Raw genomic sequence first — 54,310 nt, 5'->3', positions numbered from 1 at the left:
CCCATGTGCGGGGCCGCGTCTTCCTCAACGGCGACAAGACGGTCGTCTTCCCGCCCTCCCCCGGCTCCTACGCGTCCGAACGGATGGGCTGAGGAACGGGGCGCCGGGGGGGGTTCCGGCCCGCCGTTCCCCTGCCGGCCTACGGCCTCTCCCCCCGGGCGCCCCGGCGCCCGGGGCGGCGCGCCCCGCTGTTGCCGTCCCGCCAACCCGGGGCGCGGCCCGGGGGGGAATGCCGGCATCGCCATTGCGGCCCTGCCGGCGGAGTGCTGGGGTCCGGACGGTGTGGAGTGTGGCAGCGCGATCCGGATCGCCCTGCAGGGGGCGAGGATGTTCTACCGGCTTGCCTATGTCAGTTCGTCCGTGCAGCCGATGTCCGTCGAGGCGATCGGCGCGCTGCTCGAGGTGTCGCGGCGGAACAACCTGCGCGACGACATCACCGGCTTCCTGTGCTGCCGCGAGCGCATGTTCTTCCAGCTGCTGGAGGGGAGACAGACGGAGGTCGAGGCGTGCTACGCGCGGATCCGCGACGATCCCCGCCACGACGAGCCCGCGCCGATCCTGATGGAGGAGACCGAGACCCGCTCGGTGCCGGATTTCTCCATGGCCTACATCACCCGCCGGGACCTGCGCGCCGAGAGGGCCGAGGTGCTGCACGCGCTGCAGGGATTCCGGAGCCGCGAACTCCCCCGGACGAACGATCCGGCGGTGACCGAGCTGATCGCCACCTTCACCGGCGCCCTCGCCCGCCAGAAATGGAGCGGCGAGGGTAGCGGGATGGCCTGACGGCCGCCATCGCGCGACGGGCCGCGGGCCGGTACGGGCCGCGACCGGTACGGGCCGCCGCCCGTCCGGACGCGGCGCCCCCACCCCCGGTGACGATCGCGGCCCGGCCGGCCCGTGGCGGCAGTCCATCCCGTCGTTCCCCGCCCGGCCGCAAGCGCCAGCGCCCGCCTTGGGCCGGCAGCGCGATGTCCCGGGCCGGCGACGCCCGGGGGATCGACGCCGCCGGGCGCGCCGGTGCTCGGGCCGGAGAGGTGTCTCCCGGGGGATTGACCGGGATCGCGGGGTGGTCGACACCCGATCGGATGACTTCCGCACCCACCGCCCCGGCCGCTCAGGCGCAGGGCATCCTCCTGATGTGCCTCGGCGTGGCGATGCTGAGCGTCAACGACGCGATCGCGAAGCTGCTGACGTCGGATTACAACCCGCTGCAGATCCTCTTCCTGCGGAACGTGATCGCCCTGCCCTTCGCCATGGGGATCGCCGCGGCGATCGGCGGTCGCGCCGCCCTGGGATCGCGCCGCCCCCTCGCGCATGTGGCGCGCGGCGCGCTCTGGGTGGGCGCGACGATGCTCTTCTTCACCAGCCTTTCCCGGCTGGGCCTCGCCGAGGCGACCGCGCTGATCTTCGCCGCGCCGTTCTTCATCACGCTCATCTCCGCCCTGGTCCTGGGCGAGATCGTGGGCTGGCGTCGCTGGCTCGCCGTGCTCGCCGGCTTCTCCGGGGTGCTGGTCATCGTCCGGCCGGGGGGCGAGGCCTTCCAGCCGGTCCTGCTGCTGCCGGTCGCGGCCGCCTTCACCTACGCGCTCCTGATGCTCAGCGCGCGCTGGCTGGATCCGCGGGACAGCGTCTGGACGCTTCTGGTCTGGCTGACCGGCACGGGGGCGCTGCTCGGCGCGATCCTCGTGCCGCTCGTCTGGGTGCCGGTCCGGGCCGCGGACCTGCCGGCCTTCGCCGGGATCGCCTTCTTCGGCGTCGCGGGCATGACGATGATCACCCAGGCCTTCCGGCTGGCCCCCGCCGTCGTGGTCGCCCCGCTGGACTACACGGGTCTGCTCTGGGCGACGCTGTTCGGCTGGGCGATCTGGCGCGAATCCCCTGACGAGCTGACTTGGCTCGGCGCCGCCATCATCATCGCGAGCGGGGTCGCGACCATCCTGCGGGAGCAGCGATCTGCCGCCTGAGGGCCCTCCCCCCGGACCCGCCGGACGACAGCGGCGGGATCCGGAGGCCGTGCCCCGGGCCTGCCCGAAACGTCAGGTTAAACGGACGGTCCTGCAAGCTTATTTAAAATTGTGGGCGGGGGCGAACCTTCGGGAGTTCGTCGATCATGAAACGCGGGACCTACTACCTCTTCGATTCGTCCGGCCGGAACGTGGCCGAAATGCGATCCGCTACGCTCTTCGCTCCGGACGGGACCGAGATCGGCATGTATCTGAACGCCTTCGGGGTCATCGTCGGCTTCGACGGCCGGTATCTGGGCGAGGTCGTGCAGGATGACCGTCTGTACTGCCGGACTAACCGGATCGGCGAGGTCCTGAGCCGGGATCTGCAGCGGCGTCCGCGCCCGGTCGGCCATCGTCCCGGCACATTGCACCGGACCGCCTACCCCCGACCGCTTCCCCCCGGCTATTCCGACATCCCGGCGGAGCATTTCCGGACCCTCGGCGGAAAGCGCGCCGCCTGAGCTGCGGACGACCGTCCGGACCGCGCGGCCGAAGCACGGATCCGCCGTCGGCGGGGCGCAAGGCACGACCGACTTCCTATGCTGCGAGCGGCGTGGCCACCACCGACCCCTCGGGCGGGACGACGATCCGCAGATCCAGCCCGCCCCCGCGCGTCTGCGACATGAAGAAGCTTGCCCCGATCGCCCGGCTGAGCGTGTCGATCAGAGAAAGCCGCAGCGTCACCGGCGTGGCGGATTGCGCCGTGGCGGCGGCGCTGCCCGTGGCGCTCTCCAACCTGTCGAACTGGTGGCTCAGCTGAGCCGGGACATCCTCGAGCGACAGACTGCCCCGGTCGCTTCTGGCGGCGATCGTGACGAGCCCGGCCTCCTCCGAGATCGAGAGATCGACATGCGCCCCCGTCGGACTGGCGCTGATCGCGGCATGAAGCGTGGTCGCGAGCAGCGTCTCGGCCGCCGAGCGGACCATGTGCGCCTCGAGAAGGGCCGGCGCGTCCAGGCTCACCGACACCCCCGTCTTCTCGGCGTGGAGATGCTCGAGATTCACCGCGTCCTTCGCCAGGGACACGATGTCCAGGGTCTCGCTGTCCTCCGCCACCTGCGCCGCAACGGCGTGATCGGAAAGGTCGATCAGCGAATTCAGGGTCTGCAGCAGCTGCGCGCCGGATTCGCCGATCTTTCCCACGAAGCCCTGGTAGCTCTTGTGTCCGAGCGGTCCGATCGCCTCGCTCTTCATCAGCGAGGCGAAGCCGAGGATATGCGTGAGAGGTGTCCTGAAATCGTGCTTCAGACCCGACAGCATCCGGAACTTCTCGGCATGGTCCTGTTCGAGCTGCCGGTACTGGAACTCGGTCGCGGCCAGCGAACTGTCGAGCCGCGTGATGCATTCCTGCACGCTCGCCATCAGCACGCCGGCCTCGTCGGCATATGTCGTGGGCAGGCGGGGCATCCGGCGGGTCTGGAGGTAGGCGTCCGCCGCCCGGGAGGCGGCACGCACCGGAGCGAGGAGCGTGTGCATCACGCCCATCGTGGCGGCGGTCCCGAGAAGCGTCGCGACGAGCATCGCCGCGAGCACGTCGAGTTGCTGCGCAAGAGGCGTGGGATCCGCGAGGAGGACGTAACCGACGGCCCCGAACATCGGCACGTGGACCCCGAGGAAGCTCACGAGGAGAATCTTCCCGTTGTAGGTCCGGGGCCAGCTCGTGCTGGCCATGGCTTTGTAGATCTGCACGTCCGATTCTTTCGTTCGGCTGGGGCTGGGACGCCCCTTCTCGTTAACCAATGAGCCGAAAGAACGGCCGGATACGGGACTCCGCCAAGACCATGCCGTGTCGAGGCCGCGTTCGCCGCAGGCCGGCGCCTGCCCGATCCGGCGCGGGGCATCGTGCAGGTGTGTGGGGGCCTGGAAGATGCGGACCGCCCCGGCGAGGCAGTTTGGTCGATTGACCGGACCGCCCCGAGAATGCCCCGGGGCTGGCGGGCCCACGAGGACTCGAACCCCGAACCTGCCGATTAGAAGTCGGCTGCTCTATCCAGTTGAGCTATGAGCCCGCGCCGGTCCCTTCTGCGACGGGCGCGGCGTCCTTGGCAAGTCTCGGCGCTTAACGGGCGGGAAAGAAACGGGCGGTAGGAAGGCGGCGATCGGGTCGGTCCGCGATGGACCGGCCCCGCCCACCGAACCGAGGATCCTTCCATGCCCGCCTTCCGTATCGCCCTGGCCCTCGCCGCCGGGCTCCCCCTCTCCGCCGCAGCGCAGGACGTCGACGCCGCCATCAAGGGCTATTTCGGCGACCACATCGCGCCCTGGATCGACGATGCGGCCGTGGTCGGGGCGGTGACGGCGCAGAACGAGACGACCCATGGCTACGATCAGGCCATGATCGACGATCTCGAGGCGACCTGGCGGTCCGAGGTCGGCGCCGCGAACCAGCCGACGATCGACCCGGTCGTGACCTCCCCCCTCGCCGACCAACTGCGCGCGCATATCGCCGAATCGGGCGGCGTCATCACCGAGATCTTCATCACCGACGGGGTCGGTCTGAATGTCGCCGCCTCCGGCATCACCTCGGACATGTGGCAGGGCGACGAGGCCAAGTGGCAGGAGACCTACGGCGCCGGTCCCGGGGCCATGCATGTCAGCGAGATCGAGATGGACGAGAGCACGGGCAGCTACCAGGCCCAGATCTCCGCCACCATCGTCGATCCCGACAGCGGCGCAGCCATCGGTGCGATCACCGTCGGGCTGAACGCCGAAAGCTTCATGTGACTCCGCACGGAACCTGATGCCATGACCGCCTCGCCCCGTCGTCCGGCCCTGTCGATCTTCGTGCAGTGCCTCCTCCTCGCCACCGGCAGCCTCTTCGCCGTGGCCGCGCTGCTCGCCTGGTTGAACGCCCAGTATGCCCGGTCGCTCGTCGTCGACGGCCTGACCGCGAGGGCGCTCGACCTGACGCATTCGGTGGCGACGAAGGCGGGGGCCGCGCTGCGCTTCGGACGGACCGAGGATATCGTGGGCCTGCTGGAAGAGGTGGAGCAGACCGCCCCCGACTTCCTGGCCTCCGCCATCCTGCTCGACACCACGGGCGAAGTGGTGCTGGAATGGGGCGAGCCGGGCGGCGACCTCGCCGCCTTCGGCCGGGGGGCAGCGCTGCAGGCCGCGCAGGACCGGGACACCCTGCGCTTCGCCGTTCCCATCCCCTTCGGCGAGGACCAGGAGACGGCGGGCCTGCTCGTCACCGGCTGGTCGAGCGAGACCTACATGGCCGACATCGCCCGCCAGAACCTCGTCACCTACGCGATCTGCGCCGCCGTGGCGGCCGTGATCCTGGTCGCTTTCGCCCTGGCCGTCCGACACATGATCAGCCGGCCGCTCGCGCGGCTGGCCGGGATGGTGGACCGGGTCGCCGGCGGCGACATGGACACGCCGATCCCCGGCCTCGGGCGCGGCGACGAGATCGGGCAGATCGCCGGCAATCTCGAGGCGTTCCGCGACCGGCGGCGGCAGACGCTCGCGCTCGAGCGTTCGGCCCAGGAGGCGGCCGAGGCGCAGCGCTCGGTCGTGGCGACCCTCCGCGGCGCGCTGGAGGCGCTGTCGGCGGGCGATGTCTCGCGCACGATCGACCGCCCCTTCCCGGGCGAATACGAATCGCTCCGGGAGGCCTACAATTCCACGATCGGCACCCTGCGCGACCTGCTGGACGAGATCGGCCAGTCGACCCGCACGATCCGCGAGCGGGTCTCCGGCATGACCGCCTCGTCCGACGATCTGTCACGCCGGACGGAGGGTCAGGCCGCGACCCTGGAGGAGGCTGCCGCCGCGCTCGAGGAGGTGACCCAGTCGACCCGGCTCTCGGCCGAGAGCGCGCGGGACGCCTCGGGCAATGTCCGCACGGCCCGCGACGACACGGCGGAAGGGCTCAAGGTGATGGACGATGCCGTCGCCGCGATGCACCAGATCGAGGAATCCTCGACGCAGATCGCCCGGATCATCAACGTCATCGACGACATCGCCTTCCAGACCAACCTGCTCGCCCTCAATGCGGGGGTAGAGGCGGCGCGGGCCGGCGAGGCGGGACGCGGATTCGCCGTCGTCGCCTCCGAGGTGCGGGCCCTCGCCCAGCGCTCGGCCGATGCCGCGAAGGAGATCGGCGGCTATATCGAGCAGGGCTCCACCCATGTCGGGCACGGCGTCGGCCTGGTGCGGACCACCGGCGAGCGTCTGAGCCAGATCTCCGCCAAGGTGGAGGCGTTGTCGGACCTCGTCGACTCGATCGCCACCGCGGCGACCGAGCAGGCCTCCGGCCTGCAGGAGATCAATATCGGGGTCGGAGAGCTCGACAAGGCGACGCAGCAGAACGCCGCCCTGGTGGTCGAGAGCTCGGACGCCGCCCGTCACCTGCTGCAGGAGGCGGACCGGCTGTCCGACCTCGTCTCGCGCTTCAGCACCGATCGTATCCGGGCCGCCGCCTGAAGGGTCTTGCTTGCGGGCCGTCCCCGCGATCCGGCAACCGGGCCTCCGCTATCGGGGATCGCCGCGAGGCCGGCCCGTCACGAGCGTGGATGCCCCTTCGCAAGCGAAGCCGCACATCCGAAGCAGAACGGGCGGAAGGGCCGGCTAGGGCTGCCCGGTATCCCCCCCGGGCCGGGGCGCCTTCGACCCGCGGCTGCGGGCCGGGGCGCCCTCGAACCGCGGCTGCGCAACGATCCCGTTGCGGGACAACACGTCGTCCGGGAAACGCTGGGCGGAGGCGCCTCCCCCAGCCAGGGGCGCGGATCGAGGGCCGCCGCGAGCGGGCCGGAGGCGGCGGAGAGATACGTGGCTTAGTGCGTTCAGGCGGCGGAGCGATCCGTGGCCTAGTGCGTCCAGGCGCCGCGGCGGCCGGTCGCGAAATTCTCGCCGTAGCCCTGCGTGCGGATGTTCGCGGCGCGGTTCTTGGGCTCGATCACCACGGCCTCGATGCCGTTGTCCTTGGCGTAGGCGAGCGCCTCGTCCTTCGTCCGGAAGGTCAGGCGAACCTGCGCCTGCGTGTCGTCCGAGGAGGTCCAGCCCATCAGCGGATCGATCTCGCGGGCGGCGGCGGCCGGGAAATCGAGGACCCAGACCCGGCTTCTGGCTGAGCCGCTCTGCGTGGCGGCGCGGGCGGGGCGGTAGATCCGGGCACGCATGGTCGATCCTCGTCGAAGGCGTCTGTTCCGCCTGCGCTTATGGCCTGTCCGACCCTTCCGCGCAAGGCCGCGGCGCGGCGCGCCGGGGCGCGTCGACGACGCAAGCCGGCGCGTCGCGGCGGGCGAAGGTCCCCGGTCGCGGACCCGGCGCCGTCCTCAATGTCCGCCGCCCAGCGCGCCCGTCCGAACGCCGTAATCGACCGCGAGCCCGTAATCGGGATCGTCGTCGTCCTGCACGACGAGGTGCCCCGCCCGCCGGAGGAGCCGGTGGCAGTCCCGGCTGAGATGCCGCAGCTGCAGGACCTTGCCCGCCGCCTCGTAGCGGCTGGCGACGGAATCGATCGCGGCGAGCGCCGACTGGTCGACGACGCGGCTGCCCTCGAAATCGACGATGACCACGGACGGGTCCTCCTCGACCGTGAAGAGCTCGCCGAAGCCCTCGGCCGATCCGAAGAAGAGCGGCCCGATGATCTTGTAGACCTTCGCCCCCTCGGGGGTGCGGTCGGTGCTGGCCGCGATGCGGGTTGCGTTGTTCCAGGCATAGGCGAGGGCGGAGACGATGACCCCGACGACGACGGCGGTGGCCAGATCCGTCGCCACGGTCACCACCGTCACCAGGACGATCACCGCCGCATCGGTGCGCGGCACCTTCCACAGCAGCGTCAGCGAGTTCCAGGCGAAGGTGCCGATCACCACCATGAACATCACGCCGACCAGCGCCGCCAGCGGGATGCGCTCGATCAGGGGCGAGGCGAAGAGGATGAAGAGCAGCAGGAACAGCGCCGCCGCCGTACCCGCCAGCCGCGTCCGCCCCCCCGATTTCACGTTGATCATCGACTGGCCGATCATCGCGCAGCCGCCCATGCCGCCGAAGAAGCCGGTGACCACGTTCGCCGCGCCCTGGGCGAGGCATTCCTGGCTCGCCCCGCCCCGGTTGCCGGTCAGCTCGGAGACGAGGTTCAGCGTCAGCAGGCTCTCGATCAGGCCGATCGCGGCGAGGATCACCGCGTAGGGCAGGATGATCTCCATCGTCTCCCAGGTGAGGGGCACCATCGGGATGTGAAAGGCGGGCAGGCCGCCCTCGATCGAGGCCAGATCGCCCACGACCGGCGTGTCGAGGCCGAGCGCGATGACGATGCCCGCCGTGACGAGGATGCCGAGCAGCGGCGCCGGGATCGCCTTCACCAGGCGCGGCCCCAGCCAGATCACCGCCATGGTGAGCGCGGTCAGGCCCAGCATCACGGCCAGCGGCACCCCGGACAGCCATTCGCCCCCTCCGACGCCGTGGCCCGACACCTCGGTCGTGCCCGGCACCTTGAACTGCCCCAGCTGGGCGAGGAAGATCACGATGGCGAGGCCGTTGACGAAGCCGAGCATGACCGGATGCGGGACCAGCCGGATGAACTTGCCCCAGCGCAGCACTCCGACCACGATTTGGATCGCCCCCATCAGCACGACGGTGGCGAAGAGATACTCGATCCCGTGCTGCGCGACGAGGCTGACCATGACGACGGCGAGCGCCCCCGTCGCGCCCGAGATCATGCCCGGCCGCCCGCCGAACAGGGCGGTGATGAGGCCGACGATGAAGGCGGCGTAGAGCCCGACCAGCGGCGGCACCCCGGCGACGAAGGCGAAGGCCACCGCCTCGGGCACCAGTGCCAGCGCGACGGTGAGGCCGGAGAGCAGGTCGGTCCGCATCTGCGCGGGAGAGGCCATGCGGCGGGGCAGGTTCACCTGGTCGGCGAACTGGGCGAGGGTCGACTTGACCACGAAGGACCTCGTTCGGGCTGTACTTTGCGGGGCGGGCAAGCGCGTACCCGCTCGGACCCGGAATGGCCAGAGCGCGGGCGGCCCTCCGCGGGTCCGCATGGCCCCCGGATCACGTTTTCGGAACGTGCTGCCCCGGCGCCCCGTTGTCTCGGCACGCACCCCCCGATTTCCGAAAGGCATTCCCATGTTCCGGACCAAGACACTTCCGGCCGCGATTCTCGCCGGCGCCCTCGTCCCGCTGGTCGGGACGGCCACCGCCCAGACCGACGGGATGGAGGCGATGACCGCCGACATCGCAGCCGCCGACGGCACGTCCCACGGCACCGTCACGGTGACCCCCACCGCGTCGGGCTACGCGATCGTCGATCTCGCCCTGACCGGGCTGCCGGGTGAGACGCACGGCGTCCATATCCACGAGACCGGCGATTGCTCGGCCGAGGACTTCTCCTCCGCCGGCGGCCACCTCGCCGGGGACCGCCAGCACGGCGTGATGGTCGAGGGCGGCCCGCATCCGGGCGACCTGCCGAACGTGACGCCGGATGCCGACGGCGCGGTGACCGAGTCGCATTTCAACGACCTGCTGACGCCCGATCTGCTCGCCGATGCCGACGGCTCCGCCTTCATCGTCCATTCCGGCGCCGACGATTACGAAAGCCAGCCGTCCGGCGATGCCGGCGACCGCATCGCCTGCGGGGTGCTCGTCGCGCCGCAATAGGCGTCCACGGCGCAGCCGGACCGCCTGCTGACACCCCCTGTCGGCAGGCGGCCCCGGCCCGGTCTTGATCCGCGGGGCGGAGCGGCCACATTCGACCTGTCCCCGCCCCGCCGACCGAGATCCGTCCATGCACAACAATTCCCCCGAAGCCATGCCCGTCCTGCAGGCCGCGCCCGCGCGGGATGTGCGGACACGCGACAAGCTCGAAGGGGGGAAACGCTTCGTCATGCAGACGGAGTTCAAGGCGGCGGGCGACCAGCCCACCGCGATCGAGGAGCTGGCCGGCGGCATCAAGGGGGGCGAGCGGGACCAGGTCCTGCTGGGCGCGACCGGCACCGGCAAGACCTTCACCATGGCAAAGGTGATCGAGGAGACGCAGCGCCCCGCCATCATCCTCGCCCCGAACAAGACGCTGGCGGCGCAGCTCTACGGCGAGTTCAAGGGCTTCTTTCCCGACAACGCGGTCGAGTATTTCGTCAGCTACTACGACTACTACCAGCCCGAGGCCTACGTGCCGCGGTCGGACACGTATATCGAGAAGGAATCCCAGATCAACGAGCAGATCGACCGGATGCGCCACTCGGCCACCCGGGCCCTGCTCGAGCGCGACGACGTGATCATCGTCGCCTCCGTCTCCTGCATCTACGGCATCGGCTCGGTCGAGACCTACGGCGCGATGACGCAGGACCTGTTCGTCGGGAAGAGCTACGACCAGCGCGCGGTGATGGCCGATCTCGTCGCGCAGCAGTACCGCCGCAACGACCAGGCCTTCGCCCGCGGGTCGTTCCGTGTGCGGGGCGACAGCCTGGAGGTCTGGCCCGCCCACCTCGAGGACCGGGCCTGGCGGATGTCCTTCTTCGGCGAGGAGCTGGAGAGCATCGTCGAGTTCGACCCGCTGACGGGGACCAAGACCGACAGCTTCGAGCGGATCCGGATCTACGCCAACAGCCACTACGTGACGCCCCGCCCGACGATGCAGCAGGCGATGAAGGGCATCAAGGCCGAGCTCGACATGCGGCTCAAGCAGCTGGAAGGCGAGGGCAAGCTGCTGGAGGCACAGCGGCTGGAGCAGCGCACCAAGTTCGACCTCGAGATGCTGGAGGCCACCGGCGTCTGCAACGGGATCGAGAACTACTCGCGCTACCTGACCGGCCGCGCCCCGGGCGAGCCGCCGCCGACCCTGTTCGAGTTCATCCCCGACAACGCCATCGTCTTCGCCGACGAGAGCCACGTGTCGGTCCCGCAGATCGGCGCGATGTACAAGGGCGACTACCGACGCAAGTTCACGCTGGCCGAGCACGGCTTCCGCCTGCCCTCCTGCATGGACAACCGCCCGCTCAAGTTCGAGGAGTGGGACGCGATGCGGCCGCAGTCGATCTTCGTCTCGGCCACTCCCGCGGCGTGGGAGCTGGACCAGGCCGGCGGCGTCTTCGCCGAGCAGGTGATCCGGCCCACCGGCCTTCTCGACCCGCAGGTCGAGGTGCGTCCCGTCGAGATGCAGGTCGACGACCTGCTGGACGAGATCCGCCGCGTCTCGGCCGCCGGCTACCGCACGCTCGCCACCGTTCTGACCAAGCGCATGGCCGAGGACCTGACCGAGTACCTTCACGAGCAGGGGATCAAGGTCCGCTACATGCACAGCGACATCGACACGATCGAGCGGATCGAGATCCTGCGTGACCTGCGTCTCGGCGCCTTCGACGTGCTGGTCGGAATCAACCTGCTGCGCGAGGGGCTCGACATTCCCGAATGCGGGCTGGTCGCGATCCTCGACGCCGACAAGGAGGGGTTCCTGCGTTCCGAGACCTCGCTTATCCAGACGATCGGTCGGGCGGCCCGGAACGCGGACGGCAAGGTCATCATGTATGGCGACCGGATCACCGGCAGTATGGAGCGCGCGATGCGCGAGACCGAGCGCCGGCGCGAGAAGCAGATCGCCTACAACCAGGAACACGGGATCACCCCCGCCACGGTCCGCAAGAACGTCGAGGACATCCTCGCCGGCCTCTACAAGGGCGACGTGGACATGAACCGCGTCACGGCCAAGGTCGACAAGCCGATGGCCGGCGCGAACCTGCAGGCGGTGCTGGACGGGCTGCGCGCCGACATGCGCAAGGCGGCCGAGAACCTGGAATTCGAGGAAGCGGCGCGCCTACGCGACGAGGTCAAGCGGCTGGAGGCGGTCGATCTTGCCGTGGCCGACGACCCGATGGCCCGCCAGCAGGCGGTCGAGGCGGCGAGCGCCGCGGCGACGAACCCCTCCGGCCGGTCCACCGCCGGCCGGCCCGGGCAGCGCGGCGGCGTGAAGCGGCGCAAGCGGGGCGGGTGAGGGAACCCCCCTCCCCCCGTCGGTCGTAGACCCGCCGAACGATGGCGGAGGACAGGCCGATGACCGACGACAGATGGTCGCAGGACGTGACCGAGAACAGCGACTCGCTCGATCTCGAGGAGGGGGTCTTCACCAAGGACGATCCCCGCGAGGTCGCGCTGTCGCTCAAGCGCTCTGCCGATCGCAGCGAGCGGCGCAAGGGAACGCCGCTGCGATCGGCCATGTCGATGCTGACCTTCTACATCAATCGTGCCGGCGACCAGCTGGACGCCGACCAGCGGCAGGTGCTGGAGGATGCGAAGGACGAGCTGCGCGACCTCTACGGCAAGGACTGAGCCTTACCGGAGGACGTGGATCGAGCAGTTCACGTCCCGGACGACCCGGCCCGCCGTCGTGCCCAGCACCCAGTCCTTCAGCGCCGGGCTGTGCGACCGCAGGACGACGACGTCGCAACCTTCCGTCTCCTGCACGTGGCGGATCGTCGCCGCGGGATTGCCGACCTCGACGCGGCGCAGGATGTCGGGGCTGTCCGACAGGGCCTCCTCCAGCCGCCGCTCGACATCCTCGCGCGGCATCTCGTAGATCGAGCTGGGCACCTGGAACTCGATGTAGGACGGCACGATCTCGATCACCGACAGGGCGAGGATCGAGGCGCCCTCGTCCGCGAGGGCGCGGGCGGCGGCCTTGAGCTCGGCCGCCGCGTCCATCTGGTCGGGGGCGAGGGCGATGAGGATCTTCTTGTACATGGCAGGGTACCTCCTGCCGCGCAGTCTGGATCCGGCGGGCGCCCCGCGCCTTGACCTGCGTCAATCGCGGCGGCGGGCGAACAGCATGCGACCGAGCACCAGGACGATGGCCGCCCCGATCGCGGCGACGAAGAGAATGAGGATCAGCCCGCCGGCGGCCAGCGCGGTGACGCCCAGCGCGGCGAGGATGAAGGGCGTCGCGATGGCCCCCACCACGCCGAGCACGAGATAGAGCGCCCGGTTGCGTCCCGCGATGGCCCCGGCGATCGCCCCGGCGACGAGGCCCACCAGCACCAGCAGGACGAGGGCAACCCAGCCCAGAACGCTGAAGAAGTCTTCCATGATCAGTCCTTCTCGGTCGGCAGGCCGGCCTCGGACCAGTCCTTGTATCCGCCCATGTTGCGCACGTCGCGCCACCCCATGCCCTGCAGGGCCTCGGCCGCTTTCTGGGCGCGGCCCCCGGCGGCGCAGTAGACGATCACCGTGGCGTCCTTCGGCAGTCTCTCCCCGGCGAGGAGAGGCACGAGCGAAAGCGGAATCGTCGTGGCCCCGGCGACCTTGCCGGCCGCGACCTCGTCTTCCTCGCGCACGTCGAGGAACACGGTCCCGGGCCCGCCATGCAGCGGGGCCGCCTCTTCGGGCCGGATCGTGGGGACCGCCATCAGACCAGCGGCACGAAGGGCACGTCGCAGCCCGCGAGGGTCAGCGCGGAGGCGGCGAGCAGGGCGAGGCGGAAGATCATCTGGCACTCCGTGATCGGGGGGCGTCGAGGCTACCAGATAGGCGGACGCGGCGCGGGGCAAGGCCGGGCGCGCCGCATCGCGCCCGGATCGGGCGGGCGGTTCGCGATTAAGGGGGCCTTAACCACTCCTGCGGCAGCCTCGCGCGATGATCCTGCGACTCCTCGCCCTGCTCGTCGCCGCCCTGCTGCCCGCCCGGGCCGGGGCCGGCGCCTGGGCGCGCGAGGCGGGCGAGGTCTACCTGTCCTTCGGCGGCAACGTGGCGCTGTTCTCGGCCGAGCGACCGGTCCATTACGACCCGACGATCTACCTCGAATTCGGCGCCCTGCCCCGGCTCACCTTCGGTCTCAACGCCTATCTGGCCGATGCGGGAACCGCCGGCAGCGGCTTCGTCTGGGCGCGTCTCGCGCTGGATGACGGGACCGGGCCGGACCGCTGGGCGGTGGGCGGCGGGATCGGCGCGACGATCCTGCCGGACGGCACCTACGAGCCATCGGCCCGGGCCGACCTGCATTGGGGGCGCGGTCTGGACCGGGGCTGGCTGGCCGTCGATGTCGAGGGGGTCTGGGCCATCGGATCCGACCGCCGCCAGATCAAGGCGGAGGGGGTCTGGGGCCAGCGCTTCGCCGAGGGCTGGACCTCCCTCCTCTCGGCCCAGGCCGGGACGGGGCTGACCGGGGATTTCTACGCCAAGGTCGCCGGGGCGCTCAGCTACGCGCCGGCGGAGAGATGGGACCTGTCGGTGGGGATCGACCACGCCCTGACCGGCGACCGGGGAAGCGGCCTGCTGATGCGGACGAGCTTTCGGTTCTGATGCCCCCGGGGCCCGCTTGACACCGCCCCGGACAGGGTGCATTAGCGCCCGCGTTGGGGTCGTAGCTCAGTTGGGAGAGCGCGTCGTTCGCAATGACGAGGTCAGGGGTTCGATCCCCCTCGACTCCACCAATCCAATTATTTTACTGATGTGAAATCAGTACGTTGGCTAACCGCTTTGTCTCTTGACCCATCATTTGACCCGCCGCCGCGTTTGCGGGCCCGGAGAGACTGCCTCTTGTCTGTTGCAAACAGGACTCAAGGTTACTTGATGTAGGGTCAGCGCATCTAGGGGGGCGACAAAGCGGGGCCAAACGCTAAACCTTGCGTTGGGAGAGTCGCACACCAAAGGCGACGCCAACGACGAAGCCCGTGGGAGACGACCAATGTCGAAGGATGAACAAGACGCCCTGAGCTACCTGGTCGAACGCGCAAAGCAAGTGACCATGACTCCGGCTCAAGAGGTGGCGCAGCGTCGGAGTTTTGCGTACGGCAACTCTGCGTTCGAGAACCCCCGCATCACGCGCGAGATGGTTGACCAGCAGGCTGAGAAGCTCGGGTACTGATCGCTATGAGCGAGGAAGGTCGCGTCCGTCACAGTTCCGCCCTCGGCGCGGAGGTTGTGGCGGACGAAGCCGAGCGAGCGGAACGCGAGGCAGCAAACGCGCTGCGGCAAGCTGCTCGACTTCGAGAAATGATAATCGGAGCACTTGATAGACCCCCGTTCAGGCTTCGTCCCTCCGCGATCCAAGAGCTCAATCGCTGCGCCATCGAGGGCCTTGATGCGTTCGCTGGAAATTGGCGCCCCGCAGGCATCGGCATAGGAGAAAGCGACCACGAGCCGCCGGGAGCCCATTTGGTCGCTGAACTAATTGAGGAACTTTGCGACTATGTGAATGACGGTTGGGATAGGCTCTCTGCCGTTCATCTTTCCTCGATGGTAATGTGGCGGATGAATTGGATACATCCTTTTACCGATGGTAACGGAAGGACATCGCGAGCAGCATCGTATTTGGTGCTGAGCGTCCACGCTGGGGCACTGCTACCCGGTCGAGAGACAATTCCGGAGCAAATCACCTCAAATCGGAAACCTTACTACGATGCCCTTGAAGCGGCGGACAAGCTCTACAAGGAGCAAAAGCAGCTCGGACCAACTTTGGTTTCAGACATGGAAAAGTTGATAGGAGCTATGTTTGCTCAGCAGTTGAGGGGAGCATTGGATGACGCGACAATCGGGCCCGCGGCATCGTAACCCCAGCTGAACAAAGCCCACTTAGCCTCTTTCAGATTGATGGCTCGCGCAGACTCTGGCGAGCCATCCTTGATAAGCCAGTGAAGCAGCAAGTTCAGCGACGGAAAACCACGCCGAGCGCGAGATAATCTTCTCCGGCATTCAGCTTTACGCCTGCGCCGTTCCCGAATTCGTATGTCGCTGTACCGTAGGGATTCTGCGCGTCTTCAGAGAAGCGGTAGCCAGCCCCTACTTCAAACTGGCCGAACGAGTAGGACGCCTCAATACGACCGTACCCGGCAACTTCGGTCGCGTCGCAAAATTCGTCGCGAGCGAACTGTCCGTTCGACAAATCACGGCATCGGTCGATGGAGGCTTCATAGCGATAGCCGTCATCCCCCTTGCCTTGGTAGACGAAAGCACCGATAGCGGCATCGAGATTGAAGCCGCCAGATGAAATCCGGTAGCCGAGCCCCAATTCAGCGCCTGTCGTCTCCTGCACTTCTGCGCCCATGAGTTCGAACGTCACACCGCTCTCTTGAGCGGTAGCGGGTGCAGCGAGAAAAGCCGCAGCCGCGATGATAAGATACTTCTGCATCGTTTTGCCTCTTAACAAACAACGGGGGCACGTTGCGCATGGTTCAAGCGCGCCGACTATCTGTCTCTATTTTGCTGCTACCGATTGCGTGACCGCCAAAGCACGCATCCGGAACGGGGGCCTACAGCACCGAAGCCATAATCAACGGGGGCTCAGGAGGAAACTACTGCGTGTCGAACCGACCGGATCACGTCCCATCCGGTTCCGCTAGTCGCCCAAGCGGGCGCAGTAGCCGTTGGTCGCCTGACAACGGATGCAACATCTAATTTGCGAACGTGCCGGCCGGGTGAAGCCAAAAAGGCCTTCTGATGGCCCGCCTCACATAAGATGAAGCGGGCCACAAGTCCACGAAGCTACCAGATTAGGTCATCCGCGATGGTTTCCAGCATATCGCCGCCGTCTTTTAGGATGACACGATCACCGTCGCCGAAATTGAGGACGAGGTCGCCCTTCCGGTTCACCTTTCCGTAGGTGTCGACAAAATCGTCGGCGCTCTCGGCACCTGATTGGATCCGGAGGAAGGGACTGATCCAGATTTGATCAACACCCGATTTGAAATCAAGAATTTTGTCACGGCCGCAGTCATCGTTGAACCAGAAAACATCAGCGCCTTTACCGCCAAGAAGCTTGTCATTGCCCTCTTGCCCATCCAGGTAGTCTGCTCCAGCGCCACCAGACAGTACGTCAGCGCCATCGCCACCAAAAAGGCTATCGCGGCCGCCATTGCCGAACAGTTTATCCCTGCCGTCATCACCAATTAAGTCGTCACCCCCGGATCCACCAAATGCCTGATCGTTGCCTTCACCCAACTCAATTATGTCCTGCCCGCGATTTCCGTAGGCAACATCGTTTCCCTCAAAGGTCCGAATAGCATCGTTGCCATCAGAGCCCCGAAACCGATCAGAATTCCCCAAAATAAGTTCGTAGAGGTCTTCAAAATCACCATAGTTCACTGCCTCGGCAAGTTCAAAAGCGTCTATTTCCATGTCCTCGAGCGAATACTCCAGTGCACCCCTATATATCGAGTTGTAGCCAGTAACCTGACCATAGACGTTACCGTAGGCGTCATAGGTGAATGCGCCGTAGTACTGGGCAACTCGAAACCCCGCTGTGATCTCCAGCAATGAGGATGTCGCTTCGGTAACGACCCCTTGGAACGTCTTCGCTTCGTACATATTGACCGGCAGTCCAAATGTGACTTGAGCCACGCTTCACCTCTTTAATCATGATGGACACCGTGTCCGAATCATTGGTCTAATCTTGAGGTTCAGATTTCGCGCTTTACAAGTCATCGTCGGCGCTTTGCTCTCCCCTCGTGGCCCCGCCAACAGCTACGACCAAAGGCGGGAATGTAGGAAAAGACCGCATATCAAACCACTTGAACCACGTCCCGTCCGGGTTCTGCTGGTCGCCCGAACGTATGCGGTAGCCGTTGGCGGCTTGCCGGATCAGCCCTGCCCGAAAAGCGCGAAGGTCGATCAGGCTCCACCCGTCGAGACCGCGACCGCTGGCGCTGGCATGGCCGTAAAACAACCAGTCACCCGAACCGTTCACCACCTTGGCCAACTCTGTCTCCGCGCCGGAGGGCAGTCGCGACCGCAGGGTGAACTGGTGCGGGTAGCGGTCCCGATAGCCCGGCCGGCGCACTCTGGCCGCGATCCGCAGGTCCTTCGCCTCCAGCATCATCAGGTCCGTTGCTTCGTGCCAGTCGAAGGGATCGGCGGCGACGCTCAGTAGATGCCCCCCGATGGCCCGGCGGATCTCGGGAAGGAATTGATCCGACCAGGATCGGTTGTCGCGGTATGTGTCGGGCATTGGGGCGCTACTGGCTGAATGTTGGGGAGGGAGAGCCTAGCGGCCCTCCGCCACGATCCGGGCCCCGTGCCGCAGGCGGCGCAGGAGGGCATACTCGGGATTGTTCGTGATCGCGTCTTCCCAATCCGGCGTCCCGGCGATCAGCCCCGGCCCGAAGTCGTTCCAGATGATGTCGGCGAGCGCGGCCACGCCCTCGGGGCTGGTGGGCGGCTGCTTCTTGAGCCGGTCGTAGAGACGGAGCTGCTGCTGGTCGAGGTCGAGATTTTCGGGCGAGTCCCCGTTGCCGTTGAAGGGGTCGTCGGAGAGCCTCAGCGAGACCGCCTGCAGGTCCCGGAGCCGGGTGGCATCCATCACCACGGGATCGCGGCTGGTATCCGTGAGGCGCTTGGCGTCTGCCCGGACGGAAGCGGCAGCCTCGTCCGACATTTCGGGGCCAACGAGCGCGGCGGCTTTTCTGAGCGCCTCCCCCTGCGTCTTGGCCTCGGCGCCGATCAGGTCGGCCAGCGCCCGGTCCCGCCGCGACTTCGCTTCTTCCCGTGCCTCGGTGAGTTCAGCTGACTTGTGACCCTCGATGCCCCGTTCCTTGGCCAAATGGGCCGTGAGCGCCTCCAGCGGCCCGATCCCGGCCAGCCTGCGGTTTGCGTCTTCCAGACAGGCGATGATGTCGGCGATTCTGGACATTGTGACTTCCTCCAGTTTGGTGGCCGCCCGTTGGTCGAACGGCTCTGTGTTTCAGGCGTAGGTCCGGACCGTTCCGCGAGAGGCGATGCGCGAGATGGTCCCGAGATTGATCGAGCGGGGCCCGCCCTTCTCCACGTCCCACGCGTTGAACAGGTGCGGATGGCGAGCCTTCCGGGTGGCGGCTGCTTGCTGCGCAGAGGGGCTGGCGGCCTCGCCCTTCACGCGGCTCCGAAGCGCCGACGGCTGGATCTTCATGACCCGCTCCAAGCCGTCTGCCTTGGTGAAGGTGACCGTGACGATGCGCCCGCCCTCGGCCTCAATTAGTTCGCGCTTGGCGTCGTTCTGCGCGGCCTTCTCCTCGGCGTAGGGCAGCGCCGCCAGCAGTTCGGAGATGCGTGCACGACCCTCCGGGCCGAGCGTGTCGCGGTTCTCAAGCGCTTCGAGTTCCGCGCGGATGGCGGCCGGCGTCCGGGTCTCGGCGGCGACGGCCGCGCGACGACGGGCGACCAAGCTTTTCACCTGCGTCCATGCTCTGCGGAGAGCGTTGGCGAAGAGGGCCCGCTTCTCGACAAGGCTGGCCCGGCGCTGGCGACCGTAGGTGGGGCCCGGGGTCCAGTCCTGGACGAAGGAGAATGCCCGTTCGGCGCGGGCGAGGCTCCAGGCCAGCTGCATCACTTCGCGGGGGGTCACGGTCAGGGTCATCATGGCGGCGTCCTCTGGTTGCTGATAACTACCTATCACTAGACATAGGTGATAGCAAGTGCTCAGTGAGAGGAACTAATCAGGCGGGGCACCCGATGAAGAGGCCGATCAAGGCAGCAAGGATTTTGGCGGATCTGACGCAGGAGCAGCTGTCGGCTCAGGCCGATGTGCCCCTCATCTCGTTGCGCAGGCTGGAAGGTCGCCCGTCGCATAAGGGGCTTGTGTCGGACGAAGTTGAGGCGCGGGTTGTCTCCGCGCTCGAAGCAGCTGGCGTCGAGTTCCTAGAAGCCGGATCCACAGCGAACGGATCAGGGGTCGCACTCAGGTCGAGCCGAGATTAGGTCTCGTCGTGTCAGCTGTCGGAGTGACCGGTCGTAGCCGATGATGCGCTATTCCAGCCCATTGAGACGAATAGTGCTTCACACGGAGGAATAGCCAAGGGCCGTTACTCCCCGGCCATTACCTCCTAGTGGAAGCAACCGTTAGATGCTACCGACATGCCCCAGTGACTGGGCCGGAAAGCGCTGCTGCTGTATCTGACCCAAAAACACCGTCAGGATTCAACCCGGCACTTCGCTGGAACCGCATAAGGGCATTTATCGTAGCGGGACCTTCAAAGCCATCTGCAAAATCCGCAGGCAAACCAGCGCAGTGCCTCAAAAGCTGTTGTTGATAGCCGACCACAACCGAAGACGGCTGGGCACGAAATGGCGCTGCTGTTCCAGAGCTTGGTGCCCCGTTCCCGCATTCAACTGATCGGCTACCCAGGTCGCAACGCAACCGATTACCAACCATTTCGCTCGGGGCCCTGTGGCAATGATAGGGCCGGCTCCCTGCATGACAGCCGCTCGAATTAAGTCCGCCCGGGTGGGCGGTCACTGGAGCGGCAAATAGTACTAAAGTTGCCGCTAGTATCTGACCAATCAAAAAACGCACGCTGATTCCTCCCAAGCACACTCGCGCGAGTGAGCTTGACGCGACGTGATTCTGTCAAGCGAAAGCGCATCCGTGCGCGAGCCACCCGTCGGGCCGGTGAACTCCTAAAGCAGGTGGAACCCGCAACAGGGGCCACTAAAGAGTAACGCAACCGATACTCTTTCACGAGCGGGTGGCGCAGAGGGAGCCGGCCTTTCTAAGAGGCAGGCGGACACCGCCAAACGTCTCGCCACCACCCCCGAGGATGACTTCGAGGAAATGGTCGAGAGCGGCGCGACCATCACCGAACTGGCGAAGGCTGGAACGGCGTCTAGGCCTGCTGCCGACGCAGATATGTCTAGGCGCCGGGCAAGACAGCTTAAGGCATACCAGACATCTAGACCTGCTGCGGCTCGGCGAGCTAGCTTAGCCAAGGACGCTAGGGAGAGAGACGTGAAGAAGGTAACTTTGTTGGTTGGTACGCTGATCCTGGCTGGGTGCTCGGGCACGATGCAGGGGGTAATCCGTGGTGAGGGAACGCCTGTTCAGTTCAGCTACGAGCAGGGGATGGACTCGGATCAGCTGACAGCAGTGATTGACGGGGAGCAGTTTCGCGGACGCTCGGTCATGGATGGGGCAGCATCGACCTTCGGAACTGGCTTCGGAACTGCCTTCGACATGAGCGGCGGCGCTTACAGCGGCATGACCAATTACGTCGGCTACACGACCACCGGCGATTTCACTGCGACGCTGCTCGGATCGCGCGGCTCAACCCTGCGGTGCGACCTAGACTATGCCGACTCGTCGGGGCTGACCAATGTCGGTGGCGTAGGCGTCTGCCAGCACAGTGATGGTCGCATCATTGATGTGGTGTGGTGAGCAGCCAACTTTATTCTGCCTCTACGAAGCTAGCGAAAGTGACCACCACAGCCAGACGAGACAGGATCAGCTGAGAGATGAATTGAGTGGGCAGCGCATGTATCCAATGAGCGAATAGGAACGCTTAGATACTAGGAAGGGGGAGGGATGAACCAAGCGATTATCTGCGAAGCGATCCGAGAAAAGAAGTTGCTGTCTTTTCTTTATTTGGGGAAACGGCGCGAGGTCGAGCCGCATCTTTTGGGATATGATAGTGACGGGGACCTGACGCTGAGTGCTTGGCAGCTTTCAGGAGGAAGCGGACAAGGCTTTCGCGATTTTCACGTTTCCAAGCTATCCGGGCCAACCAAAGGTCTAAATGGATTTGCAGGGCCGCGACCAGGCTATAACCCGAACGACCAAACCATTGAGCGGATTGTCTGCAGGCTCTGACGCCGCAATCGCACGGCATTGGCCACCTAGCAGGTCCTGAACTTATCGCGCAGTCAGATGCGTGTCTCATGGTATTGAGATACCCCATTTAAAATGGTACCTCAATACCTCATTGATTTTGACCCCTATCGCTAACGCGGTTGGAACACTGATCGCAAATAGCCAAAGAGAGCGGCTAGGGAAGCGCTAGCGCATTGGACGCACGCGGCGTTGGGCTAGTTTCAGCTCGCTCCTGCGCCCCTACGCTTGCCTGCCTAGGATCGCCGGTCTCGGAGGCGACAACGGCCCCCGTCCCCAATAGCCATTCCGTCAGCCGGCGCTCGACATGCCGCGCGGCCTCGGGGCTGTTCACCGGCCGCAGGAGGGCGGCGAACAACTCGCGGTCTTCGATGGCATTCCGCACCAGCAGTTCGGCCCGGTCATTTGTCAGGCTATCGAGGATCCGCCGCATCCGGCGGGTGGCGAAGTTCGCGGTCAGCAGGGACGCGCCCGAAGTCCCCTGCCCCGCCTGTGCGCCCATCCGAGCCGCGGCCGTGTTCGACAGGAGGCTGATGACGCTGTTCGGGGCATCGTTCATCACCGCATCGAGCGAACGTCCCTCCCTGGCATGCTGGAGGCCCTGCAGCTCGCGAGCGAGGCGATCCATGCGCCCAAGTTCCGGCGCCGTAAAGACCCTGCCGAGGGCGGCGCGGGTCCGCGTATCCTGCAGCAGGCCGTTCAGCGTGTCGCCGTTCAGAAGCGGCGAGCCGTCACCGGAATAACCGCCGTTCGACTGGCGCGTCAGGTAATCCAGAAAGCCGCCTTTAAGGCCATCAAGAGCGCGACCAGTCTCGTCTCTGCGCGCGGCATTCGCGAGGATCGCAGCCGCCCGCGTCGGGTTACGGTCCTGGAATACGGCCTGCGCAATCTCGTCCCCCGCTCTGGCATTGATGAAGGCAGCCGTGACGCTCTCCCGAGAATTGTCGAGCGCTCGGGTGATGTCGGCAACCCGGCTCGCTCGATCAAGGGCGGTACGGGTCGCGTCCTGCGCGTTGGAAATGTCGGCCTGAAGATCCGGGAAGCGCTGCAGGGTCTCCCGGTTGCGAGAGACGAACCCATCGGCGCGCTCCGGGGTGAACGGTCGCACTCCCTCCATGAGGCGACCGCGAAGGTAGTCCTCCAGTGAAGCGTCAGCATTGCTTCCGGCTGCGCCCCGGATGTCATCGACAGCGACAGCACCACGGACACCGCCCAACCCGACCGAACGAGCAAGCGTGGTCTCCGGAGCGACGTTCGGCCCGCCTGTCCGCTGGCGGGCCGTAACCATGCCGACAGTTCCCTGGCCGAAGGTCTCGTTGACCTCCCGGCTGAAGCTGCGGGCTTCGTTGATGGTCCGACCGATGGTCGTCTCCGGCCCTACCGCGCCGAGATCCTCGAGAATGGCATCGGCGATCCCGTTGGCGATCCTCGCCACGTTCTCCCGGGGGACAGGCCCGGCCATGGCTTCGCGCGCGCTCTGCCGAAGGCTGCTGTAGAGGCCATAGACATCCTGCACGGTCTCCATCTCCGCGAAGCCCCCTTCCTCCCCGCTGAGGAAAGCACGGGCGGCGTGGGGGATGTCGGATTGCTGCGGGCGCCCGGTCTCTGCCACGAAGCGGTCGTATGCGGCACGAGCGCGGTCAGTTGGCACCTGCGCGACCCTCGGAACGCGATCCCAGAGCTTGCTTTCCTGGCCACGAGCCCGGTCATACGCGCGGTCGATTTCCTCGCGCACGATCACGGCATTCTCGCTTTCCCGTCGTGCGGGGTCGAGACGCTCGACCCGGGCGCGGGCGCGGTTCTCCGCGAGTTGGACCATGCCTTGCAAGCGAGTGCGGAACTGCTCCCTCCGCACGTCCACCATGCGCTGAGCGGCGGACACGCTCTCCCCGTTGGCAGGCGCGCGCAGACCTTCGATGGCTTGCTGTCCAGCCTCCCGGCTGCGTTCTGCCAGCCTGTCGCGAAGCCGGGGGTCAGTCTCGGCAGCCGTCCGCTCCAACGCCAAAAGGTTTGGGTCGTCCAGCTGCTGCGCGGGGGTCAGGTTCGTTTCGGTTCTCTGGCGTAGCGCCTCCCGCGTCGCCTCCGGATCGGACACGAGGCTGCGGATGCGGTCAGTTGCCCTCACCCTCGCCCCCGCCTCGGTAAACGGCACGACGGCCGCCTGGGCAGCGCGGATACCGGTCCCCACAACCGGCGTGCGACGGATTGCAGCGGTGCCGGCCCTCAATGCCGCTCCGGGGCCCGTGGCTGCTGCAAGGCCACCCAGAAGCCCCCCAGCGGCCCGTGCGAGGCCGTTGCCATCCGACATGCGGTCTGCGGCCGCCTCGCCCACCCTGGCGCCGGCTCCCGCCGCCATCTCTGCGGCTACGGCGCGTCCGGGGGTCGCAAGGAACGGGCGGGATACGTCCGTCGCCACCTCTCGGCCTAGCTGCCCGGTTGCGCCCACGGCACGCAGGGCGCCCGCCCCGGGCAACAACGCCCCCGCCGCCTCTCCGGCGCCCAGAAGTGCGCGCTCGCCCATCGTCTGAGGGGCACGGTTCGCCGCCGCGATGTCAGCTGCCCCCATGGCGGCCCGGATGCTGTCGGACCCGCCCACGGGGCTATCACCGGTTTCGATGCCGACCCGGTTCAGGCCGGCTGCCACGATATCCACGGGCGCGCCCAGGGTGCGAGCGATACCCTCGTTCAGGAACGACATTGCGCCTTCGAGGCGGCTGTCGGTCTCGGCATTTGCCGGGGTGATCTGGAGGCTATCGGCAATTTCTATGACCGTTGCCTCCTGCTCCCGAGGGGAGAGGCTGGCGAAGTCGTCCGAGACGGAGACCTTCACACCTTCGATTACGAGCTCCATCAGTTCACCACTCCCCAGCTGATGCCGTTGCTCGTCCGGTTCTGCGCAGGAGCGTTGGCGGGCGTTTCCGGCCGGGGCTGTCCCCGGAACGATTGAAGCACCCCCTGATAGTCCTCCAGGATCGGGCGCAGTTGTTCGATGTTAGCTGCTGCCTCCGCACGCTGCTGCGGGATGAAATTGCCGCGCACGACGGTCTCGTTGAAGGCGATAGCCTCGTTCAGGAGCTGCGTCGTCTGCGTCAGCCGTTCCCGCGTCCGGCCCTCACCCTGCCAGACGCTATTCGGCGTGGTGGTCAGCCGCTCGAACCGCTCCAGAAGGAAATTCGACGGTCGGCCGGGGACACTTTGCGACAGCGCCACCATCGTCCGGTTCGACAAGTTGGTGAGGAACTGCGTCGCTTCCTCGTTATCCGCGTTCACCAGCCCCAGACCCAGCGCGTCGGAAAGAGTGTTGGCGAGGTTGGCGGCGAGACCGTATCCGCCCACAGCAGCGGTGAAATCGGGACTGCTCCCCGCTCTGGGCGCATCGGGCGATCCCTGCACTGGCGGCAGGTCCGTCACGGAAACCGTGGACGGAAGCCCCGGGGCCGAAGGTGCCGCCCTCTGCAGGACGTTGTAACTCTGTCCCTGCGCCGGGATGACACGCTCACCGGTCTGGCGGTCGATGAGATAGGTCTCCCGAGTGATAGGGTCGATGACCGTCTCGTGGAGATCCATCGTTCGGATCGCTTCGGCCCGGGAAACGCCGGTTGCCTCCATGATACGAGCAATCTCCGCCTCGGCAGCGGATGGCCCGCCCTCGCTGTAGAGCGGCGTATCGGGAGGAAGAAGACCGCTGTTGATATCCGCCTGAATGCGTCCGGGTGCGGACTGCGCTTGGGAAGTCGGCCCCGTCGTCATGTCGATAACATCGGCCATATCCATAAACCGAGCCGCAAATATATCCCTGTTCTCGAATGTCAGGCCCGGAACGTTCAGGCCAAGCTGAGCGAACTGTTCCGGTGTCTGCGCGGCCATCGCCATGGCAACGCCTTCCCGCATCCTCTGGGCCTCAGCAGCGGCCTGATCGGCGGCGAGACCGCGCGCATGATCGGCCACCTGGCGGGCTTCCTGATCCGTCAGAATGCGAAGCCGCTGATCGGCGCGGCGGTCCTCGTTCTGCGCGAGATCCATGCTCTGCCGGGTCGCGTCCATGCCGAGGCGGTCGCTTTGAATGCCGAGCGCCTCCTGCGGCGAAAACTGCGCCAGCTGCGCCAGCGCCGCCGGATCGCCGTTCATGATCCCTGCGCCTTGATCCTGATACAGCTGCGCCAGGGCGTTCTGACGGCGGGCATTGTTGATCCCCATGCCGATTTGCGTCCCCTGCGCCAGGGCGTTCAGCACGTCGGGCTGCTGAACCGAAAGCGGGATGGTCGTGTTCATTCTCATTGGTCTTTCCTCCAATGTCCGGCCGTCTTGCCGAGAGTAAATCGAGGCTGCGTCACACTAGCCTCCGTTGGGTATTCTGGTGGGTAGGCTGAGGGAGCTTTCTCGAAGCCTCCAATTCGGCCAGACCTGCCCGGATCACTCGCTTCAGAAATTCCGGCGTTTCGTACTGGCCAATCACGCCCTGATGATCGTCTATCGCGCGCTCGTCCGTCAGTTCCGACGCGCCGTGACGCGGGCTTTTCAGGTTCACTGGCACGGGTCGGTCCCCTCAATGCTGCGATCAGCTACAGCAGCGCTGTCAGGGGCGATCCCGTCCGCTATCGCCTTTTGCTCAAGGCGCTCGTACTTTTCCCGGATGCTCGCAAGAATCTCGTCTCCGATTGGGCGTTCGTCTGCGACGCATTCAGCCACCTGCAGAAAGTGCCCGGCCAGAAAGAGTTCGAATTGCCTGTCGTGCGCGTCGTCCGGAGGCATCGGACAACCACGGAGCGCGCGCATCACGAACTCCGGCTGGCTTTCATCTTCGCCCGGGGAAAAGGTGCCCCAAGGCGCGATGACCTGACCGATCCGGGACCCGCCATCCACAGAGACGAAGCGCATGAAGATGACGGGAAAGTCGGGATCGTTGCCACTGTTGCCCTGTTCGAGCCTGCGGATCCGCTTCTGATAAGCGCTCATTGCCGCCCCGCGTCTGGTTCAAGGAATGCCGACCGGCTGCGACCTGTAATTCGGAGAACGAAAGCGTCCTGCGTCTCCCCGCGTTGGCGCTCGTGAAGTTCGCCGCCAACCCAGACGGAGCTGTAGTCGGGCTCCCCGTCGTCGCCGAAGCGATCCGCCACCAGAACGACGAGATCCGACCCGCCGCCATTTTCGAGCTTCGTCACTCGGCCCTTGAGGTTCATTTCGCCCCCTCCAGTGCGGTCAGCCGCGCTTCGATTTCGGTCATTTCGAGCGTGCGCCTCAGGCCGTCGACCAGCGCCATGACGGCGCCGCCCTCCGCCGGGGTCAGTTCGCCGCTGGCCACCGACGCGAGGACCGCCTTCGCCAATTCCCCGGCGTCCTTCGCCTCGGCGGCGTCAGGGATCGTGAATGTGATGGGCGAGTCTTTCCGGGCCGGCGCAATCCGCTCCAAACAGAGCCGCATGGCCGTAGCGTCGCCGCCCAGCGCCATCTCGACTGCTTTCCGGGTCAGGGCTTCCGCCTCACCGTCCAGCAGTTCTTCGACCGCTCGGGTCGTTTTGTGCCGGGCTCCCGCAGGACGGCCAGGGTTGCCGGCGGCGAATGTGCCGTTCGCGTTTCGACCGTCCGTTTTGGCACCGTTCTTTCGGTCAGTCATTTGCGGCCTCCCGTTCACGCTCCTGGCGGACGAAGGCCTCGGCTTGGTCTCGTTTGCCGAAGCCGCGAGTGCCGCCACCGGGAAGGTCGACCAGATAGCCGATCATCGGCCCCAAGTAGGTGATCGGGAATTGGTCCTCAGCGGCCATTGGACGCCTTTCTATTCTGGAGGAGGATAGAGAGGGGCCAGCCAAGGCAGCGGCACCCGCCAGCGTCACAACCGTCACACCTTCTAGAGGTGTGTGACGTTCGTGACGGTGAAACTGGCCCGCACAGGTGACGCACTGTGACGGGCTGTGACGATTGTGACGGTCAGTCATCGGGCTGGACCCTCCAGACATGGCCGCCCCATTCACGCACCTCGTTCAGGTCCATGAGCTTGGTCTTGGCGCGCATGAAGGCGGTTCTAGCCGCGCTCTCGCTCGCGCCGGAGGTCAGCCCGTGGGCGGAGCAAGCTTCCCGCCAGCGGTCCACGTGGACGACTTGGCGCCCCGCCGGGTACATCGGCCCGGACCTGCTCTCCCCGTGCTCCCTCAGGGCATCGGCAAGAGCTTGCATGGCCACCTCGTTCTTACCCGACAGCGGCTTTCGCACCTTGGCCGGCGGGGCGGCAGCCTCGACCACCGCGCTCGTCACGGGGTCGCCGTCTTCGTCCTCGCCGAGCCTCAGGTCGCGAAGGGCGAAGTGCAGGGGACCGGCGATGGCCATGTCGCGCTGCTTCTTGCAGACGATTTCGCCCTCGGACGTGACGTGGATCTCGGTATCGACCGCCGCGCGCAGTGCGGACGACCCTCGGGCGCCGCGATCCTCGTCCTTGCCGGTGTGGTGGACGACCATGACGTGAGCCCCGGTCGCCTCACGGATGAGGTCGCAATTCCGGACGAACATCGCGGCGTCCTTGGCCGTGTTCTCGTCTCCGTCGCCCATACTGCGCGCCAGCGTGTCGATGACCACTAGAGCGGGTTCGCCGTCCGGGATGATCTCGCAGAGCGCGAGGGCGTCCCCGGCAGAGTGGAGGTCCAGGCTCACGGGCAGGAGAGTTAGGGGAGCATCCGCGATTTCTGGCCGCTCACGCTTCAGGGCTGCCAGCCGGTTCCGGACGCCCGCGCCGCCTTCGGCAGCGACATAGAGGACGGACCCGCCATTGACCCGACACTCGCGCCACGTCTGCCCGGCGGCGATATGCATGGCGATGTCCAGCGCAACGAAGGTCTTCCCCGCGTTGGACGGCCCGTAGAGCATCGAAAGCCCCCGGCGGGAGAGCCAACCCTTCACGAGGTAATTGAGCGTCAGGACCGGCTGCACATCGGCGAGGCGCACGAGGCGCGCTTCCAGCTCCGCTGCCCTCGACTTCTGGCGATTGAAGTTGAGGACGGTCATGCTGCCCACCTCCGAGCGATTTCGGAAAGGTCGGCCCCGTGCTGTCGCGCGAGCGCGGGCACCGTCGCCCAGGTGACGCCACTTCGCTTGAAGCTGCGCCACTTCGCGGCAACCTCCCCGGCCCGATACTTCGCGCCGGTCGCGCTCCACTTGTCGGCTACGGCGAGCCCCTCATCGGAGCCGTTGTAGCGGGCGTGAAGAGCCATCAGAACGGATACCCATTCGGCATAGGGGAGGTCGGCCGAGACATGACCCAGCAACTCCTGCACCTCCCCCGTGGGCGTCTCTCTCTCAGTGGTCCGGGCAGGGGCGGGCGGCGATTGCAGCAGCATCGCGCGCAATCCGAACGGAACGGCGGGCAGCTCGTCCGGGATCGCGCCTTCGTAGATGCCAGCCGCAGTGATGGAGCCCGGAGCGACGACGAAGCCGCCCTCGCCCCTCGTGTCGATTTTCGGCCCGAGCTTGGACGTACTGCTCCGCGCCCCATCGAAATGGCGAAAGTAGATATGGCGGCCCCCGCTGGGGGTCGTGATCGCCGCGTGGTCGATGAGGCCGGCATAGCGCGGAAGAGCGAGCAAAGAGGCTTCACCGATCCGCTCGCCGGTCTGCTTGTCCACATCGAGGTCGATGACGAACACGTTGTTCGCCGCCCCGCAGGGAATGCCCCATGCCCGAGCGCCGGCAGCTTTCCAGCCAGCGATCACATCCGGATCATGCGTGGCTTTTGCCTGCCAGCCGGAGATGAGTGGGACCTTGTCAGGTCCCACCGGAAAGATGCTGTAACCTTTGAGGTTGCTCATCGGGCGACCCCTCCGAATGCCAGCTCGGCGAGTGCCCTGGCGACGGGCTCGGGCAAGCCGTGACGATGACGAATGCGGGCTACTTGAATGCGGCGGCGATCCATCAGGCGGCCTCCGCTTTCTTGGTGGCATCGCGGACGAGCCGGACCGCGCTGACGAGACGGTAGACGCCGAAACGGCCCTCCTCGTCCCCGTCGATCCGGATGGTCTCGATGTCGAGCCCGTAATCGCGCTTGAGGATCAGCACCTTGTCGGAGAGCCGGACGGGGCTGGCGCAATAGACCGGCCCCTGCCGGAGGGCATCCAGCACTTGGCGGTTGCGCTTCGACAGTACGGCGTGGCGAGCCTTGTCGCCGTCCATCCACTCATAGCGTGCTAGATCCCGGGCCGCAGGCAAGTCGCGGCGCGACATTATCCAACGCGTGCCGGGGGGAGCGAAAGTCTTGTGGAAAGTCATGGTCGGTCAGTCCTTTGGGATTGATCGACCGGAGCGCATGCGCTATCTCTGTCAGTGCCGCCGACAGAAATACCGCCCCCTGCGTCCCGGTCGGGATGTTTGGGGGCGATTTCTTATGCGGCAACCCGTTCGGCGGCCGCGCGATTGATCACGGCTTCGATTTCCGAGCGGCGCCAGCGGCTGGTATTCGCGATGCGGATCGGGCCGGGGATGGTTCCCTCGCTGGCCCAACGCCAAACGGTGGAAACCGACACGCCGAGAAGGTCAGCGGCGGTGCGGTCGCGGATCAGGGGATCGGATTGCATGGTCAGCCTCACGCGGGGTTGCGATGGGCTGACAAAAGGCGTTTCGGCGGCGACGCGAAAGACGGGCAAAACCGGGAAAAGGAAAAATGAATTTAACCGCCCCGTTTTTCCTGCTCTCTTACTGCCCGACTCAAGGTTTCGTGACTGATCGTTGGCCCGCCCGCCTGCCGAATGTCTCTCGCTAACTCCTTCCAGCTCTCTTCAGGCTGTTTCCCCATTGGCCGGATCTGGTCGTAAACCTCCAAGGCGTGGGGAACCTTAGCTGGTCGACCCACTTTTCGGCTAGCCTCTACCGACAGCCATGACTGCGCTTCGCCCCTCGCGACAACCGGCAATTTACCTTCGAAAGCACCATACTCGCCAAAGTCGAAAAGAGAGCCATTCCACCACATTGACTCGAAAGCTGTTTGAGCAGGCAGGCGCTGCCATGTCGGCCGGGGGATGGTGCTATTTTGCCCGTGAACCACAGCGATGAGGTGGCCACATTGGAGGGCCGTCAAGACGTCGCTGTACGCTTCCGGGTGATAGGCATCGTCTGGCAAATCGGGGTGGCGCAGCAAATCTAAGCCAAGACACAGCTCCCGAAGTCGGACCCAAAGCATGTCATCAACCAATGGCTCAGAACTCGGCGTGTCAAAGAATGACTTGGCGCGGTCGATTGCCGACTTCGGATTTAAACTGTTCATCAGGCTATCCGAACAAGCTTTGCATTTCGTTCAGCAACGTACTTCCCCCACCTGTCCATTAAGAGGCAACGGCGTTCGAAAAGGTCGGACCTAGCGTATGCCTGCTCCACCGAGTTGCCGGTCGCATGAGATAGCGCCGCCTCGGCTACCTCTCGCGGGGCGTGAGCGCATTCGCTCGCCCAGTCGCGAAAGCTCGACCGGAAGCCGTGCACCGTCACGTCCTCGCGCTTCATGCGACGCAGTATCGGTTTGAAGGCCATGACCGACAGCGGACGGGCCTGCCGACTGTTCGCGCGGGTGGGGGACGGAAAGACGAGGTCGGCGTCCATGCCCTTCACCTTGGCCAACACCTCCAGGGCTTGATCGGAGAGCGGAACGCGATGCGGCAAGCCGCGCTTCATTCGCTCGGCCGGGACAGTCCACGTCGCCTTGTCGAAGTCGATTTCCGACCAGCGCGCGCCGCGCGCCTCCCCCGACCGCACGGCGGTGAGGATGATGAACTCCAGGCACCGGGAAGACATGCTGTCTCGTTCCCGCAGCTCGCTCACAAAGGCCGGCACGTCCTGCCAAGGCATCGAAGCCATGTGGTCGGCGCGGTGCTTCACGTTCGGCAGGGCCTTCTTGAGGCCGTTAATGGGGTTCTCGCCGGGATAGTGGCCGGCCCCTCTCGCCCAATCGAAGATGGTCCCGAGCCGCTGGCGCAGGCGCTTCGCCGTCTCGTGCTTCTCGGTCCAGATGGGCGTCAGGATCGCCAGCACGTCGGCCGTGCCGACCGTCTCGATGGGGCGGTTGCCGAACGCGGGCTTGGCGTGGGTGCGAACCGTCTGAAGCCAGGTCTCGGCGTGCTTTGCGTTCTTCCAGGTCGGCAGCAGCCCAGCGTGTACCTTCTCTGCGGCTTCCCAGAAGGTCAGGGTCTCGCGCTTGCGGACCGTATCGGGATCGCCGCCCTCCCGCGCGACCTTCCGCAGTTTCCGGGCTTCCTCACGCGCCTCGGCGAGCGAGACCCAAGATTGGCCGCCGAGGCCAAGCTCTCGACGCTTCCCGTGCACGACCGTGCGGAGGATCCACGACTTTGCCCCGGTCGGACCAACCCGCAAATACAGGCCAGCCCCATCGCCATACATGCCGGGCTCTTTCACGGTCTCGACCTTGCGGGCGGTCAGCGGCATTGGCAGTCCCTCGCGTGGCGGGACATGGACGGATCGTCCCGCCATCTGTCCCACCACTTACAATAGGACCGCCTGCGACGAGATGAAAGGGGATGCCACGATAGACAGCGACCGTTGGTCCGTGGCGGCTAGATGATGCGATGGGGTGGGATGGGGTGCGATTGCGCGTCGGTAGACCTCGACTCCACCATCCTTCCCTCCGGTCTTGACGATTCCGCCTCCGGGATGCCTCGTTCCGCGAGCCGATCGTCGGTCGAACCCGCCCACGGTGGCTCCACCATCGCTCCCCGCTCCGGACACTCCCAGCCGCTAGGCGGATCCCTATGGGGTAACTGGGGCCGTTCACCGCCATGGAACGCGGAAACGCTGGCGGCGGTCCGGCAGGCGTTGCCCGGTGGGAGCTCTCCCACCCGGCGCAGTCGCTGGGCCGACCATGTCCGTCCGGCCATCCCGGGCCGGATCGGTCCCGGCTCTCCGGCTCCGGTCCGCCGGGGCCCGGTGGCCCCGGCTCGTGATCTCGGGCCGGCGTGATCAGGCCGCGTTCACCTCCGCCCGGCTCTCCATCCGCCAGTCCTTCGGGAGGGGCCGCATCCCGCCCGTCAAGGTGACGGTGCCCCGTCCGCGGATGTCGGACGAGGACGCACCGATCATCACCTCGACCTCGCCCGGCTCGACCCGCCGCGCGCCGTCCATCGCGGTGAAGGAGATCATGTCGGAGGGAACGGCAAAGCGGACCACCTTCGCTTCCCCCGGCTGCAACTCGACCCGGGCGAAGCCCTTCAGCTCGCGCACCGGACGCACGACGCTGGCGAGCCGGTCGCGGACATAGAGCTGCGGCACCGCGATTCCCGCGCGCCCGCCGGTATTGCGAATGGTCATGCGGGCGACGATCTCGCCGCCCTCCACCGGCACCTCCGCCGCCTCCAGCGCGAACTCCTCCCAGGCGAAATCGGTATAGGACAGGCCGTGGCCGAAGGCGTGGCGCGCCCCGAAATGGCGGGCGATGGGGGTGCCGGCGCTCTTGAACTTGTGGTTGTAGAAATAGGGCGCCGCGCCCGCGCTCTTGGGCATCGAGAGCGTCAGCCGGCCGGACGGCTCGATCGCCCCGGTCAGGATCTCGGCCAGGGCCGTGCCGCCCTCCTGCCCCGGGAACCAGGCGACGATCTCGGCGGCCGGCTCGACGTTCAGCACGTAGGGCCGACCGGACATCTGCACGACGACCAGCGGGGTGCCGGTCGCGGCCAGCGCCTCGAGCAGCTGCGGCTGCACGCCCGGCAGGTCGAGGCTGTCGGTATCCGACCCCTCCCCCACAGTGCCGGTCTGGAAGATGCCGGAGAGGTCGCCGACGCAGACCACGGCCACCTCCGCGTCCCGGGCCACCGCGACGGCCGCGTCGATCATGTCGGTGCGGGTGGACAGGTTCGACGTGACCTTCGCCTCGGCATTGTCGGCCACGTCGCCGGGAAAGACCGGCGCCCCGGCCTTGCGCTCGTCGAGGATGTTGCAGCCGCGGGCATAGGTCAGGTCCGCGCAGACCCTGTCCAGCGCCGCGCGGGGCGTGGTCACGGCGTCGGTGTCGTCCGTCTCGTCCGACATGATGAGGTGGACGGGGAAGGAATAGTCGCCGAGCAGGGCGAGCGGGTCGTCCGCGCAGGGACCGATCAGGGCGATCCTCCGCCCGGGATCGAGCGGCAGGATCCCGTCGTTCGACACGACGGTGATCGACTGGCGGGCGACCTCCAGCGCGGTGTCCACCGCCCCCTTCGTGCGCAGCGCGACCTTGCCCTCGTCGGCATAGGGCTGCTCGAACACGCCGACGCGCACCTTCTCGACCAGCACGCGCGTCACGGCGGCGTCGATCGTGTCCATGTCGATCAGGCCGCGATCCAGCGCCGATTTCAGATGCGCCGCGCAATCCTCGCCCGGCAGTTCGACGTCCAGTCCGGCCTTCACCGCCTGCGCCATCGCCTCGGCCGCGTCGGAGGCCGTGCCGTGATGCCGGTAGAGCAGGCTCACCCCGATGTAATCCGCGACGACGATCCCGTCGAAGCCCCACTCCTCGCGCAGGACCTGCGTCAGCAGGTGACGCGAGGCATGGACCGGCTCGCCGTCGATGTCGTGATAGGCCGGCATGACCGAGCCGGCATTCGCGCCCTTCACCGCCATCTCGAAGGGCAGCAGGAAGGTGTCGTTCAGCTCGCGCCAGCCCAGATTGACCGGCGCGTGGTTGCGCGCCCCCTCCGACAGCGAATGGCCGGCATAATGCTTCAGCGTCGCCAGCAGCCGCCGATCCTCGCCCTGCAGGCCGCGGATATAGGCGGAGGCCATGATGCCGGTGTGCCAGGGATCCTCGCCGAACGTCTCCTCCGTGCGGCCCCAGCGGGCGTCGCGCGCCACGTCGAGCACCGGGGCGAGGCCCTGGTGGCAGCCGACCGACCGGCATTCGGCGCCGATGGCGCGGCCGACCGCCTCGATCAGGTCGGGATTCCAGGTGGCGCCGTAGGCGGTGGCCGACGGGAACAGCGTCGCGCCCCGCGCCATCAGGCCCGAGAGGCATTCCTCGTGCGACATGACCGGCACGCCGAGCCGCGTCTCCTCCACAAGGAACTTCTGCAGACGGTTGAGGGCGCGCACCCCGTCCACGGGATCGACCGCCCGGCTGCCGAGCGGGCGGGTGATCTGCCCCAGCCCGTGGGCCAGCATCCGGTTCAGCGTCTCGCGGTCGGTCGTGCCGGTGAAGCCGTCGGCGCGGACCTCGTGGTTCCCCTCCGGGTCAAGCAGCAGCCAGAAGGCATGGAGCTGCGCGATCTTCTCGTCGAGGGACATCCGGCCGAGCAGGTCGGCGGCGCGGTCCTCGGCACTGGCATCGGCGCGGCGATAGGTCTCGGTCATGTCTGGTCCTCCACTGGCGGGCGGACATTGGCCCCGCCCGCCCGGGAGGGCAAGCGGGGGGTCAGCGCCGCGCCGCGCAGGCGGCGGTATAGGGGGCGAGCGCGGCCCGGATCGAGGCGATGACGAGATCGCGCGCCCGCGGCGCGACGCGCCCCTCGGCGACCGGATCCGCCAGCCGGCCGAGGCATTGCGAGATCAGCGGCCAGGGGATGTCGCGCCCCTCCAGCGCGGCGGACATCCGCTCCACGGCCGCGCGCGGCCCCTCGGCCGGCCAGTAGTAGCGGATGCGGTCCGACAGGCCGAAATGCCGCTGGATGCCGGCGCCGGTGCCGCCACCCTGCACGTAGGGGCGCCAGTGGCCGGGATCGGCCTGCATCGCCGCTTCCATCGCCTCTCTCAGCGCGCCGGCCCGGTAGTCGGGGTCCATCTCGCCCGCGATGAAGTCGAGGCCGTAGAACGCCTCGCGCAGGGCGAAGGTCAGCCCCGGTCCGACCTTGAGGATGGCGAAGCCGTCGCGGACGAGGCGGTGCAGCGCGGCGGGCGTCTGATAATCGGTCGAGTGGGCCTCGAAGACCAGGCCCGAGCCCTTGTCGCGCCAGTAGACCAGCTCGCGGGCGGCATCGGGGGCGTAGCGGTGGATGTCGGTCTGCCCGAACTCCACCCCCGGCTGCACGACGACCGCGGCGATCCGGCCGAAGGCGGCGTCGAGCCCTTCCTCGCGGAAGGCGGTCTGGTGCAGCTCCATCGTGCGGGCCGTATCCTCCGGGGACGAGACGGTGACCGCCTCGCCCGCCCCGGTCGCGCCGCCGGGGATCGGCACCTCGGTGCCGACGATGTAGGCGGGGGGCGGATGCCCACCCGCGCGGGCGCCCGCCTCGGCCGCCGCGGCCAGACGCGCGGCTCGGGCGGCGATCGTCTCCGGCGGCAGCGGGACGGGATCGCCCGCGCAGGCCATGGACGCGTCGAGATGGATCTTGCCGAACCCCGCCTCGGCATAGGCGCGGGTCATCTCGACCGCCTGCCCCATCGCCGCCTCGGCCGGCAGGTGCTTCCACGGGTTCGGGCCCAGGTGATCGCCGCCGAACAGGATGTCGGCCTCCTCCACCCCGACCTCGCGCGCGATCCGGCGGACCATCGCGCGGAACCCGGCCGGGGTCATGCCGGTATAGCCGCCCTCGTGGTTCACCTGGTTGCAGGTCGCCTCGATCAGCGGCACCGCCCCCGCCTCGCGCGCCTCGATCAGCGCGGCCTCGATCACGAGGGGATGGGCCGAGCAGATGGAGGTGAGACCGACCTGGCGGCCCCTGTCGTGATCGTCGGGGAGCGAGAGCAGGGCGTCGAGGGGCGTGGTCATGTCGGTCGTCCGGGATGTCGGGGGCGGGCCCGGCCGGGCCGGGATCTCAGGCGGGTATCTCGGCGGGAGTCTCAGGCCGCGTCAGCCTCGCGGCGGCGGCGCAGCTCCTCGGCCTCGCGGTAATGGTCGATGAGCTCCAGCTCGGCCGCCGCCCCGGCATCGAGGGCGACGGTCACGTCGGGATGCATCTGCAGGGCGGAGGCGGGGCAGCGCGCGGTCACAGGCCCCTCGACCATTCCGCGCACCGCGCCCGCCTTGGCCGCGCCGACGGCGAGGACGAGGATCGCGCGCGATTCCAGGATCGTGCCGATCCCCATCGTCACGGCCGAATGGGGCGGCGTCTCGCCGGCGCCGAAGAACCGCGCGTTCGCCTCGCGGGTGGACCGCGTCAGCGTCTTCTCCCGCGTGCGCGAGGCGAGCGAGGAGGAGGGCTCGTTGAAACCGATATGCCCGTTATGGCCGAGCCCGAGCAATTGCAGGTCGACGGGCCCCGATGCCGCGAGCGCCGCCTCGAAGGCGGCGGCCGCCTCGGCCGGGTCGATGTCGCCGCGCGGGATGTGGGTCCGCGCCGCGGCGATGTCGACATGGTCGAACAGGTGATGCCGCATGTAGGTCCGGTAGCTCTGCGGGTGATCCCCGGCGAGGCCGACATATTCGTCGAGGTTGAACGTCGTGGCGCGGGCGAAGGACAGGCCGTCCCGGTGGGCGGCGATCAGCCCCTCGTAGACCGGCTCCATCGTGCCGCCGGTGGCGAGGCCGAGGACGGCGTCGGGCTTCGCGGCCAGGGTCGCGGCGATGCGGGCGACGGCGAAGGCGCGGGCGGCCTCCGCCGTGTCGTGCAGGACGATGCGCATGGGATCAGGCCAGCGCGGCGAGGCGGGCCAGGTCGACCCGGCGGGCCAGCGCGGTGTCGTCGGCGCGGAACAGGTGGGCGTCGGCCGGGTCGAACCGGGCCCGGATCTCGCGCCCGGGGCGCACGTCCTCGGACCCGCCGGCGACGACGCAGACGGGCGTGCCGCTGCGGGTATTGGCATAGACGACGGTCTGGTTTCCCAGCCGCTCGACCACGTCGGGGACCAACGGCATGCCCGCCTCCCCCTCGCCGGGATGGAGGTCGTCGGGCCGGACGCCGAGCGACAGCGTGTCGCCGGTGCGGACGCCCTCGGCCGAGACCGGGATCAGGATCTCGGCCCCGTCCTCGCCCCGGACCGTCACGCCCCCCTCGCCCACGCCGGTGGCGGTCACGGGCAGGAAGTTCATCGTCGGGTTCCCGATGAAGCCGGCGACGAACCTGTTCCTCGGCTGGTGGTAGAGCGTGAGCGGATCGCCCGCCTGCTCGATCATGCCGTCGCGCAGCACGATGATCTTGTCCGCCATCGTCATGGCCTCGATCTGGTCGTGGGTGACGTAGATCATCGTGTTGCCGAGCTGCGCGTGAAGGCGGCTCAGCTCGACCCGCATCTCGGCGCGCAGCGCCGCGTCGAGGTTCGAGAGCGGCTCGTCGAACAGGAAGACCGAGGGCTCGCGCACGATGGCACGGCCGATGGCGACGCGCTGGCGCTGGCCGCCCGACAGGGCGCCGGGCCGGTGCTGGAGGCGCGACTGCAGCTGCAGCACGTCCGCGGCCCTGTTGACCAGCTTGTCCACCTCGGCCTGCGGCGTGCGGGCGACGCGCAACGGGAAGGCGATGTTCTCGTAGACGCTCATATGGGGGTAGAGCGCGTAGGACTGGAACACCATCGAGATGCCGCGCTTCACCGGCGGGAGGTCGTTGACCACGCGGCCGTCGATCTCGATCGTGCCGTCCGTCACCTCCTCCAGCCCGGCGATCATCCGCAGCATGGTCGACTTGCCGCAACCCGAGGGGCCGACGAACACGGCGAAGTCGCCGTCCTCGATCACCAGGTCGGTCGGCCGGATCACCTGCGCCTTGCCGAAGGTCTTCGTCACGCCGCTGAGCTTGAGCTGTCCCATGGTCGTCCTTGTCTCGGATTATCGTCCGGTCGCGGGGGGGCCGGTCCGGGGGATAGGTCCCGGGCGGGGGCACGCGGCCCCCGCCCGGGGTCGGCGGATCACTCCGCGGCCAGCTCCTCGAGCTCGGCCTGGGCCTCGGCCGCCGCGTCCTCGGGGGTCGCGTCGCCGGTGATCACGTCCTGGATCGCGACGTTGATGACGTCCTGCATGGCGACGTAATCGACCACGGACGGCTCCGGCCCGCCGGTCGGGACGGCGTCGATGAAGACCGCCCAGGTCGGGTCGGCCGCGACCAGCTCGTCCGACTTCGCGGTCTGCCGGATCGGGGTCCAGCCGCCGCCCTCGTCGAAGGCCGCCTGCCGCTCGGTCTCGGTGAGGTACTTCACCAGGTCCATCGCCGCGTCCTCCACGCCCGACCCCTCGAACACGACGAGGCTGTCGGTGATGAGCAGGGTGGACGGGCCGCTGCCCGACGGGCCGGCCGGAACCGGCACGATGCCGTAATCGACGTCGCCGGTCACCGCGCGGCCCCAGCCGCCGTTGGTGTACATGGCGATCTGTCCCTCGCGGAACAGCGGCTCCAGTTCGGCCCGGTCATAGGCCAGCGGGCCGTCTTCCATGTAGGGCGCGAGATCGGCCATGAACTGCAGCGTCTCGACGTTGTTCGGGCTGTCGAACACGACGTTGCCCTCGGCGTCGATCACCTCGCCCCCGTTGGCGTAGAGCCAGTTCAGGAACTCGTGCATCGTGTTGTCGAACTCGGCGGCGGGGATGCCGATGCCGGCGGCATCGGTGTTCTCGGTGATCGCCTGCGCGGCGGTCATCACGTCGTCCCAGCTCTGCGGGCCGTCGGGCATGTCGAGCCCGGCTTCCTCGAACAGGCCCCTGTTCCAGAACAGCGCCTTGGTCGAGAAGGCGCGGGGCAGGCCCCAGACCTCGCCGTCGAACTGCACGGTCGACAGCACCGACGGCTCGTAGGACGAGGTCTCCTCCTCGGTCAGGTCGAAGGGCCGGATCAGGCCCGACCCGGCCAGCTGCTTGAGGACGCGGCTGCCCATGTAGCTGATCGCGGCGGGATCGCCCGCGGCGGCCAGGGTGATCGCGCGCTCCTGGCACTGGCCCCACGGCACGTATTCGACGGACACGGTGTAGTCCGGGTTGTCCGCCATCCAGGCCTCGATGTCGGCGGCCTGGACCTCGGCCGCGGCGTCGTCGCCGGCGCCGCAGTTGATGATGTCGATCTCCTCCTGCGCGGCGGCGGCCGAGGCGAACCCGGCAATCGACGTCGCGGCGAGGAGCATGTGCGTGAATTTCATCCTTGCACTCCCTTGTTGGACCTCTTCTTGCGTCATTCCTTCACCGCGCCGGCGGTCAGCCCGGCGACGATGTATTTCTGCAGGAAGACGTAGACGATCAGCACCGGCAGGGTGCCGACCAGACTTGCGGCCATGACCTGGTTCCAGAGGATCCGCTCGCGGCCGAAGAACTGGTAGAGGCCGACCGTCAGGGGATGGTACTCATCCTTCCCGTTGAAGGTCAGCGCGAAGAGGAATTGCTGCGCATAGGCGGTGATGAAGGTGGTGATCGTCACCACGACGATGCCCGGCAGCGCGACGGGCAGGATCACCCGCCACAGCGTGTAGAGCCGCCCCGCCCCGTCCACGTAGGCCGCCTCCTCCAGCTCCTTGGGGATGCGCAGGAAGTAGCTGCGCATCAGGAAGATGCCGGTCGGAACGGTGAAGGCGGCGCCGGGCAGGATCATCGACCAGTAGGAATTGAGCAGGCCGAGCGAGAACATCAGCTTGTAGAGCGGGATGATCAGCACCGCCGCCCCCACCATGTTGATCGCCAGGAAGGCGGTCAGCAGCGAGTTGCGCCCCCGGTAGTCGAAGCGCGAGAAAGAATAGGCCGCCGGGATGATGCAGACGATGGCGAGCAGCGTCACGCAGGCGGCGATGAAGAACGAGTTGAAGATGTAGCGCGCCAGGCCCGGCACCTCGGACCACATGTCGACATAGGCCGCGAAGGTCATGTCGTCCGAGAAGAACTGGTAGGGCACGCGGAACACGCTCTCGATCGGGCGGAGCGAGACCATGAACGCCTCGGCGAAGGGCGCCAGCACGAAGATCAGGAAGACCGCGATGGCGGAGTAGAGGCCGATCTTCTCCCACAGGGTATACTTGTGGATCATCGGTCGGTCCTCTGCGTGCGGGCCATCAGGGCGAGGTAGACGCCCGCGAAGGCGGTCAGGCAGACCAGGATCATCACCGCCCGTGCCGCACCCTCGCCGAAGCGGAAGCGCGAGATCGCGGTCTTGTAGGTGTCGATGATCATCGTCGTGGTCGAGCCGCGCGGCCCGCCCTCGGTCAGGATCCAGATGATGTCGAAGGAATTGAAGGTCCAGATCGCCGAGAGGAGCGCCACGGTGAAGATCGACGGCGCGATCAGCGGCAGCGTGATGCGGCGGAAGCGGTACCAGCGTCCCGCCCCGTCGGTCCAGGCCGCCTCGTAGAGCTCCGTCGGGATGCTCTGCATCGCAGCCAGCAGGTAGAGCGCGACCAGCGGGGTGCCGACCCAGACGTCGGTGACGACCGTGGCGAGGAAGGCGGAGGTGCCGTAGGCGAGGAACTCGAAGGGCCCGTCGATCAGCCCGAAGCGCTGCGCGAGGCCCGAGATCATCCCGAACTGGCCGTTGTACATCCAGGACCACATGAAGACCCCGATCGCGATCGGCACGATCCAGGGCGGCATGATGAGGACGCGGAACAAGGCCCGGCCGGGCAGCGCGGCGTTCAGCAGGACCGCCCCGATCAGCCCCATGAGGATCTTCAGCGTCACGCCGAGCCCCATCCACAGGAAGGTCCGGCGCATGATCTCCCAGAAATCGTCCTGGAAGATGTCGACGTAGTTCTCGACCCCGACATAGCTCTCGCGGCCGAGCCGGGCATCGGTGAAGGACAGGCGGAAGGTCTCGATCAGCGGCCAGGCCACGATGACGAGCGTCAGGATCGTCGCCGGGATCAGCAGCAGGTAGGGAAAGGCGTCGATCCGGCGGCGCCGGCGACGGCCGCCCGCGGCCAGGTCCTCGGCCGTCTCCTCGATCGGGCCGGGGGGCTGATGCTCGGTCCCCGCGCTCACGCCGCGCGGCTCCGGCGGCCGAGGGCCGCGTCGAAGGCGGCCCAGGTCTCGGTCAGGTCGACGATCCGGTTCTCGCGCATGGCCTCGTCCATGGCGAGGGCGGTCACGCCGGCCTCCAGCGCATCGAGGATCGAGAGCGGCAGTTCGGGATACTTGCCCCGGTAATGGGCCATGATGTCGGCGGCCATCGCGCCGTCGGCGCCGTAATGCCCGCCGGAGCTGTCCTTGACCACTTCGGGCTCGTCGATCACCGTCTCGCCGCTGTCGCTGAGCGTGACCTTGAAGAAGTTGCGGATGAAGTCGCCCTCGGCCATCCCGTCGCGCCCGATCACCGCGAAGCGGCGGAATTCGTCGGGCACGTTCAGGTTGGTGTGGAAGCAGAGGGAGGACCCGCTCTCGTACTGAACGAGCGCGGTCTGGTAGTCGATGATGTCCCCCGCCCCCGAGAAGGCGTCGTTGGTGCCGCCCCAGCGGGGGGCCATGACGTTCAGGTAGGACGGCTCGCCGGTCGGCCGGTATTCGGACAGGTACTTCTTGCGCCCGCCGAAGCTGGCGACCCGGATCGGCCGCGACCCGGCGACCCCCTGGTAGAGATCGAGGTCGTGGCAGCACTTCTCGAGCATGAACCCGCCCGAGATGCTGCTCTCGCGCCGCCAGTCCCGCATGAAGAAGCTGCCGTGATAGGGCGCGATGTGCTCGCTCGCCTCGATCGACATGATCTCGCCGAGGTGGTCCGCCTGCGCCGCCCGCAGCGCGCGGTAGAGCGGCGAGTAGCGCAGCACCATGCCGATCGCGATCCGCCGCACCCCGTCATGCGCGGCCAGCAGCTTCGCCAGCTCGATCGTCTCGTCGATCGAGATGACGACGGGCTTCTCGGCGAAGATGTGCGGCACGTCCGATTGCAGCGCCAGCCGCAGGTGATCCAGATGCATGTGGTTGGGCGAGCCGACCATCAGCAGGTCGAAGGACTGCCCCGCCGCCATCATCTCCTCGGCGCTGTCGTAGCGCACCGGGTCCGACCCGAGCTCGGTCAGCTGGTGCATCCGGGTGTCCTCGGGATCGGCCACGGCGACGAAGTCGAGCGTCGGCTCGGCTTCCTTGAAGTGTTTCGCCAGGTGCGCGATCCGCTGTCCGAGCCCGATGATCCCTACGCGCATAGCGCCTCCGAAGTCTTTGAAAGGGCCGCCTTGAGGGCGGCGAGCCGGGCGGGGTCCGTGGACCGCCCCCGGGGAATGCCGATACCGGGCGCGCCGGTATCCACGGGCGCCGCGCAGGAGGCATGGATCGCGTCCACTCCGGCCGCCAGAAGGTCGGGGACGGCGGCGGGCGTCACGCCGCCCCCGGCCATGATCTCGATCCGGCCCGCGGCCTGCCGGACGAGCGCGGCGAGGGCCGCGACATTGTCCGGCGCGGCGCCCGGACCGCCCGAGGTCAGGATGCGCGTGAGCCCGAGATCGATTGCGGCCTCGACGGCCGCATGCGGATCGGGGCAGAGGTCGATGACGCGGTGCAGCGTCACCTCCAGCGGCCCGGCCGCGTCCCGCAGCCGGGACAGCGCGGCGATGTCGAGCGTGCCGTCCGGACGGGCCGCGCCGATCACCACGCCCGCCGCGCCGGCGGCGCGGATCGCGGCGATGTCGCCCTCCATCGCCGCAAGGTCGGCCGCACCAACGGCGAATCCCCCGGCGCGCGGCCGGACCATCGCGTGAACGGGGCACCCCGCGCCGATCCCGGCGGCGAGCAGCCCCGCCCCCGGCGTCAGCCCGCCGAGGTCGAGCGCGGCGCAGAGCTCGATCCGGTCGGCGCCCGTGGCGGCCGCGAGCGCGGCCCCCTCCGGCGTTTCGACACAGATCTCGAGCTTCGTCATCGTCGCGCTGGCCCCCTGAGGCATCGGCCCGCATTCTTGCGTCGGGCTCAAGTCTTGCCGCGATGAAGGCATGACGCGACGTTTCGATCAAGAATTAATTTTGCTCACCTAAAATCGGCGCTCTCAAGTTTGAGTTTGACAAAAGACATGGGGCGCGGCCTGATGTCCCGCGAGGAGCGACGACATGCCGGACACCCCCGCCCCCGACGACCTGATGGCCGCGATCGCGCACCAGCGCGGGGGTCTGTCGCCCAAGCTGCGGGCGATCGCCGGCTTCGCCCTGGACGAGCCCGAACGCTTCATCCGCAATACCAGCCGCGAGATCTGCGGCGTGCTCGGCACCTCCGAGCCGACGCTGATCCGGTTCTGCCAGATCTTCGGCTATTCGGGCCTGTCCGATTTCCGCATCGACCTTGCCCTCGCGCTCGCCCGCTCGGCCCGGCCCGGCGGCTTCGTCGAGCCGCTGGCAGGCGACCGGCGGCGGGTGAACCACGCGGCCAAGGCGGCCATCGCCCGCGCCGCCGTGCCGCTGATCGCGGGCGACCGCAGCCTCCTCATCGACAACGGCTCCACCGCCGAGCTCTTCGCGATGCGCCTCGACGAGGCGCCGCCGCTGACGGTGATGACCTCGGGCCTGATGGTGGCGCAGCACCTGCTGGGCCACGGGCGCCATTCGGTGATGCTGACCGGCGGCCGGATCCGGCCCGAATCGCTCGCCCTGACCGGCCGCGCGGCCGAGCAGCTGCTCGCCACGATGCGCTTCGACACGCTGGTGATGGGCGCCGACAGCATCGACCCCGCGCAGGGCCTGTCCACCTTCCTCGAGGACGAGGCGCACCAGACCCGAGCCATGGTCGAGGCGGCGAACCGGGTGATCGTGCTCGCCGACCGGACGAAGTTCCTCAAGTCCAGCCTGCACTGGATCTGCGCGCTCGAGAAGGTGGCGATTCTCGTCACCGACCTTGCCCCGGGCGATCCGCTGATCCCCCGGATGGAAGAGAAGGGCGTGCAGGTCGTTCTCGTCGATCCCGCCGCGACGAAGGAGCCGGCATGACCCTCGCCACCACCGCCACCTGGACCGAGATCCACCGCCAGCCCGAGATCTGGGAGAGCTGGGCGCCCGAACTCGCCGCGCGCGCCGGAGAGATCCGGCGCTGGATCGCCGCCCGCGGCATCGAGGAGGTGTGGCTGTCCGGCGCCGGCACCTCGGCCTTCATCGGCGACGTGCTGGCCGCCGGCCCCCCTCCGCTGCGGCCCGATCCGCTGCGGCCCGACCCGCTCCGCCTCGTGCCGGTGCCGACCACCGACATCGTCGCCTGCCCGCAGGATGTGCTCGGCGCGTCCGGGCGGATCCTGTCGCTGCAGTTCGGCCGCTCGGGCGACAGCTCGGAATCGGTGGGGCTGCTCGACCTGCTCGACGCGCACCGGCCCGACATCGACCGCCTGCACGTGACCTGCAATGCGGACGGCGCCCTCGCCACCCGCGTCGCGCCCGGCCCGGGCGAGGCGCGCGCCCTCGTCCTGCCCAGCGCGACCCACGATGCCGGCTTCGCCATGACCTCGTCCTTCACGACGATGCTGCTCTCCGCCGCGGCCTGCCTCGGCATCTGCGACGCGGCCGCCGCCCTGCCCCGCCTCGCCGCCGGCGCCCGCGCGCTCCTCCCCGCGCTGGCGAGCCGCCCGGCGCCGCGCCCGGGCCGCGCGGTGTTCCTCGGTTCGGGCGCGCTGAAGGGCGTCGCCCGGGAGAGCGCGCTCAAGGTGCTGGAGCTGACGGCCGGCCGCACCATCACCCAGTGGGACTCGCCGCTCGGGTACCGCCACGGGCCGAAATCGGCGGTGGACGGGGCCACGTCCGTCTACGTGCTGCTGCATCCCGATCCCGGCACGCGCCGCTACGACGCGGATGTCGCGGACGAGATCGCGCGCCAGTTCCCGGACATCCCGGTCACCACGATCGGTCCCGGCGGGGACATCGCGGTCGAGGGGACCGGCGATCCCCGGCTCGACGCCGCGCTCTACGTGCTGCCCGCCCAGATCCTGTCCGCCCGCTGGTCGCAGGAGCTGGGCCTGCCGGTGGACGACCCCTTCCAGGGCCGCAACCTGACGCGCGTCGTCACCGGCGTGACCCTCTACGATTACGTCCCGGCATGAGCGGCCCCTTCGGCGGCATCGACCTCGGCGGGACCAAGATCGAGGCCCGGCTGTTCCGCGGCGACGCGGCCGAGACGATCACCCTGCACCGCATCCCCACCCCGCAGGACAGCTTCGAGAGCCTGCTGCAGGCGGTGATCGCCCAGATCGGCTGGCTCGAGGCGCAGGCCGGCGGGCCGGTGCCGGTGGGCCTCTCGGTGCCGGGGCTGATCGACCCCGCGACCGGGATCAGCTTCGCCTCGAACGTGCCGACGACCGGCCGCGCCCTCGGCCCCGAACTGGCAGAGGCGCTGGGGCGCGACTTCGCGATCGTGAACGACTGCATGGCCTTCGCCCTGTCCGAGGCGACGGGCGGCGCGGGGGACGGCGCGGCCTCGGTCATGGGGCTGATCCTCGGCACCGGGGTCGGCGGCGGCATCTGCCAGGGGGGCGCGCTGCCCCATCGCCATGCCGGTCTCGCCGTCGAGGTGGGGCATCTCGGCATCTCGGCCCGGGCGCTCGCCCGGCACGGCCTGCCGGTCTGGCCCTGCGGCTGCGGCCAGCAGGGCTGCATGGAGCGCTACGTCTCGGGCACCGGCCTCGCCAATCTCGCCGAGTGGACGCTGGGCGAGCGGGCCGAGGCGCCGGAGCTGCTGCGACGGGACGACGACGGCGCGCGCGAGGTGCTGGACATCTGGGCCGACCTCGCGGGCGACGCGCTCTACGCCATCCAGGTGATGCTGGATCCCGACGTGATCGTCCTGGGCGGCGGCCTGTCCAACATGCCGGGGGTGAAGGCGCGGCTCGCGGCCAGCCTCGCCGGACAGCGGCTCGGCTCGGCCCGGGCGCCGGACATCCGCGTCGCGCGGCACGGCGATTCCTCTGGCGCCCGGGGCGCCGCGCTGGTGGCGCGCGCGCGATGCTGATCCAGGCAGACCGGCTCTGGACGGGCGGCGCGCTCGCCCGCGACCGGCTCCTGCGGGTCGATGACGGCCGCGTCGCCGCGATCGCGGCCGGGGGCGACGCCACCCCGGACCTGCGCGTCCCGCTCCTCGCCCCCGCGCTGACGGACCTCCAGGTCAATGGCGGCGGCGGGGTGATGGTGAATTCCGACCCGAGTCCGGACGCCCTGCGCGCCATCGCCGCCGCGCATCGCGCGCTCGGCACGGGGGCGATCCTGCCGACCGTCATCACCGATACGGCCAACGTGATCGAGGCCGCGGCCGAGGCCGCCATAGCCGTGCGGGACGAGCCGGGGCAGCTGGGCCTGCATGTCGAGGGGCCCCATCTGAACGTCGCCCGCAAGGGCACGCACGACCCCGACCGGATCCGGCCGCTCGACGAGCGCACGGTGCGCGTGGTCGAGCGGCTGCGCGCGCACGGTGTCGCGGTCAAGATCACGCTCGCGCCCGAGGTCAGCGACCTGCAGCTCGTCGCCCGCCTCGCCGCGACGGGGGCCGTTGTCAGCGCCGGGCACAGCGCCGCCACGGCCGAGGAGACGCGCGCGGCGCTGGCCGCGGGCGTGTCCTGCTTCACCCATCTCTACAACGCGATGCCGCCCATGACCTCGCGCGCGCCGGGGATCCTCGGCGTCGCGCTGAACTCGGACGCGTTCGCGGGGATCATCGTCGACGGTATCCATGTCGACTGGGACATGGTCCGCATCGCCCTGCGGGCCCGGCCCCGGCGCGGCCTGACCTTCGCCGTCTCGGACGCGATGGCGACCGTGGGCGGGCCGGATCACTTCACGCTCTACGGGCAGACCATCGCGGTCCGGGACGGCGCGCTGGTCAATGCCGAGGGCTCGCTCGCCGGGGCGCATGTCGACATGGCGACCTCGCTGCGCAATCTCGTCCGCCATGTCGGCCTGAAGGAGGAGGAGGCGCTGGCGATGTGCACCGACATCCCCCGCGCCTGTCTCGGGCTGCCGCCGCAGCAGATCGGCGCGGGCACCGCGCTCGCCGACCTCGTCGCCTTCGACGACGATCATGGACGACTGGAGATCGCATGACACTTCGCCTCGAGCAGAGCTGGTCGCCCGACGGGGCACGGCACGGCGCCTTCACCTTCCGGCTGGTGAACACGGGGACGACGGACGTGATCCCGACCCTCTTCGCCTATGCCTCGATGACCCGGGTGGCGCGGGACGCGGTGGTCGAGGGCGGGCGACTGATCCGCACCTTCGCCAACCATGTCGAGATCGCGCCGGAAGGGGCGATCCCCGCCGGGGGCGCGGCGACGATCCGGGTGATCGGCCTGACCCATCCGCCGAGGAACCGGAGCCAGGGCGCGATGGCCGCCTGGATCGAGGCGGACGGAGAGGCGATCCCGCTGGATACCGGCGACCTCGTCCCGCCGGAGGGGGTGGAGCGCGGCCCGGTCCGCGACTGGCCGGAGGGCCGGATCGACACGCCGCTCCTGATCCAGCCCTGGCCCGCCGAACTGGCGGTGGAAAGCTTCGGCCCCGCGCCGACGCTGGTCGCGGAGGGGTCCGGACTGGCCGAAAGCTTCGCCGTGGTCGCGGCGCTGCATAGGCGCCTCTTTCCGGTCGCGCCCGCGCCCCTCGCCCTCGCCGGGGAGGGCCGGCGCGTCACTGCCGAGTCGGACGGCACCCTGCCCCCGGGGGGCTACCGGCTGGATTTCGGCGCCACGATCCGGCTGACCCATGCGGATGCGGACGGGCTGCGCCACGGGGTGCTGACCCTCGCCCAGATGGCCCACGGCGCGCGAAGCGAGGACGCCTTCGCCTTTCCGCAGGCAGGGCACATCGCGGACGCGCCTCGCTTCGGCTGGCGCGGCATGCATTTCGACGTGGCTCGCAATTTCCACGGCCCCGCCACCATCGCGCGGATGATCGACGTGCTCGCCTGGCTGAAGATGAACCGCTTCCACTGGCACCTGACCGATGACGAGGGGTGGCGCCTGCCGTCGCGGTCCTTCCAGGGGCTGGCCGATCTGGCGGGCCGGCGCGGCCGGGACGGGGCGCTGCCGCCGCAATATGCCGACGGCCCGGAGGGCCAGTCGGGCAGCTATACCGAGGAGGAGCTGCGCGGCATCGTCGCCCATGCCGCCACGCTCGGCATCGAGGTGATGCCCGAGCTTGACATGCCGGGTCACGTCACCGCCCTGCTCGCCGCGATCCCCGGCCTCGCCGACCCGGAGGAGGAGCCGGACAGCTACCGCTCGATCCAGGGCTATCCGAACAACGCGCTGAACCCGGCCCTGCCCCGCACCTACGAGGTGGTCGGCACGCTGCTGCGCGAGGCGGCGGAGATCTTTCCCGGCGGGACGATCCATATCGGCAGCGACGAGGTCGACGCGAAGTCCTGGACCCGGTCCCCCGCCGCGCAGAAGCTAGCGCAGGAGGAGGGTCTGGCCGGCACGCCCGAGCTGCAGGCCCGGTTCCTGCGCCGCGTTCAGGCGATGCTGCGCGAGATGGGCCGCGATCTGGGCGCCTGGGACGAGGCGGCGGAGGGCGGCGGGGTCGATCCCGCCGGCACGCTGCTCTTCGCCTGGCGGTCGCGCGAGAAGGTCGCCGAACTGATCGCCCATGGCTACGACGTCGTCGCCTGCCCGGGACAGGCCTATTACCTCGACATGGCGGAAGGGGCCGGATGGGATGCGGCGGGCCTGACCTGGGCCGGGGCGGTCCCAGCCCGTCAGACCTACGAGTACGAGCCGACGGGGGGCCTGCCGGACGGGCCGGGGCGGCTGGCCGGCGTGCAGGCCTGCCTCTGGTCCGAGATGGTCGACTCGATCCCACGCGCCAACGCGATGATCTTCCCCCGCCTCGCCGCCGTGGCCGAGAGCGGCTGGACCCCGCCGGAGGCGAAGGATTTCGACCGGTTCGCCGCCCTCTCGCGCCGGACACCCCGGCTGTGAAGCGGGTCGCGATCGGGGGGCTGCATACCGAATGCTCCAGCTATTCCCCGCTGGAGCAGCAGCGCGGCGACTTCACCCGGACAGAGGGCGACGCGCTCGTCCGGATGGTCCCCGTCGACTTCGCCGCGCTCGGCCTCGCCCCCCTGCCCCTCTTCCACGAACGCAGCGTGCCCGGCGGGCCGGTCGCGGCCGGGTGCTTCGCCGCCCAGCGGGGCGAGTTCATGGAGGCGCTGCGCGCGGCCCTGCCGCTGGACGGGGTGTTGCTGCTGATGCACGGCGCGATGTTCGTCCCCGGCACCGACGACCCGGAAGGGGAGTTCGTCGCCGAGGTGCGCGACATCGTCGGGCCGGAGGCGGTCATCGCCGCCGCCTTCGACCTTCACGGCCAGATCACCGACCGGATCGTCCGGTCGCTCGACATCTTCGCCGCCTACCGCACCGCCCCCCATGTCGATGTCGAGGAGACGCGCGCCCGGGCCGCCCGGATGCTGGCCGCGGCCCTCGCGGGCGGGCCGCGGCCATCGGTCCACTGGACGGGGGTGCCCCTGCTGGTCCCGGGCGAGATGTCCTCCACCTTCGTCGAGCCCTGCGCGTCGCTCTACGCCGCCTTGCCGGCCTACGACATGCGGGAGGGCGTCTGGGACGCGAACCTGATGATCGGCTATGTCTGGGCCGACGCACCCCGCGCCACGGCGGCCGCCGTGGTGACGTCAACGGACCGCGCGGCGGGACGGCGCGCGGCGGACGAGATCGCCGCCGCCTACTGGGACGCACGGGACCGGCTGGACTTCGACAGCGAGGCGATGCCGCTGGAATCCGCCCTGACGGCGCTGAGGGGCGCGGGCCCCGCAATCCTCGCCGATAGCGGCGACAACCCGACCGCAGGCGGCGTCGGCGACCGGGCCGAGGTGCTGGACGCGGTGCTGCGCGCCGGTCTGCCCGGCGCGCTCTTCGCCGGGATCGCCGACCCGGAGGCCTACGCCGCGGTGGCGGCGGGCGCGCGCGAGATCCTCACGGGCGGCACGCTCGGCGGTGGCGGCCCCCGCGTGACCCTTCCCGTCCGGTCCGCCCATATCGCCGGGGATTGCGCCATCGTCCGCAGCCGCGATGCGACCATCGTCCTGACGCGCCGGCGTCGCCCGTTCCACGACCTTGCCGATTTCGCCGCGCTCGGCCTCGACCTCGCCGATTTCCCGCTGCTGGTGGTGAAGTCCGGCTACCTCTCGCCGGATCTGCGCGCCCTGCCCCGCCGGCAGATCATGGCGCTGACCGACGGCGCGGTGAGCCAGGACCTCGCGGCGCTGGCCAATCACCGCCGACCACGTCCCACATGGCCGTTCCAGAAGGAGCGGGCCTAGAGCAGGATGGTCCCGGGCCCGCCTTCGTAGAGGGCGGCGATGTCGTCCGGCCGCTCCCGCAGGACGCGCCTCTGGTTGACCGAGCCCTTGTCCGTCACCTCGCCCCGGTCCAGCGACAACGGGGCCAGCAGCACCCGGGCCCGGCAGATCCGGGTCGAGGATCCCGTCGCGCGCTCCGCCAGGGCCGCCAGCCGGTGTCGCAACGCCGCCTCGGCCGCCGGATGCCGGTAGAGCGCGGCATCCGCGAGTCCCGATCCCCCCGGCACCGCCGCCTCGAAGCCCGCCCGCGCGGGCACGATGAGCGCGCCCAGCTCCGCTCGGCCCTCCCCCGCGATCACGGCGTCGGCGGCCATCCCGCCGAGCGCGTCGACGAGGCCCGCCCGCAACGCCCCGACCGCGACCCATGTGCCGGTGTCGAGCTTGAAGTTCTCGGCGATCCGTCCGTCGAAGAGGAACCCGGCCGCGGCGTCGCCCGGCACCGCATAGCGCACCGCGTCGCCGAGGCGGTAGAACCCCTCCTCGTCGAAGGCCCCCGCCGTCAGCTCGGGCGCGCGCCAGTAACCGGGGGTGATGCTCGGCCCCCTCAGGCGCAGTTCGAGCTTGTCCTCCACGGGGACGAGCTTGGCCTCCAGCCCGCGGGCGGGGACGCCGACATTGCCTGGCCGGGCCTGCCGCGTGCCGCAGAACAGGGCGAAGGGCGCCGTCTCGGTCGCGCCGAGGCCGGACGAGACGGGAATCTCCGCTCCCGTCGCCTCTTGCGATAGGCGGTGCAGGTCGTCCCATGTATGCTGGGCCATTCCCGCGCCGGCATACATCATCAGTCGAAGCCGCGCGAAGAAACTCCGCTTCAGTTCGGGATCGCGCCCCATCTCGCGGACCAGCGCATCATAGCCGACGGGCACGTTGAAATACCAGGTGGGCGACACCTCCCTCAAGTTGCGGATCGTCTCGCGGATGCCGGCGGGGCCCGGATTGCCCCGGTCGACGTGGAACGTGCCGCCATTGTAGAGGACGAGGTTGAACGCCTTGTTGCCGCTGGCGACGTGGTTCCACGGGGGCCAGTCCACCAGGACCGGCGGCTCCTCGGCGAGGAAGGGATAGGCGTCGCGCACCATCTCCATGTTGGCGCAGATCATCCGCTGGGTCTGGATCACCGCCTTCGGCGAGCCCGTCGTGCCGGAGGTGAACAGGAACTTCGCGACCGTGTCCGGCCCGGTGCGCCGATAGGCCGCCTCGGCCGCCGCCTCGGCCGGGCGACGCATCAGGTCGGCCAGGATGTGGACCGGCCGGCCGTCCAGCGTGCCCGACGACACGATGGCAGGGATGTCGGGCCCGAAGGCAGCCCCGATCGCGGGGGCGAAGGGCCCGGCCGCCTCGACGAAGACCGCGCCCGGCGTCAACTGCGCCGCCACGTCCCGCAGCTTCTCGTAGGCACCGCCCGAGAGCGCGTAGGCCGGCGCCAGCGCGGCGGAGGGGATGCCGACGAACTGGGCCGCTACCGCGACGATCGCGTGGTCGAGGGAGTTGCCCGACAGGATCATCAGCGGCCGATCGACGGACAGCCCCATCTCCAGCAGGGCGCCCCCGACCGACCGCATCGCCGTCGCAAGCCCGGCATAGGACATCCGGCGCCAGTCCGCCCCGTCCCGGTCCGCCATCCAGGTCCGGTCCGGCGCGACCTCCGCCCAGTGCAGGATCCGATCCGCCAGGCGGGCCGGCGGCTCGGGCAGCGGGTCCGCCTGGCGCACGAGGATGCTGCCGTCCGGCCGCCGCTCCTCCACGATCCGCGGCCGCCAGAGATGCGGCCTGTCACCCGACGCCATCGGCGCATCCTCCCCTTCCCCCGGAAAACTTTACGCGGAAACGACCGGCAAGTATGCCCTCGCTGACACCAGGGAGAGACAGATGTCGCAGCGCGACCTAGTGACCTACGAGCGCGACGGCGACGTCGCGATCATCGGCCTCAACCGCCCGGAGAAGCGCAACGCGATCTCGGATCGCCTGATCGAAGGGATCGGCGCCGCGGTGGAGAGGGCGCGGGGCGAGGCCAGGGCGGGCGTGATCCTCGGGCATGGCGCGCATTTCTGCGCCGGCCTCGACCTGGCCGAACACGCGGGCCGGACGCCGATGGAGGCGGTCGCCAATTCACGGCGCTGGCACGAGATCTTCACCCGGATCGAGTTCGGACCGATCCCCTGGTTCGCCGCCCTGCACGGCGCGGTGATCGGCGGCGGGCTCGAGCTCGCGGCGGCGGCCCATGTCCGCGTCGCCGAGGCCGGCGCCTTCTTCGCCCTGCCGGAAGGGACGCGCGGAATCTTCGTCGGCGGGGGCGGCGCGGTCAGGATCGCCCGGCTGATGGGCACCGCGCGGATGACCGACATGATGCTGACGGGCCGGTCGCTGGATGCCGCGACCGCCGGGGCCTGGAACCTCTGCCAGTACGTCGTGCCGGAGGGAGAGGCGCGGACCCGCGCCCTCGAGCTCGCCCGGCATGCGGCCGGCAATGCCGATTTGTCGACCTACGCGATCCTCAACGCCCTGCCCCGGATCGACAGGATGGCGCGCGACGACGGGCTTTTCGTGGAAAGCCTCGTCTCCGCCTTCACGAGCACCTCCCCCGAAGCGGAAGCGCGGCTGCAGGATTTCCTGCAGAAGCGATCCGGAAAGGTGGCGCGTCCCGAGGGCTGACTGGGGTCCGATCGACTTAGCGGGGCTCGACCGATCGCTCGGCTTCCTGATCCGGCGAGCGCGGATCCGGGTCTTCGAGCAGTTCCACGCCGCCTCCGAGGGCGAAGGCACCCCACCCCGCCGAATTCGCCGTGCTCCGCCTCATCGGCGCCAATCCGGGGATCCGTCAGGGGCACCTGGCCGAGACATTGGCGATCAAGCCGGCCCACATAACCAAACTCGTGCGCCGCATGATCGAGAAGGGGCATGTCCGACGGGTCGTCGCGGCTGGCGACCGGCGGGCCGTCGACCTTTACCACACCGAGACGGGCGCCGATTTCGTCGCGCGTCCGGCGCCCCGGGTGGCAGGACCGGCCAGCCATCTTCGCCACGACCTGACGCAGGACGAGCCGGCCCACCTGACCCGGCTTCTGCCCAAGTTCGCCGGGATCGGGGACGTGCGGGGGCTGACCTGAGCCCCGGTAGTTCCTCAATCTGATACTGGAGTTCCGGCCCAACGAGAGGACCGGACCATGAAGAGATCGAAGTTCACGAAGGACCAGATCATCGTAAGCCTCCGGCGGGCGCCGCCTGAGCTGTGCCGTCGGCACGACATCAGCAGCGCCACGTTCTATGCCTTGAAAGCGAAGTTCGGCGGGATGGACGTGTCGGACGCAAAGCGGCTGAGGGCGCTCGAGGAGGAGAATGGCCGTCTGAAGCGGCTGCTTGCGGAATCCCTGCTCGACCAGGCTGCGCTGAAGGATCTCCTTGGTCTTGCCCCCTACGCCGAAGCGGGCAATCGTCACCTGCCGGCTCCGGTTTCAGCTAGAGGAGTGTAGGGGGTCAGAGCAGGGCGATAGGACCAAAGCAACGATCCCCGCCGTGCAAACGAAAACGCCGCCCCGGAGGGCGGCGTTTCGATCTGGTTGCGGGAGTAGGATTTGAACCTACGACCTTCAGGTTATGAGCCTGACGAGCTACCGGGCTGCTCCATCCCGCGCCAACTGGCATCATCCATTCAGAGAGAACTTCCTATCCTTTTTAGGTCTGGCGGTGACTTACTCTCCCACGACTTGAGCCGCAGTACCATCAGCGCTTCGGGTCTTAACTTCCGAGTTCGGGATG

The 54,310-nt window shown here is 68.4% G+C and carries 55 protein-coding genes, 3 tRNA genes, 1 rRNA gene and 2 pseudogenes (1 of these 61 cut by a window edge); 24 read left to right on the top strand and 37 right to left on the bottom strand.

What is annotated here, in order from left to right; all coding sequences use genetic code 11:
* From purU to BUE30_RS16240, 4 genes are all read left to right on the top strand, one after another.
* On the top strand, positions 1-92 hold the 3' end of the coding sequence (purU, locus tag BUE30_RS16255) for a formyltetrahydrofolate deformylase (RefSeq protein ID WP_073333971.1). It extends 793 nt beyond the left edge of the window; 92 of the gene's 885 nt are visible here — the last part of the coding sequence; its start codon lies beyond the left edge, outside the window; the stop codon is at positions 90-92.
* Between the two features lie 235 nt (positions 93-327).
* A complete protein-coding gene (locus BUE30_RS17890; RefSeq protein WP_073333966.1) occupies positions 328-783 on the top strand; it encodes a BLUF domain-containing protein in 456 nt (151 codons plus the stop codon).
* A gap of 302 nt (positions 784-1,085) precedes the next feature.
* Positions 1,086-1,964 (top strand): DMT family transporter, encoded by an 879-nt coding sequence (locus BUE30_RS16245; RefSeq protein WP_073333961.1) that lies wholly within the window; start codon positions 1,086-1,088, stop codon positions 1,962-1,964.
* Positions 1,965-2,110: 146 nt separating this feature from the next.
* The gene (locus tag BUE30_RS16240; RefSeq protein ID WP_073333954.1) at positions 2,111-2,467 is read left to right on the top strand and encodes a hypothetical protein; all 357 of its coding nucleotides are present in this window, start codon (positions 2,111-2,113) and stop codon (positions 2,465-2,467) included.
* 76 nt (positions 2,468-2,543) lie between these two features.
* Here the strand turns inward: BUE30_RS16240 and BUE30_RS16235 are convergent, their stop codons facing one another.
* Both BUE30_RS16235 and BUE30_RS16230 read right to left on the bottom strand, forming a co-directional pair.
* Entirely contained in the window at positions 2,544-3,695 is a 1,152-nt protein-coding gene (locus tag BUE30_RS16235) for a sensor histidine kinase (protein ID WP_073333949.1), read from the bottom strand.
* A gap of 243 nt (positions 3,696-3,938) precedes the next feature.
* Positions 3,939-4,015: transfer RNA gene (locus tag BUE30_RS16230), tRNA-Arg, on the bottom strand.
* Positions 4,016-4,157: 142 nt separating this feature from the next.
* On the opposite strand from BUE30_RS16230, the gene BUE30_RS16225 reads away from it, so the two are divergent.
* Both BUE30_RS16225 and BUE30_RS16220 read left to right on the top strand, forming a co-directional pair.
* Positions 4,158-4,730, top strand: coding sequence for a hypothetical protein (locus BUE30_RS16225; protein WP_073333945.1), 573 nt, complete (start codon positions 4,158-4,160; stop codon positions 4,728-4,730).
* Positions 4,731-4,751: 21 nt separating this feature from the next.
* Positions 4,752-6,434, top strand: a complete 1,683-nt coding sequence (locus tag BUE30_RS16220; protein ID WP_073333941.1) for a methyl-accepting chemotaxis protein — start codon at positions 4,752-4,754, stop codon at positions 6,432-6,434.
* Positions 6,435-6,817: 383 nt separating this feature from the next.
* On the opposite strand, the gene BUE30_RS16215 is transcribed toward BUE30_RS16220, so the two are convergent.
* The gene (locus BUE30_RS16215) at positions 6,818-7,129 is read right to left on the bottom strand and encodes an ETC complex I subunit (RefSeq protein ID WP_073333937.1); all 312 of its coding nucleotides are present in this window, start codon (positions 7,127-7,129) and stop codon (positions 6,818-6,820) included.
* Between the two features lie 156 nt (positions 7,130-7,285).
* Positions 7,286-8,899 (bottom strand): SulP family inorganic anion transporter, encoded by a 1,614-nt coding sequence (locus BUE30_RS16210; protein ID WP_073333933.1) that lies wholly within the window; start codon positions 8,897-8,899, stop codon positions 7,286-7,288.
* A gap of 184 nt (positions 8,900-9,083) precedes the next feature.
* Here BUE30_RS16210 and BUE30_RS16205 point away from each other — a divergent pair, with 184 nt between their 5' ends.
* The 3 genes from BUE30_RS16205 (at position 9,084) to BUE30_RS16195 (ending at position 12,278) form a co-directional block, all read left to right on the top strand.
* Positions 9,084-9,614, top strand: coding sequence for a superoxide dismutase family protein (locus BUE30_RS16205; RefSeq protein WP_073333929.1), 531 nt, complete (start codon positions 9,084-9,086; stop codon positions 9,612-9,614).
* Positions 9,615-9,741: 127 nt separating this feature from the next.
* On the top strand, positions 9,742-11,943 hold the full coding sequence (uvrB, locus tag BUE30_RS16200) for an excinuclease ABC subunit UvrB (protein ID WP_073333924.1): 2,202 nt from the start codon (positions 9,742-9,744) through the stop codon (positions 11,941-11,943).
* Positions 11,944-12,002: 59 nt separating this feature from the next.
* Positions 12,003-12,278, top strand: a complete 276-nt coding sequence (locus BUE30_RS16195) for a DUF3175 domain-containing protein (RefSeq protein ID WP_139300594.1) — start codon at positions 12,003-12,005, stop codon at positions 12,276-12,278.
* A gap of 3 nt (positions 12,279-12,281) precedes the next feature.
* On the opposite strand, the gene BUE30_RS16190 is transcribed toward BUE30_RS16195, so the two are convergent.
* From BUE30_RS16190 to BUE30_RS16180, 3 genes are read right to left on the bottom strand one after another with little or no spacing between them, the layout of a single operon-like run.
* On the bottom strand, positions 12,282-12,689 hold the full coding sequence (locus BUE30_RS16190; RefSeq protein WP_073333917.1) for a universal stress protein: 408 nt from the start codon (positions 12,687-12,689) through the stop codon (positions 12,282-12,284).
* Between the two features lie 60 nt (positions 12,690-12,749).
* Entirely contained in the window at positions 12,750-13,031 is a 282-nt protein-coding gene (locus tag BUE30_RS16185) for a hypothetical protein (protein ID WP_073333914.1), read from the bottom strand.
* A gap of 2 nt (positions 13,032-13,033) precedes the next feature.
* On the bottom strand, positions 13,034-13,351 hold the full coding sequence (locus tag BUE30_RS16180; protein ID WP_073333911.1) for a rhodanese-like domain-containing protein: 318 nt from the start codon (positions 13,349-13,351) through the stop codon (positions 13,034-13,036).
* Between the two features lie 226 nt (positions 13,352-13,577).
* Between BUE30_RS16180 and BUE30_RS16175 the strand changes: the two genes are divergently transcribed.
* From BUE30_RS16175 to BUE30_RS16160, 4 genes are all read left to right on the top strand, one after another.
* Positions 13,578-14,243 (top strand): hypothetical protein, encoded by a 666-nt coding sequence (locus tag BUE30_RS16175; protein WP_083601444.1) that lies wholly within the window; start codon positions 13,578-13,580, stop codon positions 14,241-14,243.
* A gap of 55 nt (positions 14,244-14,298) precedes the next feature.
* Positions 14,299-14,374, top strand: a tRNA-Ala gene (locus tag BUE30_RS16170).
* A gap of 254 nt (positions 14,375-14,628) precedes the next feature.
* On the top strand, positions 14,629-14,808 hold the full coding sequence (locus BUE30_RS16165) for a hypothetical protein (RefSeq protein WP_073333907.1): 180 nt from the start codon (positions 14,629-14,631) through the stop codon (positions 14,806-14,808).
* Positions 14,809-14,813: 5 nt separating this feature from the next.
* Positions 14,814-15,494, top strand: coding sequence for a Fic family protein (locus tag BUE30_RS16160; protein ID WP_073333903.1), 681 nt, complete (start codon positions 14,814-14,816; stop codon positions 15,492-15,494).
* A gap of 94 nt (positions 15,495-15,588) precedes the next feature.
* Here BUE30_RS16160 and BUE30_RS16155 read toward each other — a convergent pair whose 3' ends face one another.
* The 6 genes from BUE30_RS16155 to BUE30_RS18285 all read right to left on the bottom strand — a co-directional run bounded on the left by BUE30_RS16155 (position 15,589) and on the right by BUE30_RS18285 (position 20,064).
* Positions 15,589-16,071, bottom strand: coding sequence for a hypothetical protein (locus BUE30_RS16155; RefSeq protein ID WP_139300593.1), 483 nt, complete (start codon positions 16,069-16,071; stop codon positions 15,589-15,591).
* 353 nt (positions 16,072-16,424) lie between these two features.
* A complete protein-coding gene (locus tag BUE30_RS16150) occupies positions 16,425-17,279 on the bottom strand; it encodes a calcium-binding protein (protein ID WP_083601443.1) in 855 nt (284 codons plus the stop codon).
* Positions 17,280-17,352: 73 nt separating this feature from the next.
* Positions 17,353-17,886, bottom strand: a complete 534-nt coding sequence (locus tag BUE30_RS16145; RefSeq protein ID WP_073333900.1) for a hypothetical protein — start codon at positions 17,884-17,886, stop codon at positions 17,353-17,355.
* A gap of 36 nt (positions 17,887-17,922) precedes the next feature.
* Positions 17,923-18,567 carry a hypothetical protein gene (locus BUE30_RS16140; RefSeq protein ID WP_073333895.1) on the bottom strand — a complete coding sequence of 215 codons (645 nt, stop codon included), beginning with the start codon at positions 18,565-18,567 and terminating at the stop codon, positions 17,923-17,925.
* 51 nt (positions 18,568-18,618) lie between these two features.
* Complete coding sequence (locus BUE30_RS16135) at positions 18,619-19,272, bottom strand: hypothetical protein (protein WP_073333891.1); 654 nt, start codon at positions 19,270-19,272, stop codon at positions 18,619-18,621.
* Between the two features lie 486 nt (positions 19,273-19,758).
* Positions 19,759-20,064, bottom strand: a complete 306-nt coding sequence (locus tag BUE30_RS18285; RefSeq protein ID WP_083601442.1) for a peptidoglycan-binding domain-containing protein — start codon at positions 20,062-20,064, stop codon at positions 19,759-19,761.
* A 573-nt stretch (positions 20,065-20,637) separates the two neighbouring features.
* Between BUE30_RS18285 and BUE30_RS16120 the strand changes: the two genes are divergently transcribed.
* Together BUE30_RS16120 and BUE30_RS17650 are read left to right on the top strand one after the other, a co-directional pair.
* On the top strand, positions 20,638-21,063 hold the full coding sequence (locus BUE30_RS16120; protein ID WP_073333875.1) for a hypothetical protein: 426 nt from the start codon (positions 20,638-20,640) through the stop codon (positions 21,061-21,063).
* A 147-nt stretch (positions 21,064-21,210) separates the two neighbouring features.
* The gene (locus BUE30_RS17650; protein WP_073333872.1) at positions 21,211-21,495 is read left to right on the top strand and encodes a WYL domain-containing protein; all 285 of its coding nucleotides are present in this window, start codon (positions 21,211-21,213) and stop codon (positions 21,493-21,495) included.
* A gap of 175 nt (positions 21,496-21,670) precedes the next feature.
* Here BUE30_RS17650 and BUE30_RS16110 read toward each other — a convergent pair whose 3' ends face one another.
* The 21 genes from BUE30_RS16110 to BUE30_RS16020 form a co-directional block, all read right to left on the bottom strand.
* Positions 21,671-24,364, bottom strand: coding sequence for a hypothetical protein (locus BUE30_RS16110; RefSeq protein ID WP_073333867.1), 2,694 nt, complete (start codon positions 24,362-24,364; stop codon positions 21,671-21,673).
* Complete coding sequence (locus tag BUE30_RS16105; protein WP_139300592.1) at positions 24,364-25,785, bottom strand: hypothetical protein; 1,422 nt, start codon at positions 25,783-25,785, stop codon at positions 24,364-24,366. The genes BUE30_RS16110 and BUE30_RS16105 overlap by 1 nt, the downstream gene beginning before the upstream one ends.
* 252 nt (positions 25,786-26,037) lie before the next feature.
* The gene (locus BUE30_RS16100; RefSeq protein ID WP_073333860.1) at positions 26,038-26,469 is read right to left on the bottom strand and encodes a hypothetical protein; all 432 of its coding nucleotides are present in this window, start codon (positions 26,467-26,469) and stop codon (positions 26,038-26,040) included.
* A complete protein-coding gene (locus BUE30_RS16095) occupies positions 26,466-26,693 on the bottom strand; it encodes a hypothetical protein (protein WP_073333856.1) in 228 nt (75 codons plus the stop codon). Before BUE30_RS16095 ends, BUE30_RS16100 begins: the two co-directional genes overlap by 4 nt.
* Entirely contained in the window at positions 26,690-27,127 is a 438-nt protein-coding gene (locus tag BUE30_RS16090; protein ID WP_073333852.1) for a DUF5681 domain-containing protein, read from the bottom strand. Before BUE30_RS16090 ends, BUE30_RS16095 begins: the two co-directional genes overlap by 4 nt.
* Complete coding sequence (locus BUE30_RS17885; protein WP_170865663.1) at positions 27,120-27,275, bottom strand: hypothetical protein; 156 nt, start codon at positions 27,273-27,275, stop codon at positions 27,120-27,122. The genes BUE30_RS16090 and BUE30_RS17885 overlap by 8 nt, the downstream gene beginning before the upstream one ends.
* Before the next feature lie 163 nt (positions 27,276-27,438).
* Positions 27,439-28,506: a helicase RepA family protein gene (locus BUE30_RS16085; RefSeq protein WP_073333847.1), complete on the bottom strand. Its 1,068-nt coding sequence runs from the start codon at positions 28,504-28,506 to the stop codon at positions 27,439-27,441.
* On the bottom strand, positions 28,503-29,306 hold the full coding sequence (locus BUE30_RS16080; RefSeq protein WP_073333843.1) for a bifunctional DNA primase/polymerase: 804 nt from the start codon (positions 29,304-29,306) through the stop codon (positions 28,503-28,505). The genes BUE30_RS16085 and BUE30_RS16080 overlap by 4 nt, the downstream gene beginning before the upstream one ends.
* 103 nt (positions 29,307-29,409) lie before the next feature.
* A complete protein-coding gene (locus BUE30_RS16075; RefSeq protein WP_073333838.1) occupies positions 29,410-29,667 on the bottom strand; it encodes a hypothetical protein in 258 nt (85 codons plus the stop codon).
* 209 nt (positions 29,668-29,876) lie between these two features.
* On the bottom strand, positions 29,877-30,068 hold the full coding sequence (locus BUE30_RS16070; RefSeq protein WP_073333833.1) for a helix-turn-helix transcriptional regulator: 192 nt from the start codon (positions 30,066-30,068) through the stop codon (positions 29,877-29,879).
* 92 nt (positions 30,069-30,160) lie between these two features.
* On the bottom strand, positions 30,161-30,754 hold the full coding sequence (locus BUE30_RS17645) for a hypothetical protein (RefSeq protein ID WP_139300591.1): 594 nt from the start codon (positions 30,752-30,754) through the stop codon (positions 30,161-30,163).
* Positions 30,754-31,923 (bottom strand): tyrosine-type recombinase/integrase, encoded by a 1,170-nt coding sequence (locus tag BUE30_RS16065; protein WP_073333828.1) that lies wholly within the window; start codon positions 31,921-31,923, stop codon positions 30,754-30,756. Before BUE30_RS16065 ends, BUE30_RS17645 begins: the two co-directional genes overlap by 1 nt.
* Before the next feature lie 531 nt (positions 31,924-32,454).
* Positions 32,455-34,815: a glycoside hydrolase family 3 N-terminal domain-containing protein gene (locus BUE30_RS16060; protein WP_073333825.1), complete on the bottom strand. Its 2,361-nt coding sequence runs from the start codon at positions 34,813-34,815 to the stop codon at positions 32,455-32,457.
* A 61-nt stretch (positions 34,816-34,876) separates the two neighbouring features.
* A complete protein-coding gene (locus BUE30_RS16055) occupies positions 34,877-36,169 on the bottom strand; it encodes a class II D-tagatose-bisphosphate aldolase, non-catalytic subunit (RefSeq protein ID WP_073333821.1) in 1,293 nt (430 codons plus the stop codon).
* A gap of 71 nt (positions 36,170-36,240) precedes the next feature.
* Entirely contained in the window at positions 36,241-37,023 is a 783-nt protein-coding gene (gene nagB, locus BUE30_RS16050; RefSeq protein ID WP_073333817.1) for a glucosamine-6-phosphate deaminase, read from the bottom strand.
* A gap of 4 nt (positions 37,024-37,027) precedes the next feature.
* Positions 37,028-38,143: an ABC transporter ATP-binding protein gene (locus BUE30_RS16045; RefSeq protein ID WP_073333812.1), complete on the bottom strand. Its 1,116-nt coding sequence runs from the start codon at positions 38,141-38,143 to the stop codon at positions 37,028-37,030.
* Between the two features lie 98 nt (positions 38,144-38,241).
* Positions 38,242-39,459 (bottom strand): extracellular solute-binding protein, encoded by a 1,218-nt coding sequence (locus BUE30_RS16040; RefSeq protein WP_073333809.1) that lies wholly within the window; start codon positions 39,457-39,459, stop codon positions 38,242-38,244.
* A gap of 32 nt (positions 39,460-39,491) precedes the next feature.
* Positions 39,492-40,334 (bottom strand): carbohydrate ABC transporter permease, encoded by an 843-nt coding sequence (locus BUE30_RS16035; RefSeq protein WP_073333804.1) that lies wholly within the window; start codon positions 40,332-40,334, stop codon positions 39,492-39,494.
* Positions 40,331-41,281 (bottom strand): carbohydrate ABC transporter permease, encoded by a 951-nt coding sequence (locus BUE30_RS16030; protein ID WP_280157235.1) that lies wholly within the window; start codon positions 41,279-41,281, stop codon positions 40,331-40,333. The genes BUE30_RS16035 and BUE30_RS16030 overlap by 4 nt, the downstream gene beginning before the upstream one ends.
* Complete coding sequence (locus BUE30_RS16025; protein WP_073333800.1) at positions 41,278-42,438, bottom strand: Gfo/Idh/MocA family protein; 1,161 nt, start codon at positions 42,436-42,438, stop codon at positions 41,278-41,280. Before BUE30_RS16025 ends, BUE30_RS16030 begins: the two co-directional genes overlap by 4 nt.
* Complete coding sequence (locus tag BUE30_RS16020) at positions 42,429-43,172, bottom strand: copper homeostasis protein CutC (protein WP_244526392.1); 744 nt, start codon at positions 43,170-43,172, stop codon at positions 42,429-42,431. Before BUE30_RS16020 ends, BUE30_RS16025 begins: the two co-directional genes overlap by 10 nt.
* A 160-nt stretch (positions 43,173-43,332) precedes the next feature.
* Between BUE30_RS16020 and BUE30_RS16015 the strand changes: the two genes are divergently transcribed.
* Genes BUE30_RS16015 through BUE30_RS15990 form a run of 6 tightly spaced genes read left to right on the top strand, consistent with a single transcriptional unit; the run spans position 43,333 to position 50,518 of the window.
* Positions 43,333-44,202 carry a transcriptional regulator gene (locus BUE30_RS16015; RefSeq protein WP_073333795.1) on the top strand — a complete coding sequence of 290 codons (870 nt, stop codon included), beginning with the start codon at positions 43,333-43,335 and terminating at the stop codon, positions 44,200-44,202.
* The gene (locus tag BUE30_RS16010) at positions 44,199-45,299 is read left to right on the top strand and encodes an SIS domain-containing protein (RefSeq protein WP_073333790.1); all 1,101 of its coding nucleotides are present in this window, start codon (positions 44,199-44,201) and stop codon (positions 45,297-45,299) included. Before BUE30_RS16015 ends, BUE30_RS16010 begins: the two co-directional genes overlap by 4 nt.
* On the top strand, positions 45,296-46,204 hold the full coding sequence (locus BUE30_RS16005) for an ROK family protein (RefSeq protein WP_073333786.1): 909 nt from the start codon (positions 45,296-45,298) through the stop codon (positions 46,202-46,204). Before BUE30_RS16010 ends, BUE30_RS16005 begins: the two co-directional genes overlap by 4 nt.
* Positions 46,198-47,289, top strand: coding sequence for an N-acetylglucosamine-6-phosphate deacetylase (locus tag BUE30_RS16000; RefSeq protein ID WP_073333781.1), 1,092 nt, complete (start codon positions 46,198-46,200; stop codon positions 47,287-47,289). The genes BUE30_RS16005 and BUE30_RS16000 overlap by 7 nt, the downstream gene beginning before the upstream one ends.
* Positions 47,286-49,160 (top strand): beta-N-acetylhexosaminidase, encoded by a 1,875-nt coding sequence (locus BUE30_RS15995; protein WP_073333777.1) that lies wholly within the window; start codon positions 47,286-47,288, stop codon positions 49,158-49,160. Before BUE30_RS16000 ends, BUE30_RS15995 begins: the two co-directional genes overlap by 4 nt.
* Entirely contained in the window at positions 49,157-50,518 is a 1,362-nt protein-coding gene (locus BUE30_RS15990) for a M81 family metallopeptidase (RefSeq protein WP_073333775.1), read from the top strand. The genes BUE30_RS15995 and BUE30_RS15990 overlap by 4 nt, the downstream gene beginning before the upstream one ends.
* Here BUE30_RS15990 and BUE30_RS15985 read toward each other — a convergent pair.
* Complete coding sequence (locus BUE30_RS15985) at positions 50,515-52,341, bottom strand: feruloyl-CoA synthase (RefSeq protein ID WP_073333771.1); 1,827 nt, start codon at positions 52,339-52,341, stop codon at positions 50,515-50,517. The genes BUE30_RS15990 and BUE30_RS15985 overlap by 4 nt on opposite strands.
* An 82-nt stretch (positions 52,342-52,423) precedes the next feature.
* On the opposite strand from BUE30_RS15985, the gene BUE30_RS15980 reads away from it, so the two are divergent.
* The 3 genes and pseudogenes from BUE30_RS15980 to BUE30_RS15970 form a co-directional block, all read left to right on the top strand.
* Entirely contained in the window at positions 52,424-53,206 is a 783-nt protein-coding gene (locus BUE30_RS15980; protein ID WP_073333767.1) for a crotonase/enoyl-CoA hydratase family protein, read from the top strand.
* A gap of 128 nt (positions 53,207-53,334) precedes the next feature.
* A pseudogene (locus tag BUE30_RS17385) lies at positions 53,335-53,661 on the top strand (MarR family winged helix-turn-helix transcriptional regulator); the annotation flags it as partial.
* Positions 53,662-53,718: 57 nt separating this feature from the next.
* Positions 53,719-53,964: pseudogene (locus tag BUE30_RS15970) on the top strand (transposase); the annotation flags it as partial.
* Positions 53,965-54,108: 144 nt separating this feature from the next.
* Here BUE30_RS15970 and BUE30_RS15965 read toward each other — a convergent pair.
* A tRNA-Met gene (locus tag BUE30_RS15965) sits at positions 54,109-54,185 on the bottom strand.
* A gap of 45 nt (positions 54,186-54,230) precedes the next feature.
* Positions 54,231-54,310 (bottom strand): 5S ribosomal RNA (gene rrf / locus BUE30_RS18280); the annotation flags it as partial.

Source organism: Wenxinia saemankumensis, assembly GCF_900141735.1.
Lineage (GTDB): Bacteria > Pseudomonadota > Alphaproteobacteria > Rhodobacterales > Rhodobacteraceae > Wenxinia > Wenxinia saemankumensis.
This window is presented reverse-complemented; position numbering and strand designations above follow the sequence as displayed.

Excerpts from the sequence above, each read along its gene's own strand:
- BUE30_RS17890 (WP_073333966.1), top strand. The coding sequence starts at position 328 with ATGTTCTACCGGCTTGCCTATGTCAGTTCGTCCGTGCAGCCGATGTCC.
- BUE30_RS16245 (WP_073333961.1), top strand. The coding sequence starts at position 1,086 with ATGACTTCCGCACCCACCGCCCCGGCCGCTCAGGCGCAGGGCATCCTC.
- BUE30_RS16240 (WP_073333954.1), top strand. The coding sequence starts at position 2,111 with ATGAAACGCGGGACCTACTACCTCTTCGATTCGTCCGGCCGGAACGTG.
- BUE30_RS16225 (WP_073333945.1), top strand. The coding sequence starts at position 4,158 with ATGCCCGCCTTCCGTATCGCCCTGGCCCTCGCCGCCGGGCTCCCCCTC.
- BUE30_RS16220 (WP_073333941.1), top strand. The coding sequence starts at position 4,752 with ATGACCGCCTCGCCCCGTCGTCCGGCCCTGTCGATCTTCGTGCAGTGC.
- BUE30_RS16215 (WP_073333937.1), bottom strand. The coding sequence starts at position 7,129 with ATGCGTGCCCGGATCTACCGCCCCGCCCGCGCCGCCACGCAGAGCGGC.
- BUE30_RS16205 (WP_073333929.1), top strand. The coding sequence starts at position 9,084 with ATGTTCCGGACCAAGACACTTCCGGCCGCGATTCTCGCCGGCGCCCTC.
- uvrB (WP_073333924.1), top strand. The coding sequence starts at position 9,742 with ATGCACAACAATTCCCCCGAAGCCATGCCCGTCCTGCAGGCCGCGCCC.
- BUE30_RS16195 (WP_139300594.1), top strand. The coding sequence starts at position 12,003 with ATGACCGACGACAGATGGTCGCAGGACGTGACCGAGAACAGCGACTCG.
- BUE30_RS16190 (WP_073333917.1), bottom strand. The coding sequence starts at position 12,689 with ATGTACAAGAAGATCCTCATCGCCCTCGCCCCCGACCAGATGGACGCG.
- BUE30_RS16185 (WP_073333914.1), bottom strand. The coding sequence starts at position 13,031 with ATGGAAGACTTCTTCAGCGTTCTGGGCTGGGTTGCCCTCGTCCTGCTG.
- BUE30_RS16180 (WP_073333911.1), bottom strand. The coding sequence starts at position 13,351 with ATGGCGGTCCCCACGATCCGGCCCGAAGAGGCGGCCCCGCTGCATGGC.
- BUE30_RS16175 (WP_083601444.1), top strand. The coding sequence starts at position 13,578 with ATGATCCTGCGACTCCTCGCCCTGCTCGTCGCCGCCCTGCTGCCCGCC.
- BUE30_RS16165 (WP_073333907.1), top strand. The coding sequence starts at position 14,629 with ATGTCGAAGGATGAACAAGACGCCCTGAGCTACCTGGTCGAACGCGCA.
- BUE30_RS16160 (WP_073333903.1), top strand. The coding sequence starts at position 14,814 with ATGAGCGAGGAAGGTCGCGTCCGTCACAGTTCCGCCCTCGGCGCGGAG.
- BUE30_RS16155 (WP_139300593.1), bottom strand. The coding sequence starts at position 16,071 with ATGCAGAAGTATCTTATCATCGCGGCTGCGGCTTTTCTCGCTGCACCC.
- BUE30_RS16145 (WP_073333900.1), bottom strand. The coding sequence starts at position 17,886 with ATGCCCGACACATACCGCGACAACCGATCCTGGTCGGATCAATTCCTT.
- BUE30_RS16140 (WP_073333895.1), bottom strand. The coding sequence starts at position 18,567 with ATGTCCAGAATCGCCGACATCATCGCCTGTCTGGAAGACGCAAACCGC.
- BUE30_RS16135 (WP_073333891.1), bottom strand. The coding sequence starts at position 19,272 with ATGATGACCCTGACCGTGACCCCCCGCGAAGTGATGCAGCTGGCCTGG.
- BUE30_RS18285 (WP_083601442.1), bottom strand. The coding sequence starts at position 20,064 with ATGGTTGGTAATCGGTTGCGTTGCGACCTGGGTAGCCGATCAGTTGAA.
- BUE30_RS17650 (WP_073333872.1), top strand. The coding sequence starts at position 21,211 with ATGAACCAAGCGATTATCTGCGAAGCGATCCGAGAAAAGAAGTTGCTG.
- BUE30_RS16110 (WP_073333867.1), bottom strand. The coding sequence starts at position 24,364 with ATGGAGCTCGTAATCGAAGGTGTGAAGGTCTCCGTCTCGGACGACTTC.
- BUE30_RS16105 (WP_139300592.1), bottom strand. The coding sequence starts at position 25,785 with ATGAACACGACCATCCCGCTTTCGGTTCAGCAGCCCGACGTGCTGAAC.
- BUE30_RS16100 (WP_073333860.1), bottom strand. The coding sequence starts at position 26,469 with ATGAGCGCTTATCAGAAGCGGATCCGCAGGCTCGAACAGGGCAACAGT.
- BUE30_RS16095 (WP_073333856.1), bottom strand. The coding sequence starts at position 26,693 with ATGAACCTCAAGGGCCGAGTGACGAAGCTCGAAAATGGCGGCGGGTCG.
- BUE30_RS16090 (WP_073333852.1), bottom strand. The coding sequence starts at position 27,127 with ATGACTGACCGAAAGAACGGTGCCAAAACGGACGGTCGAAACGCGAAC.
- BUE30_RS17885 (WP_170865663.1), bottom strand. The coding sequence starts at position 27,275 with ATGGCCGCTGAGGACCAATTCCCGATCACCTACTTGGGGCCGATGATC.
- BUE30_RS16085 (WP_073333847.1), bottom strand. The coding sequence starts at position 28,506 with ATGACCGTCCTCAACTTCAATCGCCAGAAGTCGAGGGCAGCGGAGCTG.
- BUE30_RS16080 (WP_073333843.1), bottom strand. The coding sequence starts at position 29,306 with ATGAGCAACCTCAAAGGTTACAGCATCTTTCCGGTGGGACCTGACAAG.
- BUE30_RS16075 (WP_073333838.1), bottom strand. The coding sequence starts at position 29,667 with ATGGACGGCGACAAGGCTCGCCACGCCGTACTGTCGAAGCGCAACCGC.
- BUE30_RS16070 (WP_073333833.1), bottom strand. The coding sequence starts at position 30,068 with ATGCAATCCGATCCCCTGATCCGCGACCGCACCGCCGCTGACCTTCTC.
- BUE30_RS17645 (WP_139300591.1), bottom strand. The coding sequence starts at position 30,754 with ATGAACAGTTTAAATCCGAAGTCGGCAATCGACCGCGCCAAGTCATTC.
- BUE30_RS16065 (WP_073333828.1), bottom strand. The coding sequence starts at position 31,923 with ATGCCGCTGACCGCCCGCAAGGTCGAGACCGTGAAAGAGCCCGGCATG.
- BUE30_RS16060 (WP_073333825.1), bottom strand. The coding sequence starts at position 34,815 with ATGACCGAGACCTATCGCCGCGCCGATGCCAGTGCCGAGGACCGCGCC.
- BUE30_RS16055 (WP_073333821.1), bottom strand. The coding sequence starts at position 36,169 with ATGACCACGCCCCTCGACGCCCTGCTCTCGCTCCCCGACGATCACGAC.
- nagB (WP_073333817.1), bottom strand. The coding sequence starts at position 37,023 with ATGCGCATCGTCCTGCACGACACGGCGGAGGCCGCCCGCGCCTTCGCC.
- BUE30_RS16045 (WP_073333812.1), bottom strand. The coding sequence starts at position 38,143 with ATGGGACAGCTCAAGCTCAGCGGCGTGACGAAGACCTTCGGCAAGGCG.
- BUE30_RS16040 (WP_073333809.1), bottom strand. The coding sequence starts at position 39,459 with ATGAAATTCACGCACATGCTCCTCGCCGCGACGTCGATTGCCGGGTTC.
- BUE30_RS16035 (WP_073333804.1), bottom strand. The coding sequence starts at position 40,334 with ATGATCCACAAGTATACCCTGTGGGAGAAGATCGGCCTCTACTCCGCC.
- BUE30_RS16025 (WP_073333800.1), bottom strand. The coding sequence starts at position 42,438 with ATGCGCGTAGGGATCATCGGGCTCGGACAGCGGATCGCGCACCTGGCG.
- BUE30_RS16020 (WP_244526392.1), bottom strand. The coding sequence starts at position 43,172 with ATGCCTCAGGGGGCCAGCGCGACGATGACGAAGCTCGAGATCTGTGTC.
- BUE30_RS16015 (WP_073333795.1), top strand. The coding sequence starts at position 43,333 with ATGCCGGACACCCCCGCCCCCGACGACCTGATGGCCGCGATCGCGCAC.
- BUE30_RS16010 (WP_073333790.1), top strand. The coding sequence starts at position 44,199 with ATGACCCTCGCCACCACCGCCACCTGGACCGAGATCCACCGCCAGCCC.
- BUE30_RS16005 (WP_073333786.1), top strand. The coding sequence starts at position 45,296 with ATGAGCGGCCCCTTCGGCGGCATCGACCTCGGCGGGACCAAGATCGAG.
- BUE30_RS16000 (WP_073333781.1), top strand. The coding sequence starts at position 46,198 with ATGCTGATCCAGGCAGACCGGCTCTGGACGGGCGGCGCGCTCGCCCGC.
- BUE30_RS15995 (WP_073333777.1), top strand. The coding sequence starts at position 47,286 with ATGACACTTCGCCTCGAGCAGAGCTGGTCGCCCGACGGGGCACGGCAC.
- BUE30_RS15985 (WP_073333771.1), bottom strand. The coding sequence starts at position 52,341 with ATGGCGTCGGGTGACAGGCCGCATCTCTGGCGGCCGCGGATCGTGGAG.
- BUE30_RS15980 (WP_073333767.1), top strand. The coding sequence starts at position 52,424 with ATGTCGCAGCGCGACCTAGTGACCTACGAGCGCGACGGCGACGTCGCG.